This window comes from Streptomyces sp. NPDC006733, from assembly GCF_040636125.1.
Taxonomy (GTDB): domain Bacteria; phylum Actinomycetota; class Actinomycetes; order Streptomycetales; family Streptomycetaceae; genus Actinacidiphila.
On record NZ_JBEYJD010000009.1, the window covers coordinates 46872 to 104542 of the forward strand.

Annotated in this window: 42 protein-coding genes and 2 pseudogenes (1 of these 44 only partly in view); 28 read left to right on the forward strand and 16 right to left on the reverse strand. The window is 70.9% G+C overall.

Features of this window, described 5'->3' with window-relative positions; all coding sequences use genetic code 11:
* Together ABZ721_RS10550 and ABZ721_RS10555 are read right to left on the reverse strand one after the other, a co-directional pair.
* Nucleotides 1-1479, reverse strand: a 1479-nt coding sequence (locus ABZ721_RS10550; RefSeq protein WP_358788231.1) for a tetratricopeptide repeat protein, incomplete at its 3' end; no start/stop codon positions are given.
* Between the two features lie 10 nt (nucleotides 1480-1489).
* Nucleotides 1490-1774 carry a hypothetical protein gene (locus ABZ721_RS10555; RefSeq protein WP_358788232.1) on the reverse strand — a complete coding sequence of 95 codons (285 nt, stop codon included), beginning with the start codon at nucleotides 1772-1774 and terminating at the stop codon, nucleotides 1490-1492.
* 381 nt (nucleotides 1775-2155) lie between these two features.
* Here ABZ721_RS10555 and ABZ721_RS10560 point away from each other — a divergent pair, with 381 nt between their 5' ends.
* Nucleotides 2156-2338, forward strand: a complete 183-nt coding sequence (locus ABZ721_RS10560) for a hypothetical protein (protein ID WP_358788233.1) — start codon at nucleotides 2156-2158, stop codon at nucleotides 2336-2338.
* Between the two features lie 62 nt (nucleotides 2339-2400).
* Here ABZ721_RS10560 and ABZ721_RS10565 read toward each other — a convergent pair whose 3' ends face one another.
* A complete protein-coding gene (locus ABZ721_RS10565; protein ID WP_358788234.1) occupies nucleotides 2401-3174 on the reverse strand; it encodes a response regulator in 774 nt (257 codons plus the stop codon).
* Nucleotides 3175-3286: 112 nt separating this feature from the next.
* Between ABZ721_RS10565 and ABZ721_RS10570 the strand changes: the two genes are divergently transcribed.
* The 3 genes from ABZ721_RS10570 (at nucleotide 3287) to ABZ721_RS10580 (ending at nucleotide 7187) form a co-directional block, all read left to right on the forward strand.
* Nucleotides 3287-4891 (forward strand): ATP-binding protein, encoded by a 1605-nt coding sequence (locus tag ABZ721_RS10570; protein ID WP_358788235.1) that lies wholly within the window; start codon nucleotides 3287-3289, stop codon nucleotides 4889-4891.
* 43 nt (nucleotides 4892-4934) lie between these two features.
* Nucleotides 4935-6140 carry a SpoIIE family protein phosphatase gene (locus tag ABZ721_RS10575; protein WP_358788236.1) on the forward strand — a complete coding sequence of 402 codons (1206 nt, stop codon included), beginning with the start codon at nucleotides 4935-4937 and terminating at the stop codon, nucleotides 6138-6140.
* Nucleotides 6141-6485: 345 nt separating this feature from the next.
* Nucleotides 6486-7187 (forward strand): phosphatase PAP2 family protein, encoded by a 702-nt coding sequence (locus ABZ721_RS10580; RefSeq protein WP_358788237.1) that lies wholly within the window; start codon nucleotides 6486-6488, stop codon nucleotides 7185-7187.
* A gap of 489 nt (nucleotides 7188-7676) precedes the next feature.
* Here ABZ721_RS10580 and ABZ721_RS10585 read toward each other — a convergent pair.
* Together ABZ721_RS10585 and ABZ721_RS10590 are read right to left on the reverse strand one after the other, a co-directional pair.
* Nucleotides 7677-8195 (reverse strand): annotated as a pseudogene (locus ABZ721_RS10585) (phosphatase PAP2 family protein); the annotation flags it as partial.
* 270 nt (nucleotides 8196-8465) lie between these two features.
* Entirely contained in the window at nucleotides 8466-9584 is a 1119-nt protein-coding gene (locus tag ABZ721_RS10590; RefSeq protein ID WP_358788238.1) for an NAD(P)/FAD-dependent oxidoreductase, read from the reverse strand.
* Between the two features lie 53 nt (nucleotides 9585-9637).
* Between ABZ721_RS10590 and ABZ721_RS10595 the strand changes: the two genes are divergently transcribed.
* Nucleotides 9638-10330 (forward strand): TetR/AcrR family transcriptional regulator C-terminal domain-containing protein, encoded by a 693-nt coding sequence (locus ABZ721_RS10595; protein WP_358788239.1) that lies wholly within the window; start codon nucleotides 9638-9640, stop codon nucleotides 10328-10330.
* A gap of 442 nt (nucleotides 10331-10772) precedes the next feature.
* Nucleotides 10773-11636 (forward strand): helix-turn-helix transcriptional regulator, encoded by an 864-nt coding sequence (locus ABZ721_RS10600; protein ID WP_358788240.1) that lies wholly within the window; start codon nucleotides 10773-10775, stop codon nucleotides 11634-11636.
* Between the two features lie 282 nt (nucleotides 11637-11918).
* On the opposite strand, the gene ABZ721_RS10605 is transcribed toward ABZ721_RS10600, so the two are convergent.
* From ABZ721_RS10605 to ABZ721_RS10615, 3 genes are all read right to left on the reverse strand, one after another.
* Nucleotides 11919-13901, reverse strand: a complete 1983-nt coding sequence (locus ABZ721_RS10605) for an amino acid transporter (RefSeq protein ID WP_358788241.1) — start codon at nucleotides 13899-13901, stop codon at nucleotides 11919-11921.
* 103 nt (nucleotides 13902-14004) lie between these two features.
* Nucleotides 14005-14376, reverse strand: a complete 372-nt coding sequence (locus ABZ721_RS10610) for a hypothetical protein (RefSeq protein ID WP_358788242.1) — start codon at nucleotides 14374-14376, stop codon at nucleotides 14005-14007.
* A 2289-nt stretch (nucleotides 14377-16665) separates the two neighbouring features.
* Nucleotides 16666-17775 (reverse strand): glycosyltransferase family 4 protein, encoded by a 1110-nt coding sequence (locus ABZ721_RS10615; protein WP_358788243.1) that lies wholly within the window; start codon nucleotides 17773-17775, stop codon nucleotides 16666-16668.
* A 776-nt stretch (nucleotides 17776-18551) separates the two neighbouring features.
* Between ABZ721_RS10615 and ABZ721_RS10620 the strand changes: the two genes are divergently transcribed.
* A complete protein-coding gene (locus ABZ721_RS10620; protein ID WP_358788244.1) occupies nucleotides 18552-19772 on the forward strand; it encodes a helix-turn-helix domain-containing protein in 1221 nt (406 codons plus the stop codon).
* A gap of 311 nt (nucleotides 19773-20083) precedes the next feature.
* On the opposite strand, the gene ABZ721_RS10625 is transcribed toward ABZ721_RS10620, so the two are convergent.
* Nucleotides 20084-22069 carry a SpoIIE family protein phosphatase gene (locus tag ABZ721_RS10625; RefSeq protein ID WP_358788245.1) on the reverse strand — a complete coding sequence of 662 codons (1986 nt, stop codon included), beginning with the start codon at nucleotides 22067-22069 and terminating at the stop codon, nucleotides 20084-20086.
* A gap of 617 nt (nucleotides 22070-22686) precedes the next feature.
* On the opposite strand from ABZ721_RS10625, the gene ABZ721_RS10630 reads away from it, so the two are divergent.
* Both ABZ721_RS10630 and ABZ721_RS10635 read left to right on the forward strand, forming a co-directional pair.
* Complete coding sequence (locus tag ABZ721_RS10630) at nucleotides 22687-22863, forward strand: hypothetical protein (protein ID WP_358788246.1); 177 nt, start codon at nucleotides 22687-22689, stop codon at nucleotides 22861-22863.
* 17 nt (nucleotides 22864-22880) lie between these two features.
* The gene (locus ABZ721_RS10635; RefSeq protein ID WP_358788247.1) at nucleotides 22881-23519 is read left to right on the forward strand and encodes a hypothetical protein; all 639 of its coding nucleotides are present in this window, start codon (nucleotides 22881-22883) and stop codon (nucleotides 23517-23519) included.
* 102 nt (nucleotides 23520-23621) lie between these two features.
* Here ABZ721_RS10635 and ABZ721_RS10640 read toward each other — a convergent pair.
* Nucleotides 23622-23926 (reverse strand): annotated as a pseudogene (locus ABZ721_RS10640) (small membrane hydrophobic protein).
* 264 nt (nucleotides 23927-24190) lie between these two features.
* A complete protein-coding gene (locus ABZ721_RS10645) occupies nucleotides 24191-24637 on the reverse strand; it encodes a DUF1772 domain-containing protein (protein WP_358788248.1) in 447 nt (148 codons plus the stop codon).
* A 90-nt stretch (nucleotides 24638-24727) separates the two neighbouring features.
* On the opposite strand from ABZ721_RS10645, the gene ABZ721_RS10650 reads away from it, so the two are divergent.
* Both ABZ721_RS10650 and ABZ721_RS10655 read left to right on the forward strand, forming a co-directional pair.
* Nucleotides 24728-25306 (forward strand): TetR/AcrR family transcriptional regulator, encoded by a 579-nt coding sequence (locus tag ABZ721_RS10650; RefSeq protein WP_358788249.1) that lies wholly within the window; start codon nucleotides 24728-24730, stop codon nucleotides 25304-25306.
* Between the two features lie 189 nt (nucleotides 25307-25495).
* Nucleotides 25496-26743 (forward strand): histidine kinase, encoded by a 1248-nt coding sequence (locus tag ABZ721_RS10655; RefSeq protein WP_358788250.1) that lies wholly within the window; start codon nucleotides 25496-25498, stop codon nucleotides 26741-26743.
* A 575-nt stretch (nucleotides 26744-27318) separates the two neighbouring features.
* On the opposite strand, the gene ABZ721_RS10660 is transcribed toward ABZ721_RS10655, so the two are convergent.
* Nucleotides 27319-28329 (reverse strand): hydroxyacid dehydrogenase, encoded by a 1011-nt coding sequence (locus ABZ721_RS10660; protein ID WP_358788251.1) that lies wholly within the window; start codon nucleotides 28327-28329, stop codon nucleotides 27319-27321.
* Between the two features lie 483 nt (nucleotides 28330-28812).
* On the opposite strand from ABZ721_RS10660, the gene ABZ721_RS10665 reads away from it, so the two are divergent.
* The 9 genes from ABZ721_RS10665 (at nucleotide 28813) to ABZ721_RS10705 (ending at nucleotide 40944) form a co-directional block, all read left to right on the forward strand.
* Nucleotides 28813-30141 carry a sugar ABC transporter substrate-binding protein gene (locus ABZ721_RS10665; protein WP_358788252.1) on the forward strand — a complete coding sequence of 443 codons (1329 nt, stop codon included), beginning with the start codon at nucleotides 28813-28815 and terminating at the stop codon, nucleotides 30139-30141.
* Nucleotides 30138-31109, forward strand: a complete 972-nt coding sequence (locus ABZ721_RS10670; RefSeq protein ID WP_358788253.1) for a sugar ABC transporter permease — start codon at nucleotides 30138-30140, stop codon at nucleotides 31107-31109. The genes ABZ721_RS10665 and ABZ721_RS10670 overlap by 4 nt, the downstream gene beginning before the upstream one ends.
* A complete protein-coding gene (locus tag ABZ721_RS10675; protein WP_358788254.1) occupies nucleotides 31106-31972 on the forward strand; it encodes a carbohydrate ABC transporter permease in 867 nt (288 codons plus the stop codon). Before ABZ721_RS10670 ends, ABZ721_RS10675 begins: the two co-directional genes overlap by 4 nt.
* 78 nt (nucleotides 31973-32050) lie before the next feature.
* The gene (locus tag ABZ721_RS10680; RefSeq protein ID WP_358788255.1) at nucleotides 32051-33385 is read left to right on the forward strand and encodes an alpha-L-fucosidase; all 1335 of its coding nucleotides are present in this window, start codon (nucleotides 32051-32053) and stop codon (nucleotides 33383-33385) included.
* A 205-nt stretch (nucleotides 33386-33590) separates the two neighbouring features.
* Nucleotides 33591-35030, forward strand: coding sequence for a polysaccharide lyase 6 family protein (locus ABZ721_RS10685; protein WP_358788256.1), 1440 nt, complete (start codon nucleotides 33591-33593; stop codon nucleotides 35028-35030).
* Nucleotides 35031-35061: 31 nt separating this feature from the next.
* A complete protein-coding gene (locus ABZ721_RS10690; protein WP_358788257.1) occupies nucleotides 35062-36489 on the forward strand; it encodes a polysaccharide lyase 6 family protein in 1428 nt (475 codons plus the stop codon).
* A 157-nt stretch (nucleotides 36490-36646) separates the two neighbouring features.
* Entirely contained in the window at nucleotides 36647-37489 is an 843-nt protein-coding gene (locus tag ABZ721_RS10695) for a TIM barrel protein (RefSeq protein ID WP_358788258.1), read from the forward strand.
* 67 nt (nucleotides 37490-37556) lie between these two features.
* On the forward strand, nucleotides 37557-38204 hold the full coding sequence (locus tag ABZ721_RS10700) for an SGNH/GDSL hydrolase family protein (protein ID WP_358788259.1): 648 nt from the start codon (nucleotides 37557-37559) through the stop codon (nucleotides 38202-38204).
* Nucleotides 38205-38751: 547 nt separating this feature from the next.
* Nucleotides 38752-40944: a beta-propeller fold lactonase family protein gene (locus tag ABZ721_RS10705; protein ID WP_358788260.1), complete on the forward strand. Its 2193-nt coding sequence runs from the start codon at nucleotides 38752-38754 to the stop codon at nucleotides 40942-40944.
* 117 nt (nucleotides 40945-41061) lie between these two features.
* On the opposite strand, the gene ABZ721_RS10710 is transcribed toward ABZ721_RS10705, so the two are convergent.
* Together ABZ721_RS10710 and ABZ721_RS10715 are read right to left on the reverse strand one after the other, a co-directional pair.
* Nucleotides 41062-43617 (reverse strand): phosphocholine-specific phospholipase C, encoded by a 2556-nt coding sequence (locus ABZ721_RS10710; RefSeq protein WP_358788261.1) that lies wholly within the window; start codon nucleotides 43615-43617, stop codon nucleotides 41062-41064.
* Between the two features lie 103 nt (nucleotides 43618-43720).
* Nucleotides 43721-45715 (reverse strand): discoidin domain-containing protein, encoded by a 1995-nt coding sequence (locus ABZ721_RS10715; RefSeq protein WP_358788262.1) that lies wholly within the window; start codon nucleotides 45713-45715, stop codon nucleotides 43721-43723.
* A 142-nt stretch (nucleotides 45716-45857) separates the two neighbouring features.
* Between ABZ721_RS10715 and ABZ721_RS10720 the strand changes: the two genes are divergently transcribed.
* Both ABZ721_RS10720 and ABZ721_RS10725 read left to right on the forward strand, forming a co-directional pair.
* Entirely contained in the window at nucleotides 45858-46739 is an 882-nt protein-coding gene (locus ABZ721_RS10720; RefSeq protein WP_358788263.1) for a MurR/RpiR family transcriptional regulator, read from the forward strand.
* A gap of 409 nt (nucleotides 46740-47148) precedes the next feature.
* Complete coding sequence (locus ABZ721_RS10725; protein ID WP_358788264.1) at nucleotides 47149-48924, forward strand: alkyl sulfatase dimerization domain-containing protein; 1776 nt, start codon at nucleotides 47149-47151, stop codon at nucleotides 48922-48924.
* Between the two features lie 362 nt (nucleotides 48925-49286).
* Here the strand turns inward: ABZ721_RS10725 and ABZ721_RS10730 are convergent, their stop codons facing one another.
* Entirely contained in the window at nucleotides 49287-50096 is an 810-nt protein-coding gene (locus ABZ721_RS10730) for a DUF4328 domain-containing protein (protein WP_358788265.1), read from the reverse strand.
* Between the two features lie 395 nt (nucleotides 50097-50491).
* Between ABZ721_RS10730 and ABZ721_RS10735 the strand changes: the two genes are divergently transcribed.
* Complete coding sequence (locus ABZ721_RS10735) at nucleotides 50492-50779, forward strand: hypothetical protein (protein WP_358788266.1); 288 nt, start codon at nucleotides 50492-50494, stop codon at nucleotides 50777-50779.
* 105 nt (nucleotides 50780-50884) lie between these two features.
* Entirely contained in the window at nucleotides 50885-51229 is a 345-nt protein-coding gene (locus ABZ721_RS10740) for a hypothetical protein (protein ID WP_358788267.1), read from the forward strand.
* Nucleotides 51230-51345: 116 nt separating this feature from the next.
* On the opposite strand, the gene ABZ721_RS10745 is transcribed toward ABZ721_RS10740, so the two are convergent.
* Nucleotides 51346-52071, reverse strand: coding sequence for a PIG-L deacetylase family protein (locus ABZ721_RS10745; RefSeq protein WP_358788268.1), 726 nt, complete (start codon nucleotides 52069-52071; stop codon nucleotides 51346-51348).
* Nucleotides 52072-52519: 448 nt separating this feature from the next.
* Between ABZ721_RS10745 and ABZ721_RS10750 the strand changes: the two genes are divergently transcribed.
* The 4 genes from ABZ721_RS10750 to ABZ721_RS10765 form a co-directional block, all read left to right on the forward strand.
* A complete protein-coding gene (locus ABZ721_RS10750; protein WP_358788269.1) occupies nucleotides 52520-53065 on the forward strand; it encodes an ankyrin repeat domain-containing protein in 546 nt (181 codons plus the stop codon).
* Between the two features lie 365 nt (nucleotides 53066-53430).
* Complete coding sequence (locus ABZ721_RS10755) at nucleotides 53431-54468, forward strand: acetylhydrolase (RefSeq protein ID WP_358788270.1); 1038 nt, start codon at nucleotides 53431-53433, stop codon at nucleotides 54466-54468.
* Nucleotides 54469-54803: 335 nt separating this feature from the next.
* Nucleotides 54804-56168, forward strand: a complete 1365-nt coding sequence (locus ABZ721_RS10760) for a hypothetical protein (protein WP_358788271.1) — start codon at nucleotides 54804-54806, stop codon at nucleotides 56166-56168.
* A gap of 5 nt (nucleotides 56169-56173) precedes the next feature.
* Nucleotides 56174-57671: the 5' portion of an AAA family ATPase gene (locus ABZ721_RS10765; RefSeq protein WP_358788272.1), read on the forward strand. The gene runs 2726 nt beyond the window's last position; only the first 1498 of its 4224 coding nucleotides appear in the window; the start codon lies at nucleotides 56174-56176; the stop codon falls past the right edge of the window.

The following is a 57671-nucleotide window of genomic DNA, read 5'->3' on the forward strand; positions in this document are numbered from 1 at the left end:
GAGCAGGTTCCCGAGGTTGTTGGCCGCATGGGTGTCGCCGGCGTCGAGGGCCTGGCGGTAGTACGTCTCGGCCTCCGCGACCCGCCCCAGGTTCGTGAGCAGGTTCCCGAGGTTGTTGGCCGCATGGGTGTCGCCGGCGTCGAGGGCCTGGCGGTAGTACGTCTCGGCCTCCGCGACCCGCCCCAGGTTCGTCAGCAGGTTCCCGAGGTTGTAGGCCACTGCGGGGTTAGCCGAGTGGGCAAGAGGGAGCCAGGCCGCTTCGGCGATGTGGGGCGCTACCGAGTAGGCGTGGACGCCGACGGTGAATCGGTCGGAGGCGTCCGCCGCATGGGTGAGGGCCGCTTCCCACACGTCCTCAGGGATCGCCGTGAAAGTCTGGTCGACGAGGTAGTCGAAGACCGTCCAGGCGCCGGGATCCGCAGTAGGCAGCAAGAGGCTGGTAACGCCGTAGCGTACGTCACCGGCCCAGGACAGGGCCTCGTCAAGGGATTCGGGGCGCAGCAGTGGGCCGCCCGCCTGATCGAGATAGCTCTGGTGCAGGGCGGCGAGGACGTCCAGGTGATACGGGGGGCGGAGTCCGGTGCGGGTGAGGTCGACGGCGGCAGCGACCAGGGCGGCGCCGCGGGGGTGGCCTCCGGCCCGGTTGGCGCGGCGCCATTGGTGGAGGAGGGCGGGGCCTGCTGCGAGGTACTCGGCGATGCCGTAAGGGCCGTGGTGGGTCAGGGCGTCGATGACTCGGCTGTCGTCGCAGTCCGCAGCCCGCGCCAGTTCGCCGCCGGTCCACAGCCGCTGCAGTTCGACGGGCTCGGTCAGGTTCAGCACGCGTGCCCCGACCGCCAGCGCTCGCTTGGAGGACGCTGGGTCGTGCGGGCTGTCCTGGTCATGGGCTTGGGGGTTGAAGGTGTCGTACTGCTGGGTGCGCATGGTGGCCACCACGGGGATCCGTAGACGGACCAGTTCGGCGAGCAGGGCCGGTTCCAGTTCCTGGGGGCCCACAAAGTTCTCCAGGTCATCCAGCCACACCACACACGCCACCCCCGTACGGGCGGCAACGTCCACCGCCCAGGGCACGTCTTCCCCGCAGGCCGGTGCCAGGATCCGGTGGTCGGGCAGGACGGCACGTACGGCTTCACATGCGGCGCGGGTCTTGCCCGCGGTGGAGTCGCCGACCACCAGCACCAGGCCACCGTGTTCGGCGGCCTGCATGATCCGCTCCCGCAGGAGCGTGTCCTGGTCCCGGGCAACGTAGGGCGGCACGGCGCTGCCGTCGTCACCAAGCCGGGTCCGATGGGCGCCCGCGGCCAGCGCCTCCCAGGCTCGGGCGAGCGGCCAATTATCCGGATCCTGCAAGTACCGCGGTGTACGCGCCCCACCAGCGGTGATGGTGATCGGCCCGGAGATATCCCGGGCTATGACGACGTTGTCCTGGTGCCCGCCGGAGATGCTGCTGGCGACGTCGCCGTCGGAAGACGCAGCCACGCCGCTGTCCCTAGCTCGTGGGACGGGCGGGCGGAGTGCCGAAGGTCATCGGCCCGGAGATGTCCCGGGCTACGACGACGTTGTCCTGGTGACCGCCGGAGATGCTGCTGGACACATTGCCCTCGCCGGTCTGCTGGGCGGCAGCTTCCCGCTGCCAGGCCGCGAGCGCATGGGCGAAGTCCGGGTCAGCCTGCGCGCGGGCGGTCAGGATCACCGCCAGCGCCCGCGCCCGGTCCGGGTCGGCGGGGGACTGCGCGAGGGCGGCGAGCTCGACCCGACCAGAGACGGGCTCCACCGCACCTTCCGGCGTGGCCGGCCGTGGAGTGCGCCGTATCAGAGCGGTCAGCGAACTCCACATCTGCTGCCCCGCACCTCCCGCAGCACCACCCGCCACGGCCAGAAGTAGTGCGACCGATACCGGATCCATAACCCACCCCTCGCCGTCAACGCCGAACTCCATGCCGTAACAACGCTACGAGGCCCAAGACACCCAGGAGTGAGGAAGGCCGTTCTGTCACGAGACGGAGACATACACATGCTCGGCGGCACCAGAAGCCGGCGCCCGTCCAGGAGAACCGAGATCCGCAGCCGCACCGGTCGATCCGCAGGCTCCGCCGGTCAATCGAGTTTCTGAAGGCCATCCTCCGCAGGGCATACGTCTCAGGCCACGGCGCCGGTGCCGCAGACCCCCGCAAGGCTCTGCGGCACCTCCAGCGACACCACCCCGCGCTGCTGCCCGGACCAGAAGGGCGCGTACACCTGGCGGTGGCGGGCCGGGCCGGACCCCTTCACCCGCACCTCCGCGCCCAGCGCTCACGGGCTCGACACGCTCACCCGCACCGCCGGTCTCGCCGCGTGACGGCCGGTGCGGTCCGTGGGCCGCCACGAGGCAGTGCTGCGCGCCGTCACCACCGCAGTCGTTCAGGTGCGGGGCGGGCGGGCCGCGGTTTCGAGGTAGAAGGTGTCGATGCTCTGCACGGCCCGCTCGAACTCCTCCAGGTTGACCGGCTTGGCCACGTAGGCGTTGGCGTGGCTGGTGTACGCGCCGGTGACGTCGTCCGGGGCGGTGGAGGTGGTGAGGACCACGACGGGGATGGTCTGCAGGTCCTCGTCGTTCTTCAGGACCTTCAGCAGGTCGCGGCCGTTCATGCGGGGCATGTTCAGGTCCAGCACGATCAGGTCCGGGCGCACGCTGTCCGGCCCGCGCAGGTACTCCAGAGCCGCGACGCCGTCGGTGACCTGGACCAGGTTGCGGGCGCCACGCTCGGTGAGGGCTTCCTCGATGAGCATGGCGTCGGCGACGTCGTCCTCGACGAGCAGGACGTCGAAGGCGCGGGCGGGGGTGGTCATCAGCGGTTGCTCCGTGGGTTTGTCGTCTGAGTGGTGGAAGAGCCCCGGCCAGCGGCGGCGGGCGCCCTGGCGGGTCATACCGCAGGCGTCGCCGATCTGCGGGTAGCCGGCCCCCGCGCGGGCGGCGTCCACGGCCGCGTCCCGCTGGAGCCGTTCGGCGGCCTGCTGGAGCTGGTCCAGCGCATGCAGCAAGGCCAGCGCCTGCGCCGGCTCGCCGATCGCGGCAGACACCGGGTCCTGGAGCAGTTGGCGGGCCAGGCGCTGCGCAAGGGCGTTGACCCCCGCGTCCGCGAGGGCGGCCGTCTCCTGTGGGGAGGTCCGCAATACGAAGTTCTTGCCGGGCATACCCGGCACTTTAAGCCCTTGCGGGACCCCGTGACAACAATCGTTGTCCAGGCTCTAGAGTGTGCACGCGGCGCCCCACTCACGGTGGCTGTCACGACGAGGAGTGCACACGATGACCGGCGGCAAAGGGCAGTTGCGCGGGCGGGGGCTGTCCACCTGGACGACCCGCCGATGGCTGCGGGTAGGGGCGACCGCGGCCCTGGTACTGCTGACCCTGCTCGGGGCCCTGGGAGCCTGGGTCCTGGGCCGGACCGGATCGCTCAGCACGGAGCTGGTCGACCGGCGCTCTCCCGCGCTGTCTACGTCGTTCATCTTGGAAGCGGCCCTGCTCAACCAGGAAACCGGCATCCGCGGCTACGGCCTCACCGGCACCCCGGACTTCCTGGACCCCTACCGGCAGGGCTTGACCGAGCAGGCGGAGAACACCGCCCGCCTGACCGAACTGCTGCACGGCAAGCGCGCCGCTCAAGGCGACTTGCAAGCCGTGCAGGACGCCGTGACCCGCTGGCAGGAGCGCATCGCCCGCCCGGTGGCGGCCACGCCGTCCGGCACGCCCTCACTGCTGGCCATCGAGCAGGCCGCGCAGGGCAAGGCGGACTTCGATGCCATTCGCGCCGCACTGACCCGGCTGCAGGATCGTCTGCGAGCGGAGCGCGCCCAGGCGCGGGACGACCTGATGGCCACCCTCGCCCTGCGGAACTGGGTGTTCAGCGCGATCGCCGGCGTGATGGTGCTCCTGGCGGCCCTGGTCTTCGAGGGCTTGCGGCGCGGCATCAATGTGCCGCTGGAGCGGCTCGGGACCGATGCGCGGACCATCGCGGGCGGTGACTTCGAGCACCCCATCACCCCGACAGGACCCGCGGACCTGCGCCGCCTGAGCGGCGAGATCGACTCCATGCGGCGGCGCCTGGTCCACGAACTGGCCTTCACGGAAGAGGCTCGGCTGCGGCTGGACGCCCAGGCCGCGGACCTGCGGCGGTCCAACGTCGAGCTGGAGCAGTTCGCCTACGTGGCCTCGCACGACCTGCAGGAGCCGCTGCGCAAGATCTCCAGCTTCACGCAGCTGCTCCGGCGGCGCTATGCGGGGCAGCTGGACGCGCGGGGGGATCAGTACATCGATTTCGCGGTCGATGCGGCGAACCGCATGCAGACCCTCATCAACGACCTGCTCGCCTTCTCCCGTGTCGGCCGGCTCCGCAACACCCACCAGTGCCTGCCGATGGAGCAAGTGGTGGAGCAGACGTTGTCGGCGCTGAGCGTCAGCATCGAGGAGGCCGGCGCCATCATCACCCACGACGCGCTGCCCGAACTGGTCGCCGACCCCACCCAGATGGGGATGCTCTTCCAGAACCTGATCGGCAACGCCGTCAAGTTCCACCGCCCGGGCAAGGCCCCGACGATCCACATCAGCGCGGCGCGCGACGACGACCTGTGGCGGTTCTCCGTCACCGACAACGGCATCGGCATCGCCCCGGAATACGCCGAGCAGGTCTTCGTCATCTTCCAGCGGCTGCACACCAAGGACGTCTACAGCGGCAGCGGTATCGGCCTGGCGATGTGCAAGAAGATCGTCGAATTCCACGGGGGCACCATCGCCGTCGACCCCGACTACCGCGACGGCACCCGCATCACCTTCACCCTGGCACCCGAACCACCCCAGGTCACCAGCCTGGCCACCGAGCCCCTGGCGCTTCAGGCCACCGCGGAGCAGGCATGACCGCCCCGCTCCCGGTGCCCGCGCCAGCCCGCGAGCGGGCACGATGAGCGCGGCGACGGCGGACGGGCCGGCCCCGGGCTCCGGCGAGCCGGTCTACCGCATCCTGCTGATCGAGGACGATGCGGGCGACGCCCTGCTCGTCGAGGAACTCCTGCACGACACGGCGCTGCGCTTCGAACTGACCACCCGGACCACCCTGGAGGCCGCTCGCGCCGCACTCGCCGCCCAGCCCATCGACTGCGTCCTGCTGGACCTGCACCTGCCCGACGTGGCGGGCACCGCCGCCGTCACCGCCGTGCGCGCGCTGTCCCCGCACACCGCGGTGATCGTCCTGACCGGGCTGTCCGAGGGGCAGGCCGGTGCCGAAGCGATGGCCGCCGGCGCGCAGGACTACCTCGTCAAGGGCAAGGTCGACCCGGAGCTGCTGCACCGCGCGGTGCGCTACGCCGTATACCGCAGCCGGACCGAACGGGCCAACAGCGACGCGCAGGCGACCCGGCTGCGGGCGGAGGAGAACGCCCGCCTGGAGCGGGGGCTGCTGCCCCAACCGATCCTCGACACCTCCACGGTGACGGTGACCTCCCGCTATCTGCCCGGCGCGGCGATGGCCCTGCTCGGCGGGGACTTCCTGGATGTCGTGGAGGGAGAGGACGGGCTGCTGCACGCGGTGGTCGGGGACGTCAGCGGCCACGGCCCGGACGCCGCCGCTCTGGGGGTCTGTCTGCGCATCGCCTGGCGCTCCCTGGTGCTCGGCGGACACCGCGGAACGGACCTGCTGCACCTGATGGAACGCATCCTGCTCGCGGAGCGGGGCAGCCAGTGGCTGTTCGCCACCTGCACCCTGCTCACCCTCGACCAGGACGCCGCCACCGCCACCTTGCACCTGGCCGGCCACCACGAGCCGCTGCTGACCACCCCCGAGGGCACCCGGGAACTGACCACCGCCCACGGTGTCGCCCTGGGCATCGCCCCGGGGCTGTGCAACTGGCCCCCCACGGTCGTCCCACTCCCGACCCGCGGCGCCCTGACGCTGTACACCGATGGCCTGACGGAGGGACGCAACGGGCTCGAGGAGGAGCGCCTGGGCGTGGACGGGCTGCTCGTCCTGATCGCGCAGCTGCCGGCGATCAGTCCGGCCGCCCATCTCGACCTGCTGATCAGCAAGACCCACGAACTGAACGCCGGACGCCACTCCGACGACCTGGCCGTCCTGCGCCTGGACTGGGGCCACCTCCCCACCCGTCCCTGAGGCTGCGCAATTGCGCCCCCGGCCGCAGGACGCTCGGCCCTGAATCCGGTGGCGCGGTGCGCTTCCCTCACGCCGGGGGAGCGGCGCGCGCCGGCAAGGGATCCGCTTCCCGCGTGGCCGGTTGGGCCATCGTCGTGCACGCCATCGACGTCACCGGCGCGGCGCTGCCGTCAGGGTGCGCACCGCCTCCACCGTGGCCTCACCCCCGCATGGGCGCCGACCGGGAACGATCACACCCGTGCGATCGTCTACAGTGTTGTAGACGTAAGTTTCGGCGACGGTTCACCCGCGCAGGCGGGGTGCCGGACCCGCACGGCGAGGGGGTTGCGGCGAGGTGCTCGCGTCATGAGAACGGCCGAGGCACGACAGCCCACGTCGTCCACCCGCTCCTCCGTTGTCTGGATCACCGGAGTGGCCGGCGGCGCCGGCTTCGCCCTGCTCGCGATCCTGGTCGGCGCCCGGCACGGTGCCCTGCTCCCCGGCGATCACGCCACGCACGTCTGGGCGCTGACCCACCGCCCCCGGGGCGCGCTCACCGCGGCCCGGTGGATCACCGCGACCGGCACCGGGGTGTGGCCGTACGCGATGGCGCTGGCCGCCGGCATTCTCGCCGTGCGCGACCGCCGGCAACGGCTGTACGCGGCCGGAGGGGCGCTGGCGTTCCTCGCCCTCGGCCAGGTCCTGCGGACGGGGTTGATGCAAGTGATCGGGCGGGCCCGTCCGCCCACCGGGGACTGGGCCACGCACGCATCCCGCTTCGCTTTCCCCTCCGGACACACCACCACCTCGGCCATGGCCGCAGGCCTGCTCGCGTGGGCGGTGCTCCGCCGCTGCCGGCCGGCGGCCGCCCGCGTGGCCGTCGCGCTCCTGGCGTGCTGGGCCGTCCTGGTCGGCTGCACCCGGATCTACCTCGGCGTGCACTGGCTCACCGATGTGCTCGCCGGGTGGCTGCTGGCCGCTGCCTGGATCAGCCTGGGCACGGCCGTCAGCGCGGTGTACCTCCCGCGCCGGCCCGCGGACGGCACGTCGCCCGGCGGTGGATCGTAAGCGGCAGAGCGACCACCTCCTGGGGCCCGCGACCAGCCGAAGGCCGCGCACCGCGCCCTCGTGCCCACCGCCGTTCCGCCGTGCACTCCTCGGGTCAGGTGCCGCCGCTGCGCGACGCCGACGGGCGGCCGCCGGCGACCTGCAGGGGCGCAAACCCACGCACAGCCGACGTGCCTTGCGAAGGCGTCCGCGTGGGGAGCGGCCGATGCACTGGAATCCGCGGCGGCGGAGAACAGGGGGACTGGTCGGCCGGCACCGTGGCGTCAAACGCGCCGGGCGAGCGGCTGGAAGAGGAGGTCCGTATCGATTGCTCAGCCGAGCGTCCCCGCGGCACGGGTGCGGCGCCGACGGGTCCGGAGTCCCGTACCGGACTCCCGCTCGCGTATGCGGTGCGCGGGCCGTTCCGCTCAGGGGGCGCAGGGCGCCGTGGCGCAGGCGGTTCACCAGGGGGGCGGCGAGGCGGCGCGCGCCCCCGGCGGTGGCGACTCCGACGGTGCCTCCGACCACGAGAGCGACCACGACGTCGTGCGGGTAGTGCGCGCCGACGTAGACCCGGGAGGCGGCCATCACCAGCGCGGCGAGCACGCCCAGGCGCCAGCTGACGAGGAACAGCGCTGCGGCGACGGCGGCCGCGACTGCGGTGTGGTTGCTGGGAAAGGCGTAGTCGTTCAGGGGCGGGCACTTCTCGATCAGGAAGTCGCGCGGCAGTGCTCGGCACGGGCGGGGCTCGGTGAAGATCGACTTGATGCCGGTGCTCACCACAAACGCCAGCACGCAGGCGATCGGGGCGGCGAGTGCTGCCGCCATCACGGCCGGGCCCTGGCGGCGGGCGAGCCACCAGCCGGCCAGCAGGAACACCGCGAACAGGGCGATGCCGTAGGTGGTGTAGGCGAACATCGGCCCATTCAGCCAGTGCGTGTGGCGGGCGAAATCGGTGGCGTCGCCGTACAGGCCGCCGTCGATCGACGCCCCTTGCAAGCGTTGCATGGGTGCGGTCGATGTCGTCATCACGTGACGGCCTCCGTGGTTCTGGCGCCCCGGCAGACAAGGCGGACTGTGCAGCGGGCGCCCGCATGGCGGTGGGGCGACCAGTACCTTGACGACTACAGCCTTGTAGACGATAGCGGGTGCCGTGCGGTTCCACGACCTGGCTCCTTCGGGCAGGTCAGGGGTGAGTCTCGTGCGAGGCGAGCAGCGCGGTCGCTGGCCAGCGCGCCGGGCAGGATCCCCGTACGGGCTGCGGTCCGGCGGGGGAGCGCCGACGCTCTCATGCGGCGGTCAGGCCGGCTGGACGTGGTCGAAGAGCGCGAGGGCCTCGGCAGGGTCCGGGCTCACCAGGCGTTCCAGCCCGGCCGTGGTGATCTGCGCCCACCGGCCGGCCCGCTCCCACATCCGCTCCTCGAAGGCGCGGACCGTCGCGTCCAGGTCGCCCGGCCCGGTGGCGATGGCCTCGGCGAGTTCGGCGCCTTCCAGCATCGCGAGGTTCGCGCCCGCCCCCAGCGGGGGCATCAGGTGGGCGGCGTCTCCCAGCAGCGTCACCCCGACCACGTGGGTCCAGGTATGGGACACGGGCAGCACGAAGAAGGGGCGGTGAACGAACGCGGTGCCGTGGCGGAAGAGGTCGAGGACGGGAGCGGCCCAACCGTCGAACAGCGTCAGCAGGCTCGCTCGCACGGCCTCCGCATCGGCCAGATCCAGGTGGGCGTGCCAGTCCAGCGGGGCGCGGAACTTGGTGTACACCTTCACGTGGCCGCCGCTATTGCGCTGGGCGACCAGGCTGCGGTTCACGCCGTACACCGCCACCGAACCGTCGCCGATCAGCCGGGCGAGGTCGGGGTGGCGGGTGTCGACGTCGTCGATCGAGGTCTCGATCGAGGTGACGCCGGTGTAGTGCGGCGCCACCGAGGAGACGGCCGGACGGACGCGGGACCAGGCTCCGTCGGCGCCGACCACGAGGTCGAACGTCTCCTGTCGTCCGTCCGCGCCCTCGACCCGTACGCCCTCCCCGCTCCCCGGTACCACCTGCGTCACGCCCCGTCCCCACTGGACTGCGAGCGGACCGAGCAGGAGGTCGCGCAGTTGCCCGCGGTCGATCTCCGGATTGGACCGGTCCTCGGGAGCGGGTCGCCAGTCGCGCAGAACGGTTCCGTCCGTGTCCAGGATGCGCATGGCCTGCCCCTCGGGGCGTGAGACCGCCTGGAAATCCGTCAGCAACCCCGCCTTGTCCAAAGCGCGTTGGCCCAGGCCCTCGTGCAGGTCCAGGGTGCCGCCCGGAGGGCGGGCGTCGGGGGCGGGATCGCGTTCGAGGACGGTGACGGGGTAGCCATGGCGGTGCAGGACGCGGGCGAAGGTCAGGCCGGCGGGGCCGCACCCGACCACGGCGATACGGTGTCTCATGGCGATACACTGTATTTCTCGACGCCCCTGCAACGCAACGGAACGGTGTGACCATGTCTGTCTGGGACCGGCCGGAGCCGCCCACTCGCCCCGTGCCCCTTGACCGGGAGCGGATCGTCGCCGCCGCCGTCGCGCTGGCCGACGGGGGCGGCCTGGAGGCGGTGTCGTTGCGCAAAGTCGCCGCCCGGCTGAACGCCGGCCCGATGCGGCTGTACGGCTACATCGCCACCAAGCAGGAGCTGTTCGACCTCATGGTGGACGCGGTCCAGGCCGAGATCCTCCCCGAGGAGCAGCCCGGGGATTGGCGGGAGGCGCTGCGCGGCCTCGCCCACCGCACCCGGCAGGCCGCCCTGCGGCACGAATGGCTGGCCGACCTGCTCGGCGGCCGCCCGGCCTTCGGCCCCAACGGCCTTGCCCTGGCCGAGGCCACCTTGACCGCTCTCGACGGCCTGGCCGACATCGACACCGTCATGCGCATTGTGGAGACGGTCAGCGCCTACTTCACCGGCGCGATCCGACGCGAGATCACCAACCTGCGGGCTGAGCGCGCCACGGGCCTGTCCAAGCGGGACTGGCAGCGCGCCGCCGGCCCGCATCTGACGAAGATGTTGGCCACCGGCCACTTCCCGGCACTGGCCAAGGCCGTACACGACGCCACGGAGGTCAACGCCGAGGCGTCCTTCGCGACTGGCCTGGACTGGGTCCTCGACGCCGTGGCCGCCCAGATCAGCCGGCCGTCAGCGTGACTGTCGCCCCTCGCCGCAGGTGAGCGATGTCGGGCCAGCCGCCACGAGCCGTACCGACTTGCGCCACCACCGATGCTCCGCGGTACGCCCCAGAGCGCTGTCACTTCGCCGGACACGAGACGGCGGCACGCGGCGCCGGTCGTCCACCGAGCCTGGGAATGTATTTCGCGTACTTCGCCGCAGCCTGCGTGGAACGCAGTACGACAGTCCCATGGTCGCCGGGCCCCGCGTCGGCACGGGATGGTGTCCCGTCACCCGCCGACCAGAACGACTTCATACTGGAAGGGCATGAGGTGATCGTTTCTGCAACCCGGACCGCCTATTCTGCAGGTGGCCGCTGAGCATGCAGCGGTAGGACAGTCTGACGGCTGTCCCTCGGTTCCATCGCGGAGGCAGTCGTTCGGTGTCAGCGCACGTTAATCCTACTGTTGAACGACGCCGCGTGGGTGCGGAGTTCCGCAAGCTGCGCATGATCAGAGGTCTGACAGCTCGGCAAGTGGCAAAAGAGTTGCTGGTCTCGCAAGCGAAAATCAGCCTCTTGGAAAACGGCCGCCGCAAGGTCAGTTCACGCGATGTCCGCGACCTCTGCGAGCTGTACCGCGTCGAGGACCCGCACATGGTCGAGGCGCTGATGCGCATGGCCGAAGCCTCGGGTCAGTCGGGCTGGTGGAAGGAGTACGGAGAAATCCCGCACAGCGCCTACCTCGACCTCGAGACCGACGCTGCGGCCCTTTACTGCTACGAATCCCTGATAATTCCCGAGCTGCTGCAAACTCCCTCCTACGCCCGTGCCGTCATTGCAGGAACGATCCCGCACTCCACGCCGGAACAGATCGACACCTGGGGTCACGTCAGGTCGCTGCGCCGGAGGCGGATCGACACTCCGGACCGCCCGCTGCGCCTGTCGATTGTGCTGGACGAGTCAGCCCTGCTGCGCGTGGTCGGCGGCGGCGACATCATGCGGGAGCAGTTGGAGCAGCTGCTCGACGACGGCCTCCGGCCGAATGTCACCGTACAGATCCTCCCGCACCACGTGGGAGCGCACCCCGGCATGGCGGGGCGATTCGCGATCGTCCACTTCACGGATGCCTCGGACCGCAGCACCGTGTATCTGGAGGGACCGACGAACGACCGCTATCTGGAGAAACCCTCGGACGTGGAACGCTTCAACGTCATCCACAAGCGATTGCAGACCAGGGCACTGGACCCGGTCGCTTCCGGGCAGCTCATCACCGAGGCCCTCAAGTCCCATATCGGCGCCGGGTTCACAGGCCCAACCCCACACAAGGCCTCGCCGGCGAGCTGAGGCTCATGGGCGAAGAGACGCCTCGGCGAAGCCTTCCCGCGTGCGTGTCGCCTTGTTGCGCGGCGTCGCAGTGCCGGGGGCGCCTGCTCGCCGCGGCGGTGCAAAGGGGAGGCGACGAGGACCGGCCGCGCACCGCGATGAAGGCGATCACCCTGCTGGTCCGCGCTCCGGCAGGGTGATCGGGATCAGATCAGTGGTTCGACCGGTGGCCGCCGGTCTCGCCCCCCGGGGTCATCGCCCAGGGGGCCGCCGACGGCACCTCCGGTCTCGCCGGGTGGATGGTCAGCCGCCGACGTGGATGCCGGGGCGGCGCTCGGGGTCGGGTTCGTGTTGGCGGATGATCTCGCGGGTGACGGGTGCGGTGTCGCCGCGGCCGAGCAGGAAGTAGCGGATCATGTGGACCAGCGGGCTGCCTTCCGCCCACGCGAAGTAGCAGTGGGGCTTGACGCCGGTGGCATTCCGCAGGGCGAGCAGGATCGTCGCGATGGCGTTGGGGGCGGCCGGAGCACTCGCGCGCAGGATCCGATAGCCGTCGACCTCGACCCCGTGAACGGTGAGGGTCTCGCTGAAATCGGACGGGTCGACCACATCGATCTCGAGGAACAGCACGTCGGCGGGGCCGGGCACCGGGTTGGTGCCGCGCTGTTCGCGTTCCTTCTCGGCGTACTCGGCCCGGTCGCCTGTCTGGCGCCGGTTGGCGATGATGTTGATCGCCTGGTCGTGGGCGAGGGTGTCGGTGATGAACTGGCGGGCGGCCGGGTCGAAGGCGATGCGCTCGGCGCGCAGTTCGGTGGTGCGCGAGATGCGCGAGATCAGAGAGACGACGATGATCCCGGCGATGAAGATGCCGGAGATGACGATGCCGTTGGGCTTGTCGACGATGTTCGCGATCAGCGCGTAGAGCAGCACGGCCGTGAGCGCGGCGAACCCCGCGGTGGCGGCCCGTCGGCGGCGGCGCAGGGCGGAGACGGTGACGGCGAACGCGCCGGAGACCATCATCGCGAGGATGCCGGTGGCGTAGGCGCCGGCCTGGGCGTCGACGTCGGCGTTGAAGGCGATGGTGATCAGGACACACAGGGCTGTGTAGACCAGCACGACGGGGCGGACCGCGCGTCCCCATTCGGGAGCCATGCCGTAGTCGGGCAGATAGCGCGGGACGATGTTGATCAGGCCGGCCATGGCGGAGGCGCCGGCGAACCACAGGATGAGGATGGTGCTGACGTCGTAGACGGTGCCGAACGCCTCGCCGATGTGTTCGTGCGCCAGCCAGGCCAGCGCCCGCCCGTTGGCGGCCCCGCCGGACTCGAACAGCTCGTGGGGGATCAGGACGGTGGTCACGAAGCTCGCGGCCAACAGGTACACGCTCATCACCAGCGCGGCCGTCGTCAGCAGCTTGCGGGCGTTGCGGATCCTCGCCTGCAGTTGCTCTTTGGGGCTGGCGCCCTCGGCGGCGATCAGCGGCATCATGCTCACCCCCGTCTCGAACCCGGACAATCCCAGGACCAGCAACGGGAACGCCAGCAACGCGGGCTTGAGGATATGACCGAAGCCGCCTCCGCCGTCGGTCAGGGCATGCGTCCACGCCGTCCAGGCTCCCGGGGTGGTGAACACCTGCACCAGACCCACCCCGATGACCACCGCGTTGAGCAGCAGGAACACCGCGACCAGCGGAATGGCGACCTTCACGGCCTCGTTGAAGCCGAGCAGGAACACCCCGCCCAGCAGCAGCAAGAGCACCACGGTCAGACCCACCTCGTGCCCGTGCAACGCCGCAGGGAAGAAGGGGTTCTCCACGACATGCACCGACGCGTCGGCGGTGGACAACGTGATGGTGATGATCCACGAGGTGGCGACGAAGCCGAGCAGGACCAGTACGAACAGCTTCCCCTGCCAAAACGGCAGCAGATCCTCCAGCATGGCCACCGACCCGGCGCCTTGTGAGCTCTCCTTGGCGACCCGTCGGTACATCGGCAACATCCCCACCAGCGTCAACGCGACGATCAGCAGCGTCGCCAGCGGCGACACCGCCCCCGCCGCCAGCGCCGCGATCGCCGGCACGTACGCCAGGCTGGAGAAGTAGTCCACCCCGGTCAGGCACATCACCTTCCACCACGGGTGCTGCTCGGCGTGCCCCTCGCCGGTCGCCGGCCCGACCGGCTGGACCCGGTGCCGCAGCATCCACCCCGCCAGGCCCTTCGTCGGCGGCAGCCGCAGCGCGGGAGAGTCCACTACCTCCGGCACCGCCAGATCCTTCTGACGTTCCATAACCCCGATAACCCTTTCCTTCGACCCGGCACAGCGCCCAGTCACCCGGCGCCTGCGAGAGCCCGACGATCACCCAGTGCGCGACCCTCCCCGTAGTACCCCGTCAGCGGCGATGTACGTAACGGCCGGCGCGGCCAAGGGTGCGGATCCGCCCGTCGTGCGCGCGGCCCCGGCCGAGAAGACTCCCATGGCCGCCTGACCCGGACATACGGCGGGTGGCTCTGGGGGACTCGACGAGGAAGTTCCCCAGCAGTTGGGGCCAGCTGATCGGATTGATCATGCGGTTGACCTGAAGGTAGAGCTTTTCCGGGTCGACCGGGGTGAGCGCTGAACCGGATACGGGGTTGCCCGCGTCGAGCTGAAGGGGCAGCGCGCCCCGTTCCGGTGCGTTGGCCTCGGCGAGGAACGCCAAGGGGTGCAGGTCCACGCTGCACATCTGCCGGGCCAGGTCGTCGTGGCCGGCACCGGTGCTCACGCTCAGGGTGCCGGATACGGGCACGCGCTCCTGGCGACCGTGGGTGTCCAGGACGAATTTCTCCGCTGGCGATCTCATAGCGCTGGACGAGGCCGTACATCGTCTGCAGTGCCTGGCTGAGCAGGGCGCCGGACTCGGTGGGGAACGGCAGGTCCATGCTGCTGTGCTCCTGGGGTGGACGGGCGGCGTGGCGCCGGGGGCCGGCCGTTGGTGACCACGGGGCTGTGAGCGGTACCCGGGCGTGCATCACGGTCCCCCCGGCGGGTCATGCTGCCGGGCTCGGGAACCTGGCCGGATCGCGACGCTCCAGCCCCTCACTCGAACGAGCGAACGGTGCCACCGCCCCGTCAGGATGGCCCGCACCGACCCACGCCTCACGAGGGATCCCAGGACGGCTTCGGTGATGCGGACCGCATCCCTTGTGGTGGTCGTGTTTGCGATGCGGGCGCGGGCCTGGGTGACGGGGGCCGGGAAGCCCCCAGCAGCAGGGGTGCGGCCTGACCGGCGGAGAGCGGATCCGCTCCGCGGGGCCGGCGGTACGCCGTCATTCAGGTTCGGATGCGCAGTCCTCGGCAAGATCGCGCCACTTGGACGCCAGCGCCCGGAGGCCGTCCGCCGTGATTCGTGGGCAAGAGGCGCGGGTGGGCCGTTCCCCTGAACCTGTCCCTGGGTATAGCTATGAGTAGCGGAAGTGCGGCAGAATATTACCCAAAGTAATCGAGAATCATGCGAGAAGAGACAGCGTGCGAACGTACGACCGGTGGGCGCCTGGCGCCCCCGTCCGACCTCGAGCAGCGGGACCAGGCCCGGCTAGCCCTGCACCGCACCCGCTGTGACTTGATCGCCCTGTACCAACGGCTGCCCCCCTACGCTGTTCCCACCGCGGCCTGGCGCGATCCCGATGGGACGCTGCACGCAGCGTCGTTGGGCTGGAGCGAGGCCGAGCAAGCGGCGGTGGAGAAACTGCTGGACCGAGAGCGGGAGCTGTGGTCGATCATTGGCACTGACCCGTTCCGGCCCACACCGGCCCGGAACGGGCAACACGCGGCGGGGGCATCGTCGTTGATGTTGTAGCCGTCGTAGGTGGTCCTGCCGGCCGGATCGGCAAGCGGGACGCATTCCCGGTCGAGCGGATCCGGCTGTCCGGGTGGCCCCCGATGGGCTGGTGCGGCTCCGGTGACTGCGCTCCCTCGCTGGCCGACTCGGAACACGCAGGGCGCAAGCGCGGTCCGGCTCGCGGGGCCGGGTACGCGGCGGCCGGTGAACGGGAACCGGTGACCATGAACAACGAGCCCGGTGAGCACCCGCCCCTATGGATCAGAGGCCCTCCGGCGGAGGGGCCGGGCTCACTCCGTCACGGCCGGTGGGTCCACGTCCGTCGACTTCGGCGATGCTTGTTCCCTTGCATCGGCCGGATCGGACGGGGCCCAACCAGAGCCGTCCGATCCGGCCGACGTTGTCGTGACAGGGGTCGGGCGGGCGCCGCCGACAGCGCCCGCCCGTGCCGGCGGTGGCGCCGATGCGCAGGAAGCCCCGGCGGTCTGCCCGGGCTCCCCGGCGCCGGCGGGCACGCGGGCGGTCCGTTCTGACCGCCCGGGATCGGGTGGCCGGACAGGGTCCGCCCAGTGCGCCCCGGCCGCGGGGACAGGGCCGCGCAGAGCGGCGTCCCTTCTGAACGAAGAATCGTTTCTCTGGCGCCGGTCACGACCAGCGTGCATCGCCGACGGGCGGTGCGGTGCCCTTCGCCACCTGTCACTCCCGATCAACGACACGTCCGTTCTTCGGTAACTCGCGTGGATCGCCGATCACCCCATCGAGGCATTGCGCTGACGCCCTGCTGACGCGTGAGCACCGCTGGTCGCAGCACGCCGCAAGGATGTCAGACCGCTGCTTGCTGCACGGGAGTACGGCGCCGCCGCGCCCCTACAGCTCGTGGCGCACAGGCAGCGTCCCCTTGTCCCTCGTCCGGCCGACGACGCGTCGATGGTTCATCTCCCACTGCCGGGCGAGTTCGGTGAAGATCGGTTCCAAGTCGGGGCGCGGAATCGTTTCGCCGCCCGCTGGGCGCCCCCTGATAACGGCCGTGAACCACATGGTCGTGGTGGCTCCGTGCGGCCTCGCACCGCGTGCGGGGCCATCGGGCTGGGCTGCGTACGTCATGGTCGTCCTGGTGGCTGTCAGCCCGTCAGCGAGTCGACGGGGTGGGGTGGGCCGTTGCGAGGGCGTGAGCCCTGGCGGACAGGGCCGTGGGGGTGGCTGCCGTTGGGAACGGGGCTGGGGCAGGCTGCTTCAGGCGAGCCGGCGGCCGAGTTCGTCCAGCGCTTGGGCGGTGGCTGACAGGGGGTAGCGGGCGGCGTTGGCGTATCCGGCCTGGCGCAGGGCGGACAGCAGTCCAGGCGTGGTGCGCAGCCGGTCGATATCGCGGGCGAGCGCGGCGGCGCGGGTGAAGTCCGTCGCCAATCCGGAGGCGGCCAAGGACTCGCTCAGGCCCGGGACCGGCTGGTACAGCACGGGCAGACCGCAGGCTTGCGCTTCGAGGGCGACCGACCCCACGGTCACCGGGGTGAGCGCCGGTTTGACGAGCACGTCGTGGTCGGTGAACGCGCGCCACAGCTGGGGGCGGCTGAGCCAGCCGAGGTAGCGTGCCCGAATGCCCGCGCGTCGCAGCAGCGGCGCCAGGGCGTGGAAGTGAGTTCGGGGGGCGGCGATGCTCAGCTCGATGCCGGGGATCGCGGCCAGGCCCTTGATCAGGTGGGCGGCGCCTTTCTCGAGGGTCAGTTGTCCTGCGTACAGCAGCCGCAGATGGCTGGCTGACCTGTGGGGGTGCCGGGGCGGAGGAGTGGTGAGCAGGTGGTCGGGGATGCCCCACGGGATGCGGGTGATCTTGTGGTTACTGATCGGGGCGAGCTGGAGCAGTTGGTCGGCCATGACGTTCGTGGGCACCACGATGATGTGAGCGGCTCGGGCGCTGTCGCGCAAGAGCTGCAACTGCTCCCGGTGAGCCGCGGCACGGATCAGGTCCGTGCCGTGCACCAGGGCGATGCGGGGGTGCTGGGGCAGGGCGCGGATCAGGGCCGGGGTGGCGCCGGACGTGAGGTTCTGCAGGTGTAGGACACCGATTTGGGCCGGGTCGAGTGCGGTGCTGAGGGCCGTGCGCAGCGCGAGGACGTAGCGGCCGAAGTCCGGCCCGTCCAGGCACTTGCCCGCCACTGCCAGCAGTTCCAGTCCTTCGGGCGGCAGGCGGCGGGGGCCGGCCGCAGCAAGCATGAAGGCGCGGGAAGGGATGAGGGCGTCCCGGCCGGTGTACAGGTCGAGGAACCGTCCGACACTTCCGGCGGGGCTGCCTGCGGGCAGGTCCAGGAAGGTCGCGGCCAGCGACCCGGACGATACAGCGGTCATGGTGTTCACCGGCGGTCTCCTGGGCTCTCCACGGCGGTGTCGTCGTGGCGGCAGGGGTCGCCCGCGGTCCGGAGGGGAGCAGGTCGGCATTCGCCCCGTACCGCGGGCAGGCATCGAGGGTCCCGGGTGGCGTCGGCCGTGCGGAGCGTGGTCGCCGGGGTGTGCTCGCCGCCCCGGAGGGTCGATTCAGGAGGGTCCGCAGCCCGCCGGGTGCGGCGTACCGCTCGCGCCGGCGGAGGTCGTCTCGCTCTCTGGCCTGCAGGTCTCGTCACGACCTCAGCATCATCACGCCCCCGGCCTGCTGCGGGTCATTTGTCCAGACCGACAGGCTCTCCTGTCCGGAGCGACAACGACGCCGGCACCGGGGGAGTGCCGGGCGAACAGGTGCCCGGCACGGTGGTGAGGCCGGGCACCTCCCGCACCAAGCCGGCTGCAGCCTCCCCGGGACGCGCCGGAGGCCATGTCCGGGCCGACAGGCTTTTCTGTCTCAGCGGACAATGACCGGACACGGGCCAAGGCGTTAAAGGAGGTTCGGGGCGAACGTTCGCCCCGGCACGGCAGGGGGCGAGCGATGCGCTCCCGAGTGCCCCGCCGCGGACTCCAACGGCATCGGCACCGTCCTGACGCTTCGTCAGTAAGGTGCTGAAACCGTGCTGAAGGCATGTCGGTCCGTCCAAGGGGAACTCGGCAGCGCTGCGTTTGCAGCACACTGGCCCTCCCGTAGCTCTCCCGGCGGCCGCGAGGGCCGAAGGCCAATGACCAAGTGAGGCTGAGGCGTGCCCAAGATAGCGCTGGATCCGATCATTGCTGACCTGGCACGGGCACTGGCCGTCCGGCTTGACGCGCTGGTCCTCCAGACGGCCGAGGTGATCCTCGGCGAGATCGAGAACTACCGGAGCGAGGAGGTGCACCTCGAGGACCTGCACACCCAAGTGCGGCACAACCTCAGCTGCACGCTCACCCACCTCGCCGACGGCCAGGCCCTGGACCTCACGCGGTCCATGGAGACCGGCCGGCTCCGTGCCCTCCAGGGGATGCCGCTGCCGGAGGTCCTGCGCGCCTACCGGCTGGGCTGTATGTGCTTCTGGGAGCAATTGCTGAAGGAAGCGGACCGGGTGGGACCCCAGGCGCAGACGGCGATGCTGAATGCGGCCACCTATATCTGGGAGATGAAGGACAGCTACTGCACGGCGGTGACCACCGCCTACCGCGACACCCTCGCGGAGCGGATGGTCGAGACCGACCGCCGGCGGTCGGCCCTCCTGGCTGCACTGATCGACGGACCGCCCCCGGGCAGCGACACCGTCTGGGAAATCGCCCGCATGCTCGGCTTCCCGTACCAGGGCACGTTCATCCTGGTGGCGGCGGAGGCCGTCGTGGTCGGCGACCCGCCGCTGCCCGGCCTGGACGCCAAGTGCCGGGCGGTCGACGTCGGCTCGGCGTGGCGGGCGCAGCCGGGCTATGAACTCGGCGTGCTCTCCTGCCCGCGGGGCCAAGCCGTGGAGCTCGCGCTGGAGGCCGTCCGGGCCTCGGCCACCGGGCGCGTGGGGGTGAGCCCCGCCTACGACCGGCTCGATCAGACGAGCCGTGCGCTGCGGTACGCCCACGTCGCCCTCGAGTCCCTGCCGCCCGGTATCGCAGCAGTGCGCCAGCTCGACGACACCCCGCTGACGGAACTGGTGATCAGCAACCTGGAGAACACCCAACGGGCCGTGCGCCGCATTCTCGGCGGTGTGCTGGCCCTGCCCGATGAGGACCGCACGACCTTGCTGGCCACCGCCCAGGCCTGGCTCGATGCCCGGGGGTCGGCCGCCGAGGCGGCACGGGCGCTGTACTGCCATCCCAATACGGTGCGGTACCGCATGCACCGCCTGGAGGAGTTCCTGCGCGGCCCGTTGGACAACCCGAAGATCGTTGCCGAGCTGTCCATGGCGGTGGACGCCGTGGGCGCGTTCCCCACCCTGCTGGGGCACCACCCCGTCCCGCACCATCCGTGAGCTCGCCCGCCGGCTACCGGTGACGCGTGGCCAGGGCCCGACCCGGTGCAGCCGTGGCGAACATGATCCGTGCTCGGCAGCGGATGCGGGGATGGGTTCGCGTGCGCGGGTCGGGCCAGGAGAATCCATCGCCCGCATCCTGGCCGTCCCACCCCCGTGGGCATGTCCCGCCCGACCCCACCAGGTCCACCCGGGTCCTGATCCACGCCGCCGACCTCCGATGACGACCGTGAGCGCCATGGCTGGGGTGAGTCCGCTGGGCTCCAGCCGTCTGCGTGCTCATCGGACGGGGGCGTGCGGTGCGGGGAGCGTCAGCGGGGGTCGACGCGGAAGGCGATCATCGCGGTGTCGTCGCGCCCGTCGGACAGGTGCTGCAGTTGGGTGAGGAGCGCGGACAGGTCGGCGGTGCGGTGCTGTGCTGCTGCCTGAAGCAGGCGGTGCTGGCCCTCGTCGAGGTCGGTGGTGGGGGTTTCGATGAGGCCGTCGGTGTAGTACACGAGGGTGTCGCCCGCACCGAGGGTGTGGGTGTGGGTGACGCGGACCATCTCCGCAACAACGCACAGCGGCGCGTCCTGGCCGCTGCCGTGCAGGAAGCGGGGCTCACCGCGCGCGGGAAGGAGCAAGGGTGGCGGATGCCCGGCATTGGACCAGGACATCAGCCAGCTGCCGTCGGCTTGCCGTCGCAGGTGGGAGTGGACGGCGGTGGTGAAGGTGGCGATGTTCAGCCCTTCCGCCGCGTCGTCCAGCAGACTCAGGACCGTCGAGGGCGTGCCGTCTGGCCCCTTGCTCCAGGCCAGGGCCCGCAGCATGCTGCGCATCTGACCCATGGCGGTGGCCGCGGTGAGGTCGTGTCCCGCGACATCCCCGATGTCCAGGGTGAGGGTGCCGTCGGGATGCAGGATCGCGTCGTACCAGTCGCCCCCGATCTCGGTCGACGAACTGGCCGGCTGATAGCACGCCGCCAAGCTGCCTCCCGGTACGGCCGGCGGTTGCGTGAGATGGGCCCGCTGCAGCTTCAGCGCCGTACGACGTGCCTGCTGCAGATCGAGGACCTTACGGATCGGTCGACGCGCGTGGTGCAGCACCTCGCGCAGCAGCTCGACTTCGGCTGGTCCGGGAAGGGGCGAATCGCCGGTGGAGACGGCTACCGCATAGCCGAGGACGAGCTCGTCGACGACCAACGGAACCAGCGTCAGGCTGGTGGCCCCCGAGGCGGCCAGCCACTGCTCGGTCACTTCGGGCACCAGGTCGGGCGGTGCGGGGTGGCCGGGGGACAGAGCGATGGTCTTGGGTAGGCCGCTGTGGAGCACGTGGCGCACGGCGTCGGTGGCGGTGACCTGCTGCGCTTTGAGGGGAGCAGGTGGGGGAAGGTCCCCACGGGCTGCCGACGCCACGCGCCGGGCACTGACCGGTGCGTTGTCCGGCAGCGGCCACTCGTCATGGGACAGCAGGAGAATGACGCAGGCGTCGGCGAGTTCGGGCACGACCACCTTGACCACCTCGGCGAACGCCTCGGCCAGACTGCCGCCCGATGCCTCGGCGACCTGGGCGACCAGGCGGTCGCGCAGACTGGTGCTCCAGGTGTCCTCGACATCGACCGTGGCGGCGATCCACTCGTCGACCTGCCCGTCGCGCACGATGGGCACGCCCCGGGTGGTCATGTGCCGATAGGAGCCCTCTTTGGTCCGCACCCGGAAGGTGCTCTGGAAGATTCCAGGCGGCTCGGTGGTGGCCGCCGTCCTCCAGGCGCGACTGAGCTTGTCGCGATCCCGGGGATGGAGGTACGCGTACCAGTCCTTGTCGGCTCGGCCGCGCCAGGGAACTCCGGTCAGTTGCTCCCAACCGGAGACGATCTCCGCCATCGAGCCGTCCGCATGCATCACCCACACCATCTGGGACACTGCGGAGACCAAGGCTTCGTAGCGTTGCAGCGCAATCGTCTCGGCGCTGGTATCCATGGTCAGCATGAGGACCCCGACGCCATTGGGCGTGGTCACGGGGGTGCACGAGTACACGAAGTAGCGTGCCTGTTCCACCGCCCCGGGATCGGGCCGGCGCGAACCCGTGAGCTGACACGGGCGGCCCGTGGTGAACACGTCGTCCAGGGCGGTCAGAAACTCGGCCGAATCCGGCTCGGGGAAAATCTCCCGCGCGGGCCGGCCGAGCGTGCGTACGCCGAGCATCCTGGCGCACGCCGCATTCGTGTAGACGAGCCGGTGGTCAGGCCCGGCGAACATGGCTACCGCCGCCACCGACTCCTCGAACAGCTTCGGGTTCAAAGACTGCTGCGGGCTCAACGCCGACCTGCCGCGGCTCGCACTTGCCGGAGTGCACGGCCGCCGGGATGCGCCGCGGAAGTATGGCTGCGGCTCACTCAGGGCCTCTTTCGTATCGGCGACGCCATGCCCGTCCGATCGTGCCTGCCGGCGCATCGCCACCGTTCGCGCCACGCCGTTCGCGCCGCAAAACGGTCAGGGGCGCCGTTCCTGGGTCCTGGTGGGGTCGCTTGCGCCAATCCATGCCAGAGGTGCCAGCGGTGCATGACCTGCACGATCGACGGTGGCGGACAGGCGTTGCCGGTGAGTGGCCGATGCCTGTGCGGAGGTTGCCTGCGGGCGGTCAAACACGAGCAGTATGCCCCTGAAATCTCCGTACCGCCGTGCCCGCGCCCTGGCCCGGGCGGACGCACGGGACACCTTGCGAGGGCTGATCCCGCCCTGCTCCTCCGGCCCCGATTCGGGCCGGGCCCGAGCACGCGGATCCAACGCTGCACTGCCCGCGGGCGCATCCGGGGCGCTCCGTCCTCAGCCGGGGCAGGGCAGCAGAACGGAGTCCCATCATGAGCACTGCCTTGTCTTCTCGCTTACCGCAGCACAGATTGCCCCGCCGCCTGAGTGTTCTCTGCTCGGCGGCGTTGCTGTCCCTGTCCGGGATGTTCGCCCTGGCCGCTCCCGCCCAGGCCGCGGCGCCCGCCAACGACAACTTCGCCAACGCCCAGAGAGAGCCCGTCACCTTCAGCGACGTCACCAGCAACGTCGACGCCAGCGTCGAGGCGGGCGAACCGGGCGCCTCCTGCGGCCTGAGCGCCTAGAAGACCGTCTGGATTCGGTGACCACCGTCGGCGCCGCCACCCTCACCGTCGACACCGCCGGGTCGAACTTCGACACCGTGCTGACCGCCTACACCGGCGCCAGCCTCGCCACGCTGACCGAGGTGGCCTGCAACGACGACGGACTCGGCGTGGGCGGGGCCTCGACCATGACCTTCTCCGCCGGCGCCTCCACAACCTACTGGCTCCGCGTCGACGGCTACGAGGTCAGCCAAGGCGGCAATCAGGGGACCGTGGTGATCAACTTGCAGTTCCTGCCGACCTGCACCATCACCGGCACCGCCGGCAACGACACGATCAACGGCACCAACGGGGACGACGCCACCTGCGGCCTGGGTGGTGACGACACCATCAACGGCGGGAACGGAAACGACACCATCTCCGGCGGGCCCGGTGCCGACACCATCGACGGCCAGAACGGCAGCGACACCCTCTACGGGGATCTGGGGGACGTCGACCTCGACGGCCAAAACGGCAACGACACCCTGTACGACCACACCGGCACCGACACCATGAGCGGCTCCCTGGGCAACGACAACATCGACGTCCAGGACGGCGCCGGCAGCGACACCGCCAACGGCGGCCTCGGTTCCGACACCTGCGCCATCGACGCAGGCGACACCGCCACCAGCTGCTGACTGCGGACCCAGCCCCTGCCTGAATCCTCCGCTGCGGGGCTGCCACCAACCAGATGAGGGGTGGCCCGGCCCCCAGCGGGCCACCCCTTCGCGGGCAGCCCGTCAGGCGGGCTGCGCGGCAAGCGCTGGGGCGGGGGCTTTGCGGGCCGTGCTGGTCTCACGGAGTATCAGCAAGCCTGTGATCGCGATGAGTGCCGAGGTCAGGCCGTGGATCCCGGCCGCTGCGGAGAGGGAGCCGTGGTGGGCCAGGACGTTGATCATGTCGCCGAACGGTCGCCCGCAGGCCAGCTCGGCAGGCCAACGCCGGGAGCGGATGCCTCCGGGATCAGGATGAAGGACAGCCCGAGGTAGAGGACGAACAGGGCGCCGACGGTGGCCAGGAGGGTGTTGACGTTCTTCAGGGACATGCGACCTCTCCTTCGATGGTCGACCGGGATGGGGCAGGGCTCTCAGCGGCGGGCGTAGCTGGGGTGGCCCGATGACGCGCCGGATGGTGTGGGTCGGGTACGTCTGCCTGGGCGGGGTGTGTCGGTCGTCTGGCCCGACCGGGCCGCTCAGATACTGCGGGACGCGGCGCCACCCGGATGTGCGGGTCGCACACGACGTCGTCGGGGAACGCGGCGGCCCGGCGCGCGCTTGGGGCGCACGGCCGGGCGGGTGGGCCGGAGGGCTCAGGCGAGGGCGGTGACCAGCAGGGCGAAGGCGGCGACGATGACGGCGACCCGGAGGTAGTGCCACCGGCCCCAGCGGTTCAGCTGCTCCTTCCAGTCCGCGGGCCGGTTCTCCGGGGTCCATGTCTTGTTCCGGTTGTTGATCGGGACCAGCAGCAGGATCGACATGACCACGCTGAGGACCAGCAGCCCGCCGGCGGTGACGACGAGGCCGGTGCCGTGGTCGTCCCACCCGGCGGCCGCCCATATACCGACGAGGACGACCGAGCCGATGTACCAGAACGGCATCACGGCGCCGAGCATGCGGCCCCCGTGGGCGTGGCCGAGTTGGCCGCTGTCCTCGGGGAGGGCGTCGAGGATCCGGTTCATGATGAAGGCGACGGAGAACTCCACCCCCACCAGCAGGCCGACGACCACGGTGGTGACGACCTCGAGCGCGTTGAGCATGATGATTCTCCTGTGATCTAGCGTTGCTAGGTGATGGTGCAACGCTAGACCTACCGCCGCTCTCATGTCTAGCGGTGCTAGGATCAAATTATGTCGGTACAGGAACGCAAGGAACGCGAACGGTCGGTCCGCGAGCGCCTCATCGTGGCCACGGCCCGCGAACTCGCCGAGCAGCAGGGCTGGGACGCGGTCACCACCCGCCGGCTCGCCGAGTGCATCGAGTACAGCCAGCCCGTCCTCTACAGCCACTTCCGCGGCAAGCGCGAGATCATCGGCGCCGTCGCCCTGGAGGGCGCCACCGAGATGGCCGCGGCGATGCGGGCCGCGACCGCCGCCGCGGACGGCCCGCGCGCCCGGGTGATGGCTCTCGCGCGCGCCTACCTCGACTTCGCCGCCCGCCATCCGGCGGTCTACGACGCCATCTTCCAGCTCGACGGAGGTCTCGCCTATGCACAGGAGGACACTCCGGAGCCTTTGAAGGACGCCTTCGCCGCACTCCTGGAGAGCCTTGCCGAGGTCGCCGGGGACGGCGTCCACCCGGGCCTGTTCACCGAGTTGTTCTGGGCTTCCCTGCACGGCCTGGCGACCCTGACCCGATCGCGACGGCTGCTGCCGGAAGACGCGGAGCAGCGGGTGGAACTGCTGGTGGACCGCCTCATCGTGCTGTGACGCACCCTTCCGGCGAACTGTAGTCGGGGTTTCCTCACACCTGCCGGCGGCAGCGGAAGCCGACCTGCCCACCCGGAAGGCTCTCCACCCCCAGGCCAAGATCAAGATCTGTAGCTGGTCCTAGGTTCACCACGAGACCGGGTACAGGGGTCATGGCACCGTCCTCCTGCGGTGCCCTAGCGTCGTGCCATGACGATTCCAGCCGGACTGAGACGCACGGTCCTCCGGGCGCAGCGGGACACCGGCTTTCTTGCCGCTGGTGTGCTGCCGCACCTGGCGCTGGTGCCCGTGTGGTCCTGGGCGGCGACGACGACCGCCAGGACGGGGAACTGGCTCCTTGCGGTTGCCGTGTCGGCCGCCCTGGTCCTGCTCGGCACCCCGCTGCTGACGGCCGTTCAGCGGGCTCGCTGCCGGGTGCTCATCGGTGTGGACGTCCCCCGGTTCACCCCCACCGCGCCGGAGCAATGGACGTGGGCCGCGACCGCCCGGTGGCTCGCGGTGACGCGGCCTTGGCGCAAGATCGGTTACCACCTGCTGCTGGGCCCGCTGCTCGCGCTCCTGGAGCTGCTGCTGCTCGTCGCGGCAGCGGCGTGCCTGGCGGGTGTCTTCGCCTACGCCTGGTCACCGGCGCTGCCAACCGGAGTCCGCCAGGACTGGTTCGGCAACCTGACCCAGCTGCCGGCGTACACAGCGGCCGGTCTTCTCCTCCTGTGCGCCCTGCCCTGGACCGCGCGGGTAGTAGCCCGGACCGAGGCGCGGCTGGCGTTGGTCCTGCTCGGGCCCAGCCGGGCGCAGCGGCTCCAGGAGCGGGTCGATCAGCTGGCCGTGAGCCGGACCGGCCTGATCGAGGCCGTCGACGCGGAGCGCCGCCGGATCGAGCGCGACCTGCACGACGGCACCCAGCAGCGGTTGGTGTCTCTCGCGGTCAACCTGGGTCTGGCCATGGCCACCCGCCCGGACCTGCCGAGTGATGCCCGCGAGGTGATCGGGAGAGCACACCTGGAGGCGAAGGAGGCGATCGCTGAGCTCAATGACCTGGTACGGGGGCTGCACCCGGCCGTGCTCGAAGACCGTGGTCTGGACGCGGCGTTGTCCGGGCTGGCTGCCCGCACGCCCCTGCCGGTGCGGCTGCGGGTCGATCTGGACGAGCGGGTGGCGCCCAACGTGGAAGCGGTCGCGTACTTCGTGATCTCCGAAGCGCTGACCAATGCAACGAAGCACGCCCACGCGATGCGGATTGAGGTGATGGTCCGTCGGGTCGGCGAGGTGCTGCGCGTGCGCGTGACCGACGACGGGCTGGGCGGTGCCGACGTCGCCGCCGGTACGGGGCTGACCGGGCTGGCCAAGCGGGTCGGCTCCCTCGACGGGGCCTTCCACGTCAGCAGCCCCGTTGGCGGGCCCACCACCATCACCGCGGAGCTGCCGTGCGCGCGGTGATCACCGGGGATCCGGTGCTGCTGCGGTCGGCCTGATCCAGGCGCGGAGAGGGCCGGGCCCAGGTCGCCGACGAAAGCCCGCGGCGACCAAGCGGATGGCTCCGACTACCGGACCGGACGGGCAGCTGCGCTGCTGCCACCCACCGACCCCCTGCGGTGCGCGGAGGCGCCGGTGCAGACACAGCCGGCCCGGCGCTGACGCCCGAGCGCAAGCATGGACGCCGCGCCCTGGAGGGGGCCGCAGGACGGTAGGCGGACCGGCGGCCCCCAGTGCGCCCATGCCTCAGGAGCGGTGGGCGGGCGCACCCAAGTCGCCCGGGATGCGGTCCGGCCCCGGGGCTGCCTTTGCGCCCGTGGCGGCGGCCCGGTGCCCTCGGCGCGGCCCCGATGCGGGGGCCGGAGGCGGTGGCCAACCCTGCAGTTTTGCAGGCCCCGCTAACGTCTCACTCACGTTTCGCTTACGCCGCGCCCAGGGCTGTGACCTGCTGGAATCGGGTGGTCATCGGGCTTGCCCGGAGCCGGGCAGGCGGTACAGCATGACCTTGTGTGACATCGGTGTTAACAGCTCGGGCGGTTTCAGGCGAGCGAAGCGGCGTGAGCGGGATCGATGGCGTGCTCGAGTGGCTGGTGCTGCGTGAGGCGGCGGAGTTCGTCGAGCACGAGCTGGCCGAGGCGGTGGCGCTCGGCCCCCATGGCGCCGCCCAGGTGCGGGGTCAGGACGACGTTGGGAAGGGTGAACAGTGGCGAGTCGGCGGCCGGAGGCTCGGGGTGCGTTACGTCCAGGACAGCGGTGAGGTCGGGCCGGGCGTGCAGGACCTGCGCGGCGGCGGCCTCGTCGATCAGTGCGCCCCGCGCGGTGTTGATCAAAGTGGTGCCCGGCCCCATGGAGGTCAGCAGGCGGGCTCCGATCGAGCCGCGGGTCTGCGGCAGCAGCGGTGCGTGCAGGCTCACGACGTGGCAGGTGGCGAAGAGTGCCTCGATGGGGACCAGCCGCACGCCCGCGCGCCGGGCGGTCTCCGCGGAGGCGATGGGATCCGTGGCGAGGACCTCGACGTCGAAGCGGGCGAGGTGGGCGGCGACGAGCCGGCCGATGTGGCCGAGTCCCAGCAGGCCCACCCGTGAGCGGTAGGCGCCTGGGACCGCGGGATCGGTGGGGAAGCGGCGGCTCTGTGCCACCTCCCGCGCGATGCGATGGGCCTGCTTCAGGCCGAGCAGGACGTGGGCGAGGGTGAACTCCGCCACCGGTACGGCATTGGCCGCGGCGGCGGAGACGATCGGGATGTCGCGGTCCCAGAAGGCGGGTGTGGTCAGGTGCCGCACGGATCCCGCCGCGACGAGAACGGCCCGCAGTCGCGGGGCACGGGTCAGGAGGGCGTCATCGAGCACCGGTGCCCCCCAGCCCGTGAGCAGCAGGTCGACGCCGGCCAACACTGCTGGGTCGGCGGCGAGTTCCTCCCGGGTGCGGGGCGGCCCCTGCCAGCGTACGAGGCGGCCGATCTCGGCCAGCACGTCGGGCGGGTAGACGTCGGCCCGGCGTTCTTCCTCCATGACGAGCAGGGCTGTCGGTGCGTCGACCGGTGCGTTCATGTCGGGCTGGTCTCCTCGGCCTGTCCGGGGCCGGACCGGCGGCCGGACGGTCGGCGGTCCGTGCTCGGATGTGGTGGTAAGCGTCTGACTGGATGTTGCGGATTGGTGGGGCCTGTGTGGTGTCCGGCCTCTGGCTCGCCGAAACCATACATCGGATCACTGGAAAGTCATCGCTCTCGCTCTCCCGGCCTCGCGGTCAGAGGTCGGATGGCTGCTGTGAGCGACGGATGGGGCCTCGCAGAGCGACGGTTCGCCGGAAGAGACGTACGGATTGCCACCGTAGGCGACCTTTCGTCCGTATCGAAAGGGCCGTCTCATCGGTCGCACCGCGTGAGCAAGGCCGGGAGGGTGTCCACCGAATTTGTTTGCCAGTCAGCCAAACCCCTCGTTATTCATCGGACTATTGACCCTCGTTTCGGACCCGGCTACCGTCCCAGCAAGCGCTTTCCAGGCCACTGTGTTGCAGCGAAATCAGGAGTCGTCATGCAGAGATCACGATGGATTGGTGCCGGGGCCCTCGCCTCGGTCCTGATCCTCACCAGCTGTTCGGCCGGGCCTGCGGGAGTGGATGCCAAGCAGGACACCAAGGCGCCGCTCGAGCTCTGGACCAGGACGACGCCGGGCGGGCCGGGGGAGAAGGGCGCGCTGCAGCTCGCCGCCGCCTTCGAGAAGGCCACCGGCTTCCACGTCAAGGTCACGGCGATCTTCGATGACTTCGAGACCAAGCTGCAGCAGCGGGCCGCCCAGAAGAAGCTGCCCGACATCGTCATGAACGACGTGACGCAGCTGGGCACCATGCACAGCCAAGGTCTGCTCCGGGAAATCGACCTGAGCAAGATCAAGGACAGCAAGCAGATCAACGAGCAGGGGCTGAAGTCCGGGAAGAGCCTGGACGGCAAGCAGTACGGCCTGCCGTTCTCCGCACAGGCCTCCGCGCTGCTGATCCGCAAGGACTGGCGCGAGAAGCTCAAGCTCGACGTCCCGCACACCTGGGACGACTTCGCCGCGATGGCCACGGCCTTCACCACCCAGGACCCCGACGGGGACGGCAAGAACAACACCGCCGGCCTCGCCGCCCCGCTGTCCACCAAGCGCGGCTACGCCTCCTGGTACTTCTCCAACTTCCTGTGGGCCGCGGGCGGTGACTTCATCACCGAGTCCGGTCAGGGCAAGTACAAGCCGGCCATGACCACCGCGGCGTCGGTGCAGGCCATGCAGTGGTTCCGTGACCTGGGCTGCAAGGCCAAGGCCATCCAGCCCGGCGCGGTGACCATGGACACCCCGCCGACGAACGAGACGTTCGAGTCCGGTCGCGCCGGCATGTTCGTCGTCGGCCCCTATCTGCTGCCGCGCTTCGACAAGTCCCTGGGCAAGGACAAGTACGAGGTCGTACCGATGCCCAAGGGACCGAAGGACGCCACCGTCCTGGCCGAGGGCGGCTCCGTCTACCTGATGGCCGGCTCCGACAACCAGGCCGGCCAGGACGCCTTCGCCAGCTTCGCGGTCTCCGTCGAGGGCCAGAAGAAGGGCATGGAGGGCGCCACCGGCTACACCGTGCAGCTGCCGGTCAACACCGCCGTGGACATCTCCCAGATCCGCCCCGACCCGCGCTGGGCCACCTACGCCAAGGCCTACAAGGACTCCGGGCGCTACGCACCTTCCATCCCGAACTGGACCCCGGTCCGGCAGGCGACCGCGGACGCGGTGAACGCGTTGATGGCGGACTGCGGCCTGGATCTCAACGCCAAGCTGGGTGCGCTCGACAAGCAGCTCGGCGACATCCTCAAGGAGCAGGGGATCGCCGCGTCATGAGCCTCGACCAGGCGGAATCGGCCGCCCGTGCGGCGGCCGACTCCGCCCCCCGCGAAGCGGCCCGCCGCGGCGGCGGGACCCCCGGCCGCCGGGTGCGCAGCCGCCGTGCCGGCCGCTGGTGGACGCCCTGGCTGTTCCTGGCCCCGGCGCTGCTGCTCTTCCTGTACTTCAAGTTCATCCCCATGGCCAGCGCGCTGACCATGTCCTTCCAGGACGTGCAGCCCTACCTGGGCAACCGGTGGGTCGGCACCGAGAACTACGCCACGGTGCTGGAGTCGACCGGGTTCCGCGAAGCGGCCTGGCACACGGTCGTGCTCGCCGTCGGGGAGACCGTCGGCGCGATGACCCTCGGCTTCGCCCTGGCCCTGCTGATGGAGGGCCAGAGCCGGCGCCTGAGCTTCGTGCGCTCCGCGGCGTTCCTGCCCGTGGTGGTGCCGCTCGCGGTCGTCGCCGAACTGTGGCGGATCATGTACCACCCGACCGGGGACGGCATGCTCAACTCCGTGCTGGGCCTGGTGGGAGCGGGCCCGTCGGGGTTCATCAACGACCCCGACACGTCGATGGCCTCCATCATGCTCACCGGCATCTGGCGCGGCGCCCCCTACGACATGATGATTTTCCTCGCCGGTCTGACGAGTGTGGACCGCGGCCTGTACGAGGCGGCGAAGGTCGACGGGGCCTCGCGGCGGCAGCGGGTGTGGTACGTGACGGTGCCCGGCTTGCGGTCGGTGTTCTCGATCCTGTTCATCCTCGCCGCGATCCGCGGACTGCGCGTGTTCACCGAGGTGTTCCTGCTGACCAACGGCGGGCCCAACGGCTCCACCGAGGTCGTCATGACCCTCATCTACAAGCTCGGCCTCGAGCAGAACCGGCTCGGCGTCGGCGCGGCGGGAGCGGTCCTGCTGTTCGTCGCGACGCTGATCTTGACCATCGTCGTCCAACTGCTGCGGCGGAGGGAGAGCAAGTGAGTGCGCCGACCGAGACCGCGCTGGGCCTGACCGAGAGCCGGAGCATCGGCGGGCGGATCCTGAAGGCCGTCATCTACCTGCTGGTCCTGACGATGTTCGCGGGCCCGCTGCTGGCCCTGCTCGTCGGTGCCTTCGGCCACATCAAGGACCCGACCCAGCTGAGCGTGGTGCCCAAGGGCTTCACGTTGGACAACTTCCGTATCGCCTTCGACCAGGGGGTGCTCAAGTACCTGCTGAACTCGTTCTTCGTCGTCGGCTTCGGGCTGCTGCTCCAGGTCGTCGTGTCCGTGCTGGCCGGCTACGCGCTGGCCCGGAAGGTCTTTCCCGGCATGACGCTGGCGCTCGTGGCCATCCTGGCGACGCTGATGCTGCCCGAGGAGATTTTGGCCCTGCCGCTGTCGGTCATCCTCTCCGACCTGCCGGTCGTGCACTTCAACCTCATCGGCACCCTCGCCGGCATGATCGTGCCGCTGGGCGCCTGGGGCTTCTCGATCCTGGTGATGACCGAGTTCATGAAGGACGTACCGCGCGAACTCGAGGAGGCCGCCCGCATCGACGGTGCCGGCGACCTGCGGATCTTCGCCCAGATCATTCTGCCGATGTGCAAGCCCGCCCTCGGCGTCATCGGGGTCTTCGGCTTCACCATGATCTGGGACCAGTACCTGCTGCCGCTGCTGGTGTCCACCGACTCCTCCTCGTACACCCTGCCGCTGGCGCTGCGCACGCTGCGGGTCGACCCGTCCGTGACCCCCGGCGTGGTGATGGCCGCCTCCCTGCTGGCCCTGCTGCCCTCGGTCATCGTCTTCCTGTTCTTCCAGCGGTCCTTCGTCAGCGGGCTGTCCTCCGGAGCCCTCAAGGGCTGACCCCGCCGACCCGCGCGACCCGGCGACCGACGCGCGGCGCACCCCGCTGACCCCCGGCACGAGAAAGAGCGATACGCCATGACTCCGAGCGCTGACACCCCGCGGCCGCACCCGTCCGCGCCCCCGGCTCCCGCGGCAGGTCCGGAGACCGAGTGGTTCACCACCGCCCGGTTCGGCATGTTCGTCCACTGGGGTCTGTACTCCCTCGCCGCCCGGCACGAGTGGGTCAAGAACCGTGAGCAGCTGACCGACGAGCAGTACCAGGTGTACTTCGACCACTTCGATCCCGACCGCTACGACCCCGCCCAGTGGGCCAAGGCGGCCAAGGCCGCCGGCATGCGGTACGTCGTGCTCACCACCAAGCACCACGACGGGTTCTGCCTGTGGGACAGCGCCCTGACCGAGTACAAGGTCACCAACACCCCGCACGGCCGTGACCTGGTGGGGCCGTTCGTGGAGGCGTGCCGCGCCGAGGGACTCCAGGTCGGCCTGTACTACTCGCTGATCGACTGGCACCACCCGTCGTTCCCCGTGGACGGCACCCACCCGCAGCGCGACGACGCGGCGTTCAAGGCCGCCACCGCCGACCGCGACATCCGCGACTACCAGCGCTACCTGCACGGGCAGGTCCGCGAACTGCTGACCGCGTTCGGGCGCATCGACTACCTGTTCTTCGACTTCTCCTACGCCGGGCGCAGCTGGTGGGGCGGCAAGGGACCCGACGACTGGGACGCCCCGCAGCTGCTGCGGACCATCCGCGAACTGCAGCCGCACGTGCTGGTCAACGACCGGACCGGCCTGCCCGGGGACTTCGTCACCCCCGAGCAGTACCAGCCGTCCGGCCCCATGACCGACCACGGGCAGCCCGTGCTGTGGGAGGCCTGCCAGACCCTCAACGGCAGCTGGGGCTACGACCGCGACAACCTGGACCACAAGAGCCCCGACCTGCTGATCCGCATGCTCGTCGACGGGGTGTCCAAGGGCGGCAACCTGCTGCTCAACGTGGGACCCACCGGCCGCGGCACCCTCGACCCGCGCGACAGCGCGGCCCTGGAGGAGATCGGCCGGTGGACGCAGCTGCACGAGCGGTCGATCCGCGGCTGCGGCCCCTCGCGGTATCCCGCCCCCGCCGAATGCCGCTACACCCAGCGCGGCGACCGGCTCTACGTCCACCTGTTCGCCTGGCCGCTGCGGCACCTGCACCTGCCGGGTCTGGCCGGCCGGGTCCGCTACGCGCAACTGCTCCACGACGCGTCCGAGATCATCCCGGTGCACATCGACCCGGACCGGCCCGCGGTCAACACCGAGATGGGCGGCCAGCCCGCCGGAACGCTCACGCTGCAACTGCCGGTCCGGCGCCCCGACACCCCCGTCCCCGTCATCGAACTGTTCCTGGACGCCGCGGCGACCTGACCCGCCTCACCCGCCGTACCGGGGACATCCCCGCCGCGGGGCCCACCGCCCGGCGCCCGCCACACCACCGGGGCACCGTCCGGGACGCCGGGGACCGCCTTCCGGGCGCCCCGGTCCTCCACGACGCCCCGAGCTGCCGGCTGCGCGCACGAGCGCACACCGGACCACCGCTCGTCCCTGTCCATCACCCCTTTATGGAGGCACCATGCAACGCCGCACGTTCCTCATGGGCACCGCAGCAGGGGCGGCCCTGGCCGTCGCCCCCGTCGGCGGACCGCTGACCGCCAGCGCGAGCGCGAACGCCGCCCCGCGGGCCGTCCGCACGCTGGACGAGCTGCAGGCCGCGATCGACCGGGCCCGGCCGGGCGATCGGATCGTGGTGGCCGACGGGACCTACACCGTCCCCGCGGACCGCCCGCTGACGGTGCGCAACAAGCAGGGCACTCAGCGCGCGCCCATCACCATCGCCGCCCGCACGCGCGGCGGGGTCGTCCTGGAGGGCGAGCACAGCTTCGTCTTCGAAGCCTCCCACCACATCACCCTCAGCGGCTTCTCCTTCCGGCAGCGCAACACCCTCGACCTGCCCCCGGACTGCTCGTTCCTCCGGCTCAGCCGCAACGACATCCAACTGGCCGACATCGAGGGCATCCACTGGGTGATGGTGCGCGCGGACGACAGCACCGTCGACCACAACCACTTCCACGGCAAGAGCACCCTGGGCATCTACCTCGGCATCGAGGGCGCGGGCACCGACGAGATGGCCCAGCGCGTCCACGTGCACCGCAACTACTTCTCCGACCACACCTTCGCCGGCTCCAACGGCGGCGAGCCGATCCGCCTCGGCGTCAGCCCCCGGGCCCTGTCCAGCGCCCACGCGGTCGTGGAGTACAACCTGTTCGAGCGCGCCAACGGGGATCCCGAGGCGATCTCGGTCAAGAGCTCGGACAACACCATCCGGTACAACACCATCCGCAACAGCTTCGGGGGCATCGTCCTGCGGCACGGCAACCGCAACCGGGTCGAAGCCAACCACCTGGTCGACGGCACGGAAGGCGTCCGGATCTACGGCAACGACCATGTGATCGTCAACAACTACCTCGCCGGCCTGGCCGGGCGCGCCCTGGTCATCGGCAGCGGCTCGGAGCGCGACCACCTGCCCGGCGAGTCCCCCGAAGCGCGCCGCGGCAACGACGCCCCCGACCGGATCCTCATCGCGTACAACACCCTGCTGCACAACGGCGGCACCCTCTCCGGGGAGAGCCAGCGCCCGCACGAGCCGCGCAACGTCACCGTCGCCGACAACCTGCTCGTCGCCGACACCGGCCAGCTGGTGGCGATGGCCACCACCGTGGACTTCACCTGGACCGGCAACCTGCTGTGGGGTGCCGCCGCGGACGGCAACATCCCCGCCGGCGGCGGCACCCGCATCGACCCGCAGCTGGTCGTGGACGCCCACGGCATCGCCCGCCCGGCCGCCGGCAGCCCGGCGATCGACGCGGGCACCCTGCGCTGGCCGCGCATCACCCACGACATCGACGGACAGCCCCGCGGCCGGACCCGCGACGTGGGCGCCGACGAGTACTCCCGCCACGCACCCCGGCGCGGACCCCTGACCCCGGCCGACGTCGGTCCCCAGGCCGGCTGACCGCACCGCCCACTTCGACGCAGGAGGCATCATGCAACGACGCACGTTCCTCAGAAGCACGGCCCTGGCCGCCCTGGCCGCCGTCCCCGTCACCGCCGCACTGTCGGGCAGCGCCTCGGCCGCCGACATCCCCGTCGCCTCCCTCACCGCACTGCAGAGCGCCATCAACGGCGCCGCACCCGGCGACCGGATCGTCCTCGCCGACGGCACCTACACGGTCCCGGCCGGCGGGGCGATCACCGTCTCCAACAAGAACGGCACGAGCGCAGCACCCATCACCATCGTGTCCCAGACCCGCGGCGGCGCGGTCCTGCGCGGCGCCCGCGGCTTCGTGCTCAGCAATTCCAGCAACGTCACCATCAGCGGCTTCGCGTTCCGGCAGAGCACCACCTTCGAGCTCCCCGCCGACTGCTCGGCGATCCGGCTGACCCGCAACGACTTCCAGCACGCGGACACCGGCGACCCGTACTGGCTCGTCGTGCGCGCGGACAACTCGAAGATCGACCGCAACCACTTCCACAACAAGACCACCGCGGGCATCTTCCTGGTCGTCGACGGCTCCGGCTCGACCGCGATGGCCCAGAACCTGCAGATCTTCCGCAACCACTTCTCCGACCACACCTTCACCGGCGACAACGGCGGCGAGCCCATCCGCCTGGGCGTCAGCGGCCGGGCCCTGTCCACCGCCGGCGCGTACGTGGAGTACAACCTGTTCGAACGCTGCAACGGCGACCCCGAGGCCATCTCGGTGAAGTCCTCGGGCAACACCGTGCGGTACAACACCATCCGCGACAGCCGCGGCGGCATCGTGCTGCGGCACGGCAACCGCACCCGGGTGGAGGGCAACTACCTGACCGGCGGCATCGACGGGATCCGCATCTACGGCAACGACCACGTGATCGTCAACAACTACCTCAGCGGGCTGTCCGGCCGCGCCCTGGTCGTCGGCAGCGGCACCACCCGCGACCACACCGCGGGGGAGACCGAGGACCAGCGGCGGGGCAACGACGCCTGCGACCGCGCGATCATCGCCCACAACTCCCTGATCAACAACGCCAGCACGCTTTCGGGCGAGACACGCACCTACGAACCGCAGAACGTCACCATCGCCGACAACCTGCTGGTCGGCGCCACCGGCAGCCTCGTCGCCATGGGAGCCACCACCGGCTTCACCTGGAAGAGCAACCTGCTGTGGGGCGCGGCCGCCAACGGCAACCTCCCCGCCGGCACCTTCACCCGGGCCGACCCGAAGCTCAGCCAGGGCGCGGACGGAGTGCTGCGGCTGACGGCCACCAGCCCGGCGATCGGCGCCGCCACCTTGGGCGGCACCCTCGTCACCGACGACCTCGACGGGGACCCGCGCGGCAGCGTCCGCGACATCGGCGCCGACGAGTACGCGACCACGCCCGCCCTCCGCCACCCCCTCACCGCCGCGGACGTGGGCCCGAACGCGCCCTGAGCCCACCCCGGTGCCGAGGCGCCACCCGCCGGACCGGCCCACCTCCCCGGGCCGGTCCGGCCCTCGCACCCGGTCCGCCCGGCCCCCGTCCGGGCGGACCGGACCACCACGCCGTCCCTCCCGATCATCCGTAGGCCACGTCCAGGAAAGCAGGGTCATGACCCAGGAGAGCAGACGGAGCACGGCAACCCGCCCCCCGCTGCGCCCGCCGGCCGAGCCCGAGGCCGGGCGGACCCGTCTGGGCCTGTGCTCGGTCACCTTCCGCCGGCTGCCCGCCGCCGAGGTCGCGCGCCGCGCGGCCGCCGCGGGCCTGGAGGTGATCGAGTGGGGCGCGGACGTCCACGCGCCCGCCGCCGAGCCCCGTACGGTCCGCGCGGTCCGGGAGGTCTCCGACCGCCACGGGCTGGCCTGCTGCTCGTACGGTTCGTACTTTCGCGCCACCCCCGCCGAGCTGGCCGCGTTCCCCGCCGTCGCCCGCGCTGCCGTGCTGCTCGGGGCACCGCGAGTCCGGGTCTGGGCCGGCAGCACCGGATCAGCATCCACCTCGCCGGAGCAGCGGCAGGCCACCGTGCACTGCCTGCGCGAGGCGGCCCGGATCGCGGCGGACCACGGGTTGGAGCTCGCGCCGGAGTTCCACGGCAACACCCTCACCGACACCGTCGCCTCGACGATCCAGCTGCTGGACGAGGTGGGCGCGGACAACGTTTGCACCTACTGGCAGCCACCCCTCGACATCCCCGCCGAGCAGGCCCTGGCCGGGCTCGTCCAACTCGGCGACCGGGTCACCGCTGTCCACGTCTTCTCCTGGTGGCCGGGCAACCAGCGGCTGCCGCTGGCGGACCGCGGATACCTGTGGGCCACCGCTCTCAGCCTGCTGGCCGGCCGCGGGGTCGAAGCCCTGCTGGAGTTCGTCCCCGGCGACGACCCCGCGGTGCTGACGCGCGAGGTCGGGACCCTGCGGCGGGCGGCGGACGACGCCGCGCCGGTCCGCCGTAGTTGACTGTGATCCGACAGATCACCCCGGGGAGGGCCTGTCGCCCGCCCACCACGACGCCAGGACGGCATACATGCAGCTCACAGATGACGACACGCTCCTGTTTATCGGCGACTCCATCACCGACGCGGGCCGCGACCGGGCGGATCCCGCCTCGCTCGGCGACGGCTACGTCCACGAGATCGCCCGGACGCTGCGCGAGCGGACGCCCGACGGGGCCGGCCCCCGCGTGCTCAACCGGGGCGTCAACGGGCACCGCGTGTACGACCTGGAATCCCGCTGGGGCACCGATGTCCTGGATCATCGGCCCACCGTCGTCACTGTCAAGATCGGCATCAACGACACCTGGCGACGCTACGACCGCGACCTCGCCAGCCCGGTCGCCGAGTTCGAGGCCTGCCTGAACCGGCTGCTGGCGGCCACCGCCCGCGAGCTGTCGGCCCGCCTGGTCGTCATCACCCCGTTCCTGCTGCCGACGGGGCCGGACCAGGAACGCTGGTTCGAGGACCTGACCCCGCGCACCGACGCCGTCCTGCGGGCCGCGGAACACCACGGCGCCCAACTGGTCCGCGCCGACCTCGTCCTGCCCCACGCGGCCCAGGACCGGCCGCCCGCCGAGCTGGCCCCCGACGGTGTTCACCCGAGCCCTGCGGGACACCGGCTGATCGCCGATGCCTGGCTCGCCGAGGTCGCTCCCATGGCCCCGGCCCCACGGCGGTAGTGGCTCCGAACACCCCTGCAGGTGAGGGCGGCCGTCGAAGGGACACCGACGGCCGCCCTCAACTGAGGTTCAGCACTCACCGGGACTCTTCTGCGGCGACCGGGTGTATCTGCGCCTTCCAATGATGGCTGGCACCGTCGGCCCCCCTGCCAGAGATCGGCAGCGGGGGTTCGGCCCCGCTGTCTGCGGCAGGACCTGATCCTCCGCGGCGCGTCGGCAGGATACATGTCCGCCTTTCAGTTATATGTGACTGAAAATCGATCAGATTAGATGTGTGTTCTGACAGTTACGGAGTTTCCGTGAAGGTCGGTTAAAGATTTGGCAGGATTTCGCCGATGCCGTCGGGCGCCAGGTTCTCCGAGCGCTGGCGGGATCGCTGGCTTTCGCGGTCAGGACCCTGCCGCGGGGGTGCGCGATGTATAGGGCCGTGCTGCCGTGGGGGCGGGTGTTTTCCCCGGGTAGTGGGGCTTGCGCGACCGCACTGCGGCGGTTCACCGGGGCCCTTCGGTTCCCACCGTCATGGTGCGGACCGGAAGGGGGAACCTCCATGTCCTTGCTCATACCCGTCCGTCCACCACGGCAGCGTGGCCGACTGCGCCGCCTGGTGGCCTTAGCCGGCTCGTGTGCGCTGCTGTGCGGCGGCCTGCTCGCCGTCACGGCAACCCCGGCCGCCGCTGCGACGCCCACTGTGATCGCCACCGCAACGGTGGGATCCTTCCCGAGTGCCGTGGCCGCGGCACCGGACGGCGACCACGTCTATGTTGCCAACACCGGTTTCATGGGCCCAGGCAACACGGTCAGTGTCCTGGACACTGCCACGAACGCCGTCACCGCGACGATCACCGTCGGTGATGCACCCCAAGGCATCGCCGTCACTCCCGACAGCGCACATGTCTACGTCGCCAACGGCGACAGCAACTCGGTCAGCGTGATCGATACGGCGACCAACACTGTCGCGACCACCATCACCGGGGTGAGCAGCCCGTTCGGAGTGGCCGTCAACCCGGCCGGAACCGAGGTCTACGTCGCCAACAACTTGTTCGTCGGCGGCTCGGTGACCGTGATCAGCACCGCCACCAACACGGTGAGCTCGACCTTCTCCGTCGGCGCCTTCCCCCGTGACATCGCCTTCAGCCCGGACGGGACCCGCGCGTACGTCACCCTGCAGAGCAGCAATTCGCTGGCGGCCGTCGACACCGCGACCCACACCGTGGTCTCCACCCTGGCCAACGGCGCCATGCCCTTCAACGTGGCGGTCAACCCCAACGGCCTGACCGCCTACATCACCAACGCCAACACCACCACCGTCACCGTCGTGAACCTCGCGACCTTTACCGTCACCACGACCATCTCGATCTCCAACCCGGTGGGCGTGGCCTTCAGCCCCGACGGAGCGACCGCGTACGTCACCAGCTCCGGCGGTGACGCCCTGGTGGTCATCGATACCGCCACCAACACCGTCACCGACACCGGCACTGTGGGTGACGGCCCGGGCGGCCTGGCGCTGAGCCCGGACGGTACCCTGGCGTATACCGCCAACTTCTTCGCTGGGACCGTGTCCGTGGTCCAACTGACCGCGCCGACACCCGCGCCGGCCGTAACCGGGATCAGTCCCACCTCCGGCAGCACCGCGGGCGGAACGAGCGTGGCGGTCACCGGCACCGACCTGACCGGCGCCACCGCGATCACCTTCGGCGGCACCCCCGCCACCGGCGTCTCCTGCACCGCGACTTCCTGCACCGCCACTGCCCCCGCGCACGCGGCGGGCACCGTTGACGTACAGGTCACCACCCCCGGCGGTACCAGCGCCGTCACCCCGGCCGACCAGTACACCTACGTCAACCCGTCGGCCGACGTGGCGGTCACCGTGACCGACTCCGCCGACCCCGTCGCCCTGGGCGACTCCTACACCGACACCGCCACCGTGACGAACAACGGGCCCGTCACAGCGACCGGCGTGACCGCCGCAGTGACGCTGTCCGGAGCTGCGCGCACGATCGTGTCCGCTACCGCTTCCACGGGCAGCTGCACCATCACGGCACCGACCGTGAACTGCACGATCGGCACCCTGCCCCCGGCGGCCGCGGCCACCGTCACCATCGCTGTGGAGCCGGCCGCGACCGGCAGCATCACCGCGACCGCCACCATCGCGGCTACCAGTCCGGATGCTAGCAGCGCCAACAACACCGCCGCGCAGTCCACGACGATCAACAACGGCCACGGCTGCACCATCACCGGCACCGCAGGTAACGACACGTTGAACGGCACCAACGGCAACGACGTCATCTGCGGCCTGGGCGGCGCCGACACGATCAACGGCGGCGGCGGCAACGACACCCTCTACGCCGGCACCGGCGACGACACCGTCGACGGCGGCAACGGCGACGACACCCTCTACGGCGGTGACGGCAACGACATCATGGGCGGCGGCAACGGCGCCGACTACCTCTACGGCGAGGCCGGCAACGACACCAACTACGGCGAAACCCTGCTGGGCTCGCTGCTGTACCTGTTCGACAACGGCAACGACCACATCTACGGCGGGCCCGGCAACGACGACCTCGACGGCCAGAACGGCAATGACGTCCTCGTGGACACCGCCGGCACCGACACCATGAGCGGCAACATCGGCAACGACAGCATCAACGTCCAGGACGGCGTCGGCGGCGACACCGCCAACGGCGGCCTGGGCACCGACACTTGCACCGCCGACCCCGGCGACACCACCACCAGCTGCTGACCACTGGCACCTGATCCGCGCTGGGGCAGGTAGCCGCTGGCGCGGGGGAGGTCCGAGCCATCGCGGCTCGGACCTCCCCACGGCGCGGCCCGGGCATGCGGAGCGCCGCTTACCGGTTCACCACCCCAACGGGGTGACCTCCGCAGCCGAGGTCCACGGGCCGCGCGCTCCGGCCTCGGTCAGGGCGCGCAGTTTGAGGTAGCGGGCTGCGGTGGGCCAGCAGCGGACGGTTTTGGCGGTGGCGTCGTCGGCGAAGGCACCGTCGGCGGCAGCCGTCCACGTGGTGCCGTCGGTGCTGAGTTGGAGCTCGTAGCGGCCGATCCGGCCGTTGGCGCTGCCGTCCTGGCGGGGCAGGTAGGTCAGCCCGGTGACGGTGCGCGCGCCGCCCAGGTCGAGTTGGAGCTCGTGCGGCAGCGGGGCGCCGGTGGGGGACCACTGCGAGTGCCAGTACGTCGCCGGGTTGCCGTCGACCGCCTTGGTGGCCGGGGCGTTCTCCTTGACGGTCTCCTGGCTGTCGCAGGATTTGACGGTGCACGGCAGCCGGCCCGAGGCCATGACCGGGTCGGTGACACTGGCGGCACCGGATTCCATGTGGCCGGCGAAGCGGCGCAGGAAACCGTCGGTGGTGTCGGCGGTGGCGGTGAGGTCGTACCAGCCGTTGTTGCCGCGGCCGGTGCTGAAGGAGTCCTCGGTCGAGCCGCCGGCGGGCAGCGGGTAGGTCCATGGGCCGCCCGGGCGGTTGTTGCCCCGGATGGAGACGACGCACGCCTTCGTACCGGTGTTGGTCATCTTCAGGTAGACCAGGTTCTCGGCGGGGGCATAGCGCAACGACACTTCCGGGTTGGCGTTGCCGCTGGTGGTGGCGGTGACGCGGTTGCCGGCGAAGCGGCGGACGAAGCCGTTGGCGCCGGCCACCGTCAGGTCGTACGCGCCGGTCGGCGTGCCGGCGACCCAGGTGTCCGACAGGGACTTGCCGCCGCCGACTGTGTACCGCCAGGGGCCGTCGGCGCGGTAGGCGTTGGCGGATACGAAGAAGTGCGCGCCGGCGGTGCCGGCGTTGGTGAAGTCGAGGGTGAAGCCTGCGGCGGTCGCGCGGCCGGAGACCATCAGGGCGTACGGCAGCGGCCGGGCCGTCTTGGGGCCGGGCTCCTGGGTGGGCAGGGTCTGTATGGCCGGGGGTTGCGGGTTGGTGGACATCGGGCCGCTGGTCGGTATCGGGGCGGGCAGCGCCGGGTAGCCGACGGCGGCGGTGGTGAGGTCCAGGGCGGAGGTCAGATCGCCGCAGACGGCGCGCCGCCAGGGCGAGATGTTCGGTTCGGCGATGTGCGACCACTGCTCCAGGAACTGCAGGACGGAGGTGTGGTCGAAGACCTGCGAGCAGACGTTGCCGCCCCGGGTCCACGGGGACACCACCAGCATCGGGACCCGGGTGCCCAGGCCGATCGGCTCGGCGCCGACAAGTTCGTCGGTGATGGGAGCCGTGGACAGGCCGGTGTCCGCGTTGATGGGGGGTGCCGGGGCGGGGATGTGGTCGAAGAAGCCGTCGTTCTCGTCGTAGGTGATGAACACGACGGTCTTGTTCCACACAGCGGGGTTCGAGGCCAGCTTGTCGAGCAGCTCGCGGGTGAACTGAGCGCCGTCGTTGGGCCCCCAGTCAGGGTGTTCGGTCTTGCGTTCCGGGGCCACGATCCAGGAGACCGCCGGCAGCCGGTCGGCCGCGACGTCGTCGCCGAAGGCGGTGGCGAGCTGGTCGGCGCCGACGCGCAGCAGGCCCCGGTCGTACAGCACGCGCTCGGCGGCGGTCAGGGTTGCGACGCCCTCGGCGAGCTGGGCGAGCATGGTGGTGCGGTTGGCCGGGGTCGCTTTGAGCAGGGCGTTGTAGAAGAACTCCAGCTTGGGGTAAGCGGCGTTGGCGCTGTCGCGGGTGCGCAGCAGCGCCTTGCGGCCGACGTCGAGGAAGACCTTGAAGTAGTCCAGGGCGTTGTCCCCGTAGTTGTCCCACTCCTGGTACACGCGCCAGCTCGTGCCCGCCGCCTGGAGGCGTTCGGCGTAGGTGGTCCAGGTGTAACCGGGGTGCGCGGCATTGCCGTACGCGCGGTTGTCGATGGCGCGCTGGGTGGTGCTGCCGGGCTCGAAGCCGAGCTTGCCGGACCACAGGTAGTACCGGTTGGGGTTGGTGGGGCCGTTCTCCGAACAGTGGTAGGCGTCGCAGATGGTGAACGCGTCCGCGAGGGCGTAGTAGAACGGCAGCGCGGAGCGCTGGTGCGTGGTCATGGTGCGCTTGCCCTTTTGCGGGATCCACTGGTCGTTGCGGCCGCGGTTCCAGGCGGCGTGGCCGGTGGCCCAGCTGTGGTCGGTGCCCTGCATGAACTGGTCGCCGACCGGATACGGCAGCACGTAGCCGGCCCCGTCGGGCTGGTGGAACACCGACCGGCCGGTGGACAGGGTGAGGGCGGCGGGGTCGTTGAAGCCGCGGACGCCGCGCAGCGAGCCGTAGTAGTGGTCGAAGGAGCGGTTCTCCTGCATCAGGATCACCACGTGCTCGATGACCTCCAGACCGCCGGTGGGGGCGTCCATCGCCATCGCGCGCTGCACGCTGGCGGGCAGCAGCGCGAACGCCGTGCCGGCGCCGGCGGTGAGGGCGGCTGTGCGCAGGAAATTCCGTCGGTCCATGAGCCGTCACCTGGTTTCTCGGTCCCGGGGTGCCCGGGGTTGGGGGAGTGGGGGGAGGGTGGGGGCCGGGAGGAGGGGTGTGTCCTTCCGGCCCCCGTTCCGGTCAGGTACGGAAGGCGGTCACCTCGGCGGCGGAGGTCCACGGGTTGCCGTTGACTTCGCTTAGGGCGCGCAGGCGCAGGTAGCGGCCGGTTTTGGTCGGGAAGGTGAGCTGCTTTTCGGTGGCGGTGTTGGCGAAGGTGCCCGTACTGACGGCGGTGCCCCAGGTGGTGCCGTCGGTGCTGATGTACACCTCGTAGGCGGCGATGCGGCCGTTGGCCGCGCCGCTGCCGGTGTCCTGGCGCGGGAGGTAGCCCAGGCCCGCGACGGGGTAGCTGGCGCCGAGGTCGATCTGGATCTCGTGGGGGAGGGGGGCGTTGCCGGCGCTCCAGGCGGAGTGCCAGTACGTGGTGGGATTGCCGTCGAAGGCGTTGGTGGCCGCGCCGTTCTCCTTGGCGGTTTCCTGGCTGTCGACCGAGCGCAGGCTCCAGCCGGTCTTGGGGATCGCGGTGAGGGCCGGCACACAGGTGGTGGTGCGCTGGTGGGCGCCGCGGTCGGGACGGCATCCGGCGGTCACCGGGCCGCCGAAGTAGTCCCGGCTGCCGGCTGCGGCGACGGGTTGGCCGGTGGCGGCGGCCGGGGATCCCGTCTGCAGCTGGTAGCCGCCGGCGTCGGTGCGCGAGGTGGCCGTGCCGGGGGCGACGAGCAGGGGGTCGGTGGTGAGCTTGTGCGCGTCGGCGGGCTCGCCGGCGGGGTGCTGGCCGAAGAAGATGGTGGAGTCGAAGGGCAGGCTGCCGGCGTTGACGTAGCTGGCGCCGGTCGTCGTCACGTGGAAGATGTTGTTGGAGAAGACGGCGTTGGCGGCGCCGGAGCCATTGGTGTTGTTGATGATTTGCGCAGGCTGGGCGAGGTAGAAGATGTTGTTGTAGATCTTGGTGTTGGTGATCTTGCCGCAGACGAAGTCGAAGAGCTGGCCCCGGTCGTTCTGGCTGATGTTGTACCGGACGACGTTGCCGTCGGTGGTGGAGCCGGCACCGTTGCACAGCAGCAGGAAGCCGCCCTCGTTGTCGTGGCTGTAGTTGTACTGGTACGTGGTGCGGATGTTGCCCTCGTCGAGGTCGAAGCCCTGCCCGTCACAGGTGCTGCGGCCCCCGCTGACCTCGTTGAACTGGAACACCGCGTCGGTGGTGTTCCACCCCCACAAGCCCGCCGCGCAGTGCGTGCTGCGCATCTTGAAGCCGTCCACCCGGTTGTACTCCACCAGCGCGCCCGCGGTGTGGTGCAGGTCCACCGCGTCGCCGCCGATGTCGGTGACGGTGTTGTTGCGCACCACGACCCGGGTCTGCGGGGTCCAGGTCCCGCACGTGGTGCCGCAGTTGGCGTTCGCCAGCTCCGGGCGGGTCATCCAGCGGGTCCAAAAATGGATGCCGTACGCGTCGACGTGGCGGATCTCGTTGTCGGCGATGACCACGTCGTCGAACTTCGTGCGCGTCGTGTTGCCCAGGACCTCGAAGAAGATCCCGGCGGCGGCGTTGGCGTCCTTGGGTTCGACCTCACCGTTGACATCGTGCACTGTGAGACCGGTGATGCGGTAGTAGGCCCCGGTGCCCGAATCCGTGCGCAGGACGTGCACGCCGCGCCGCCGGGCGGGCGTGGTACCGGTGTTGGAGACGTCGAGGTTGCGGATCTCCCAGTACTGCTGGTCCGACAGCGTCACCGCGTCGTCGACGACTCCGCCTGCGGCGATGGCCGGTTTCGCCCCGGTGCCGTAGGCGTCGATGACGATCGGGGCCCCCGCCGCGCCGGAGCCCTTGGGGAACAGTTGCTGCCCGGTACAGGTGCTGCCGCGCTTGAGCAGGATCTGCTCGCCGGGCGCGAAGGTGTGGGCGTTGACGGAGGCCAGGTCCTTCCACGGGCTGGCCTGGGTGCCGGTGCCGGCGGTCGCCGCCGAGCAGTCGACGTAGTAACTGCCCGCGGCCGCCTGGGTGGGGACGGTGGCGCCGATGCCCAACAGCGGCACGATCGCGGCGAGGACGAGAGCAGGCAAACGAGCGCGCATGAGCGACCCCAGGGGATTGGATGTGGTGGAGGTGGCCACCGCAGCGTGTGCCACGCCGGCGGAGTGCTGCCCAACACTCCAGCAGGGGTATATCGTTTCGGTCAATATCTATTACGATGAAACGAAATTTCATGGAGGTGTGATGCCCGAGTCGCTCGACGGCGGTCCGGACGTGCTGACGCTCATCGAGACCGCCCTGCCCCGGCTGCCCGACGCCCTGCGCCGGATCGGACAGGCGATCCTCGACGACCCGGATGCGACAGCCACGATGACCGTCGCCGCCCTCGGGCAGCGCAGCCACACCTCACCGGCCGGTGTCACCCGCTTCTGCCGCGCGGTGGGCCTGGCCGGATTCCAGGACCTGCGGCTGCGCCTGGCCCGCGAGGCCGGCCGGGCCACCGCCCAGAGCTGGCCCGTCGACGTCGGCTTCGACATCGCCGCCTCCGACGACTTCGCCCAGGTCGCCGCCGTCGTCGCCCGGGCCGACATCATGTCCATCCAGCGCACCGTCGAGCAGCTCGACCACACCACCGCCGAAGCCGCCGCCCAGGCCCTGGCCACCGCCGGCCGCATCGACATCTACGCCTTCGATGGCAGCGCGTGCGCCGCGACCGAGATGGAGATCCGCATGCACCGCATCGGCCGCCCCATCTGGGCCCGCACCGACGGCCACCGCGCCGAGACCAGCGCCGCCCTGCTCGGCGCGGGCGACGTGGCCATCGGCCTGTCGCACTCCGGCGCCACCGCCGAGATCGTCTCCGCGCTGCGGACCGCCCACGCCGCGGGCGCCATCACCATCGCCATCACCAACGACGCCCGGTCCCCCCTGACCACCGCCGCCGACCACGTCCTGACCACCGCCGTGTACGGCACGACCTTCCGCCACGGCGGCAGCGCCGCCCGCCACGCCCAACTCCTGCTCTTGGACTGCCTGTACGTCCGCGTCGCCCAACTCACCCACGACCACGCCACCGCCAGCCTGGCCAAAACCGCCAGCATCTCCGACCGCCACCGCGCCACCTGACCCGTCACGACGGGGCACGAGGCCGCGACGTTCCCCCGCACCGGCCGGAAAATCGCCCTCCGCGTGCGCCGGCCGCATCCCGCACGCTCCAGCGACCAACCCCCACGCCACGGATACGGCCATCGAGGTCAACCAGCCGATCGACCCGGCCACCGCCTACCGCAACCTCCCGGGTTCCGCATCCCTAGGCCGCCACACGGGGTGACCTTCGGCCATGGGTCGCCCGGGGGAGTCACTGGACGCGTGATGCGCTCCGCAGTGCCTCCGCAGTGTTGTCTTCCTGGTGCGCCTGGCGTAGCCGACCAGGCTGCACCCGGATCGTTGCTTGATGGTGGGAGCAGTCGGGGTCAGTGCGGTCCGGGGCTGGCTGCCGCTTCGTCGTGGGGCCGGTGAAGGAGCGTGCGCGGATATGAGCGGTAAGTACTGGCTGGGTGCGGACGAGGGCATCACCTTCACGTTCTTAGGTGAGAACTCGGCGTATACGGAGTACGCGCCGACGGTGCCGCGGGCCATGTCGGACCACTCCCGGACGATGAATCCCGGCGTCTTCGAGATCCAGGGCAAGCAGGTCTATCAGATCTACGGCTACGCACTGTCCGCGCTGACCCTCGTGGTCGGCACCGACGGCCTGATCCTGATCGACCCACCCGAGGATGTCGAGAAGGGCCGCCGGCAGCTGGAGGAGATCCGCAAGATCAGCGACCTGCCGGTCAAGGCGATCGTGTACTCCCACTGGCACACCGACCACTACGCGGGAGTGAAGGCGTTCGTCTCCCAGGAGCAGGTCGACACCGGCGAATGCGTGATCATCGCGCACCGGGACTTCATGGACAACGTCGTGTCGAACAACGCCTCCGGGACCGGACCGCTGCTGACCGCCCGCGTGGAGTACTCCCTGGGCAGCCTGCTGGAGACCGGCCCCGAGGGCCGGGTCAACGGCGGCCTGGGCCCGGACTTCGTCATGCGCACCCTGTCTCTGATCGCCCCGACGGTGCTGGTCGACGACCAGCTGGAGCACACGGTGGCCGGGGTGCGCATGGTGCACTCCTGGGCGCCGAGCGAGGCCATCGACGAGGTCATCACCTGGTTCCCCGACCTGGGTGTGCTGCAGTCCGCGGAAGTCATCCAGGGCGAGTCGTTTCCCAACCTGCACACCATCCGCGGCTCGCGCTACCGCGACCCGCAGCAGTGGTTCAAATCCATCGACCAGCACCTGCGCCCGCTCCCCGCCGACTTCATGATCCCCTCCCATGGCCGCCCCGTCGCCGGCCGCGCCGAGGTCGCCCGGGTCCTGCGCGACTACCGGGACGCCATCTCCTTCGTCTACGACCAGACCCTGCGCCGCATGAACCAGGGCCACCTGCCCGACGACCTGGCCGCCGAGGTCACACTCCCCGCGCACCTGGCCGCCAGCGAATGGCTGGGCGACTTCTACGGCGGTGTGCCGCACTCGGTGCGCCAGGTCTACGCCGGCGAGATGGGCTGGTTCGACTCCGACCCCACCAGCTTGAACCCGCTGCACCCCCGCGAGTCCTCCCGCCGCTACATCGACCTGATGGGCGGCCGGGACACCGTACTGGCCACCGCCCGCACCGCGGCCGGGACCGGCGACCACCAGTGGGCAGCCGAGCTCGCCCGCCACCTGGTGCGCGTCGACACCACCGACACCGACGCCCGCCTGGTCAAGGCCGACGCACTGCGGCAGATCGGCTACACCACGCCCAACAGCAACTGGCGCAACTACTACCTGACCGCCGCCCGCGAACTGGACGGCACCATCGACTACTCCCTCAAACTGAACCTGGACGCCCCCGACCAGATCGCCGCCCTGCCCGCCCCCGCCCTCCTGGAGGGGCTCCGCGTCCGCATCGACCCGGACCGGGCCGCCGACGCCGTGCGCGTGCTGGGGGTGCGGCTGACCGACTCCGGCCAGGAGATCGCCCTCCATGTACGCCGCGGCGTCCTGGAAGCCGTAGCGGCCATCCCCGACGACGCGGACACAGTCATCGAGGTCACCCACCCGATCGTCCTGGCCATGGCCTACCGCGACCTCTACGGAGCCTTCGCCAAGGCCGTCGAAGCCGGCCAAGCCGCCGTGACCACCGGCACCCTCCAGGACGTCGAGACCTTCCTGAGCTACTTCGACGCCCTCGACCCCACCCCCTTGCGCCTGTCCGACCGCTGACGACCGGTCGGTGCACTGCGGACCCACCCCTTCCTTCCCCAGGGCTGGCCCGACGGATCCGGCAGAGCAGACCCGGGAAAGCGGTGCGCCCCACTTCGCCTGCAGGGTGGGTCTCCTTGCCGGGACTGTCGGCCGGGGTGAGGTGCCAGGCGCTGTCTCTGCCCGAGGCCGACGACCAGACGGTCCGTCACGTCCCGTTGGACCGGGAGGTGGCGGGCGAGGTGGTCGGCGCCGGCGACAGCGGCGGGAACGGCGGGTAGTGCGCGGCAGCGGCCGACACGTCACACGCATCGATCAGGGGAGCGTGGTTCGGACGCCTCGACCGGACTGATCACCCCGCCCGGTCGAGTCCAGGAGGTCTCCTACTGGCTGCTGACGGGTGCCGGCCCGTACGGGACGGTCTGGCCGTAGTACACCTTGGCTCGCTGGCGGTCGCTGAGCTTGCGCACGACGAGGATGGCGAACACGGCGGCGGCGATACTGACACCGTCGTTGATGATGGCTGCCACACTGCCGTCACGCAGCGCTTCGGCCGTATCCGAGTCGAAGAGGCGCGAGAGGATCCGGTCCAGAATCATGGTGGTCACCCACAGCGTCCACCAGACATTCAGCAGCGTGCGCGGCGCGCGCGCCGGGCTCCCGTCGGGATGCGACGGAGTGCTGGCGTCCCAGATGTCGTTGGCGATCTGCTTGGGGAACCAGAGATTCACCACCGGAGTGAACCAGGCCCCGACCGCCCACCCGCGCGATTTGCGCTGACCGGCAGCGTCAAAGTACTCGGCGTTCACCCGCACACGCGAGAACCAGACAATGAACAGCACCCCAGTTACCAACAGCGCGAGAATCTGCAACGCCGCCGAGAGCGCATACAGCCCGTCGGCCGTGTCCAGCCGCGTATCCGAGACGCCGAAGGGGTCACTGAGCAGAGCGTTGGCCACCAGCAGCCGGTTCGCGGCGGCTGCCAGCGAATACAGGTCGACGGCGATGCCGCAGGCCAGGAGAACGATCACAGCAACCGCGAGGCCGCCGGGGTCCTTGTACGTCGCGTTGCCGGAATACTGAACGGCGGGAGCGGCAGGCCATGCCGGGGCCTGCTGGCCCCACTCCGAGCAGTTCTCGCAATATCCGTCGTACGATATCGCGGGCGCGAGACCGCAGTTGGCGCATTTCATGGTGTGAAGATCCCCCGCTGACGTGCATAGCCGCGGCTCAAGCCGGCCGCTGGCGCACCGTAGACGACGTGATCACTCGTTGTCCAGCGGGATTCCGCAGGTCAGGTGGCTCTAGCTTGGAAGGCCTCCCGGCTGGAGGGAAACCGGCCGCGCCGTGGACCGTGCCCCGCGTCTTTCCGGTGATCAGGGTAGGTTTTCGGTGGCCTCCACCAGGTCGCGTCCTGACTGCGGAGCGGCATTGCGAGCCGAGCGAGTCGCCTCTATCCAGAAATGAAGGTCTGTCCTCATTCAGCTCGATCACGGATCGCCGATTTCTGTACCCGTCCGAAGGATGTGCGGCGTATTGGTGCCTCACGGGCTACGATTCAGCAGCGGCGAGGGGTGGACGGACGACCATGACGTTCGCGCACGGCACCCTCCCCGCAGGGACGACGAACGAGGTGTGCCAGTCGGAATACTGGCAGGAACTCGAAGTCAACGGCACCTTCCACATGCCCCGGGCCGAGGTCGATCCCTGGCTCCGCGCCACGTACCCGCAGCTCGAACCTGACGCTGACTGCGCCGAAGACCGTTGCCTGGCGTACGCGTTCGGAACGTCAGACCTGGCCGACAGAGTCGAGCTGTCCATTCGGCTCGAGCCTGGCGCAAGCGCCCGAATCACCTTGCTCGCCCGGCAAGGCTGAGCGGGTTTCAACCTGCTGCTGCGCCCTCAAGGGGTGCATGGTGTACTGGTCGGCCGTCCGGCTTGTTGATGAAGACGGCGTGAGACAGAGCGCTACGGGGCGAGCATGTGGGACGGCCCCTTCTACCGAGTCAGCCGTGACGGATACGAGATCTGCTTCGTGCCCGGTGCCGGAGAGGACCTCAATGAGGTCTGCAATGTGGACATGTGGGTCATCCGTGAGGACGGCGATCGCTGGTCCGGAACCGTGTTCACCTTCGATGAGGTGCACCGGATCATGGACCGTCGACGGCAGGCTGGCGAACCAGAGGGCGACTACTGGTGGTGCTGGGATGGCCTCATTGTGCGCGACGCGGGTGTGCAGTCGATGGTCAAGGTCATCGACGGGCTCGTTGCCGCAGGTGAGCACGAGACAGTCCTTCGCCATATTGGGCCTGAAGTGAACGCTTGATCTCGTTGACTCCCGGCTGACCGAACGATGCCCCGAACGTGATCGCACGTGCGGGGATACTGGGCACGTGAACACGGTCCCCGCCCGATTCTGTGCTCCGGGTTACGAGTTTGGTCTCAGCGTGAGTAGACCTGGAAGGTCACTGCGGGGACGCCTCCGAAGCGCGGGGCCGACATGTCGAGCATGCCTTGGAGGAAGGACCTGGCGTACTCCTCGGGCGACTTGTCCGACAGCGCCGTGATGTACGCCCGGTGCTCCGCCAACGACGCCACCGCCCGCTCCGCGCCCGACGGCGTGGCTTCAACGGCGTGCGTGGCGTGGGGGGATCCGGCCACGGCCACCCAGCGCACGCCGTCCCACGGGGCGTTCGGCAGGTCGGGGAAGATCCAGCGGTTGCCCGCGTCGCCCGCCGCGTCGAGGGTGGCGCGTCCGACGATGCGGTGGTCGGGGGAGTTCCAGGCGGTGCCACCCCAGGTGTCGTGGTGGTTGAGCGTGATGAGCAGCTCGGGCCGGTGCCTGCGGACCGCCGCGGCCAGGTCGCGGCGCAGATCGAGGCTGTCCTGGAGGACGCCGTCGGGGTGGTCGAGGAACTCCACCGCGGTCACGCCCACCACGGCTGCGCTGGCGCGCTGTTCGGCTTCACGGACCCGGGCGGATTCCTGCGGTTCGAGGCCGTCGATCCCGGCCTCGCCGCGGGTGACCAGCAGGTAGGTGATCTCCCGTCCGGCGTCGGTCCACTGGGCGATGGCCGCCGCGGCCCCGTACTCCAGGTCGTCGGGGTGGGCCACGATGGCCAAGGCACGCTGCCAGTCGTCGGGCATGGGCGTCAGTTGATCCGTCATGCCCGCCACGCTAACGCCTCTCCGGCCACGCTGGGCTGCATACGCTGGGGTGTGGCGGCACCGCCACAGCGCGTCCTGGTGGCACCGGACCGTGCGCTGGCCGCCTGTCCGCATCGGCGCGACAATCCGGGTAGGCGGGCATCGGCGCGGGGCGTGCCGGGGGAGGAGCCCGGCGTCCGGTGGAGCCCATGGTTCACGCCCGCGTTGGGCTGCGGCGCCTCCTCGGGCCACCGGGGGCCTGGTCGCTTTCCCCTGCCCGTGAACCTCGTGGTCGGAGGTACGTCACGGCGGCCTGCCTGATTGAGGGCCTGCGGCCGTGTTGTCAGCGCGGCCGCGGCGGGCATGCCGGCGCGAGGGTCCGGTGCAGGAGCGCGGTCGACGCCCGGTGGAGCGAAAGGCCGGGCGGCCCCGGTGCTGGTGCGGTCGCGAAACCCGCGATGATCGAGCCATGGACATGGCGGATCAACTGGCGCGAGCAGCACTCGTCGGCGACGTAGTGGAGGTCACGCGGCTGCTGCGGCAGGGCGCGGTTGTAGACGCGCCGAACGGGGATGGGCGGTCGGCGCTGGACCTGGCGGCGGACGGGGGCCACGCCGAGGTCGTTCGCCTCCTCGTGGAGGCGGGCGCCGATGTGGGGCAGAGGGTGGGGGAGTACCAAGAGTCGACGCCGCTGTGCCAGGCGGCCCTCCACGGGCACACAGCGGTGGTTGAAGTCCTGCTCGATGCCGGCGCCCAAACCGGCGCCCAAGGCCGGCTGGGCCACGTCCCGCTGGTACTGGTAGCCACGTCCAGCCGCGACGGGTACCCGGAGACGGTTGACCTGCTGCTGGACCGCGGGGCGGACATCCACGCGGTGATGAAGCACCGGACCGCCCTCGACTGGGCCGTCCGTTTCGGCCACACACGGATGGTGCACCACCTGATCAGCCGTGGCGCCAACCCGACGGCCAGGGACGCGGCAGGCACCACTGCGGGCCAAGACGCGTCGGCCTGACCTTGCGGCCGGACCTCACCACCCATCCCAGGGGCCCGGGGATGTAAGTCCCCAGGCCCCTGTCCGTCCCAGCGATCCATCCGGTGGGCCGATGCCCCGCGGAAGGTGCGCGTGACAGCGTTTGCCTGTGCTCACGAACTGGCCGTCGCAGCACGACGGACGATCGCAATCACGGGAGGCCCTTTGACCACCACACCGTTCAACAGCCGGACCGGTACGACGCGCCGCCGCCTCCTCGGTGCGGCGCTGGCCACCGGGGCCGCCCTGCCGCCGGCCGGCATCGCCGGCCCCGCGTGGGCAGCCCCCGCGCGTCCGCATCCGGCCCCAAGCGGTTTACGCTGCCCCGGCCCACCGGGCCGTACCCGGTGGGCACGGTCGCCCTGCACCTCGTCGACCGGTCACGCCCGGACCCCATTGCGGGCCCCGGGCACTTCCGCGAGCTGATGGCCACCGTCTGGTACCCGGCCCGGGACGTCCAGCGCTACCCGGTGGCGCCCTGGATGCCGGCCGGCGCCCTGGAGGCGTTCCTCGCCGACGCGGGATTCCCCGACCTGGTGCCCCTGGCGCCGCTGACCGCCGGTCACGTGGGGGCACCGGTGCGACGATCGGGCCGGCGACTGCCCGTCGTGGTCTTCGCGCACGGCGCGCACAGCCACCAGGGTGACCACACCCTCATGGTCCAGGAACTCGCCAGCCACGGATACGCCGCAGTGACGGTGGCGCACCAGTACGACACATACACGACGTTCCCCGACGGCCGGGTCGCCGTCCCGCTCTACGACCGGGAAGCGCCGACGCTGCCCGGGGACTTCGCCGCTGACCTGCGCTTCGTCCTCGACTGCGTCGAGCAGCTCGCCGCCGGGTGCAATCCGGATGTTGACCGGCAGAAGCTGCCGGCCGGGCTGCTCGGCTCCCTCGACCCCCGGCGGATGGGAGCGTTCGGCTGGTCGAAGGGTGGGACGGCCACCGCCTGTGCCACGCTCGCGGATGAGCGGATCCGGGCCGGGCTGAGCCTCGACGGGCCGATGCAGATGAACCCGCCGCTGTCCGGCGTCCTGGACCGGCCGTTCTTGATGATGACCGCCGAGTTCACCCGGGCCACGGATCCCGAGGCCGCCGCGTTCTGGTCCCACCTACGAGGCTGGCGGCGGAACATCCAGGCGCAAGGGGCCGTCCACATCTCCTACGGCGACACCGAGGCCCTCTTCCCGCAGGTGGCGAAGGTGCTCGCATGGAACGAGCAGCAGCTCCAGGACGTGATCGGCACCCTGGATCCCCACCAGGCCGTGCGGATCCAGCAGGCGTACCCGCGCGCGTTCTTCGACGCGCACCTGCGCCACCGGCGGGAGCACCTGCTCGACGGCCCGTCCACCGCCTTCCCCGCCGTGACGTTCCTGCCCTGAGCGCGCCGGCTTCCCCTGCTGGCCAGGCGGGCCCGTAGCGCGGGGCTCGTCGGTGGGCCACCGTCGCGGCCCACCGGCGAACCGTCGTGCGGCAGCGCGGGCGGGACGCGGGACAGGGGTGTCGCTGGATCGCCGTGCGCGCCCGTGGGGAAGCTGCTCTCCGTCGGCTGACCGCCCAACACCCCGGGGCTGGAGGATGCGGGCTGCCAATCTTCGGACAGCGGGTGCGGGGGCGATCACCCACGGCTAACATAACGCCGGGGATGCAAGGGGGACTTGACGTGTCCGGAGCTGATAGTGGCGCGCAGCAACCCGTGAGCCGGGACGCTGTGGTGGTGATTCCCGGGATCATGGGCAGTGAGCTGGTCGACGCCGCGTCCGGGCGGGTGCTGTGGGGGATCAACGACCCCCGCTGGTACGTCAAGGCCTGGCTCAGCGGTACGGGGCTCTCGCCGCTGCACCTGACCCCCGACGAGCGGGAGGGCACGATCGGCCGGGTGCGCCCCAGCCGGCTGCTGCGGGCCCCGGCGTACGCCCCGGTGCTGCGGGGTATCGAGCCGTACGCGCGGTTGGTCGCTGCCGTCCGGGGCTGTATGGCCGATCCCGGCGCGGTCCTGGAGTTCCCCTACGACTGGCGGCTGCCCGTCGCGGTCAACGCCCGGCTGCTGGCCGCGGCGGCCGAACGCCACCTCGAGGCGTGGCGGGCCGCGGACCCGCGCAACCGGCAGGCGCAGCTGGTGCTGGTGGCGCACTCCATGGGCGGTCTGCTGGCCTGGCACTTCACCGCGCTGCTGGGTGGCAGCGCGCTGGTGCGCAGCACCGTCACCCTGGGCACCCCGTTCTTCGGCTCGGTCAAGGCCGCGCTGATCCTGGGCACCGGGGTCGGCGGCCCGCTGCCACTGCCCAAGGGGCGCCTGCGGGCGCTGGCCGCGACGCTGCCCGGCCTCTACGACCTGCTGCCCCGCTACCGCTGCGTGGATGAGGGCACCACGGCCCGACGGCTGACGGCCGGCGACGTGGGCTCGCTGGGGGGCGACGACGAGCTGGCGGCCGCGTCCTCGGCCTGGCATGAGCATCTGGCCGCGGCCCCGCGCGCCGCACCCGACGCGCGCGTGCAGCTCGTCGGCGACCGGCAGCGCACCCTGCAGTCGCTGACCTTGCGGGACGGGGTGCCACGGGGGCACGCGGTCACCTGCCGGCCGGCGGCGGACGGGAGCATCGAGCGGGTGGACCTCAGCGGGGACGAGACCGTGTACGCCGAGGCCGCGGCGCTGCCCGGCGTGCAGGCACTGCCCCTGCCGCAGTCGCACAGCGGGTTGTGCAACGCCGAGGAGGTGGCGATGACCGTGCGGCGGGTGCTGCTCGGCCTGGACCGCGGGCCCTGGCTGGCACCGAGTGGCGGCGTCGGGCTGCGGCTGCCTGACCTGGTCGTGGCGGGCGAGGCGTTCGAGGTGGCCGTCGACTACTGCGACAGCCCGGTGGGCGTGCGGTGCACGGTGGAGGACGCGGCCACCGGGCGGGTGGTGGACCGGCCGCTGCTCGCGCAACGGGACGGCGTGGTCCGCGCGTCGGCTGTGCTGGGCCGTCCGGGGTTGTACCGGCTGGGGGTGAAGACCCGCGGGTTCGACGCCGTCACCCAGCTCGTCCTGGCCGGTCCCGCCGCGCACACCGACCGCGGGGCCGACAGCGGCCGGGAGTAGCGCCGATGGAGGACGACCCCGCGCGGGGATTCCAGCTGCGGTGCCTGCCCATCGGCGCCTACCAGGATGCCGCGTACGAGACGGTGGCCGCCGTCGCGCAGGCGCAGCGGATCGCGGAGATCCTGCGGCCGCTCGGCGCGGACAGCATCGACGTGTGGGAGGCCCGCGACGCGGAGCGCACCTTGACCGCGGCGCACGATCAGCTCAGTGCCTGGTCCTCCCGCCCGGACGGCGGCTCGTCGCTGGTGTACTGGGTGGGGCACGGGGAGTCGGTCGGCACTGACGCGTGGTTGGCCGTCTACGGCACGGAACCGGACCGGGCGGTCACCGGGGTCCGCCCGCAGGCGTTCGCCGACGCCATCTTCGACGAGTGGCTCATCCGCAACAGCCGTGACCCGCAGGCGTGGGCGGCCGTGGTCGTCGACGCGTGCGGCGCCGGGCAGTTCACCCAGCAGGTCGTCAAACGCCTCACCGAGCTGGGCACGCTGCCGCAGCGCTTCGTCCTGGTCAACGCCGCCGGGCAGGGCGCCGGGGAGTTGGGGCACTTCAGCCGGCGCCTGGCCGAGGTGGTCGAGCACTTCCTGCTCAACGACGACGCCATCCCTGTCCACGAGCTGTTCGGGCGGCTGGAGGACGACACGATCTCGGTGTTCCCCTGGCGGCTGCGGCAGGTACCCCCGCTCATCAACCGGCGCCGGCTGCTGGCGCGCCCCGTCGCCGCCCCGATGGACGTGCACGGCCAGCTCCTGCAACAGCTGCGCACCGCGCCCGCCGCCACCCGTGACCGGCTGCTGCCCACGGCTCCCGGGTCCGAACACGGCGAACTCACCTGGGACTTCACCGGCCGCGCCCGCGAGCGCGCCGAGATTGCCGCCTGGCTGCACCGCACGGCCTGCGGGATGCTGATCGTCACCGGGCCGCCCGGCACGGGCAAGTCCGCCCTGCTGGGGCAGGTGCTGGCCGAGACGGACAGCGCCCAGCGCGAGCCCCGCACCGACCCCGACGCGAGTGAACCCGCCGCGCCGGCCGCGGTCTTCGACACCGTTGTGCACCTGGGCGGGATGACCGCCGACGAGGTGGTCGACCGGCTGGCGCAGGCCGCCGGCGTGCTGCTGGACCGGGGCACGGCCGCCGGCGACGTTGCCCAGCTCCTCGCCGCCCTGCGCGCCGGCCCGCAGCAGGCGGTCACGATCCTGGCGGACGCGCTGGACGAGTCCCGGGAACCGGCCGCGATCGCCCAATCGGTGCTCGCGCCCTTGGCCGAGCTCGCCCCGGTGCGGATCCTGGTCGGCACCCGCCCCAGCACCGACGGAGGCACCGACCTGCTGCAAGCGCTGAGCTCGGGCAGCGGGCCTCGGACGCAGCTGCTGCGGCTGGGGTCCGACCGCGACGGCGTCGCCGCGTATGTGCGCAGCCGACTGGCCGCGGCGGACGGCGGTGCGGCGGCCGCCGACCGGATGGTCGCGCTGGCCGCGTCCGCTCCGGCGGGGCCGTGGGACTTCC

What these genes read in the sequence shown, in the direction of transcription:
- ABZ721_RS10565 (WP_358788234.1), bottom strand. Translation starts at nt 3,174, where the DNA reads ATGCCCGGCAAGAACTTCGTATTGCGGACCTCCCCACAGGAGACGGCC.
- ABZ721_RS10570 (WP_358788235.1), top strand. Translation starts at nt 3,287, where the DNA reads ATGACCGGCGGCAAAGGGCAGTTGCGCGGGCGGGGGCTGTCCACCTGG.
- ABZ721_RS10575 (WP_358788236.1), top strand. Translation starts at nt 4,935, where the DNA reads ATGAGCGCGGCGACGGCGGACGGGCCGGCCCCGGGCTCCGGCGAGCCG.
- ABZ721_RS10580 (WP_358788237.1), top strand. Translation starts at nt 6,486, where the DNA reads ATGAGAACGGCCGAGGCACGACAGCCCACGTCGTCCACCCGCTCCTCC.
- ABZ721_RS10590 (WP_358788238.1), bottom strand. Translation starts at nt 9,584, where the DNA reads ATGAGACACCGTATCGCCGTGGTCGGGTGCGGCCCCGCCGGCCTGACC.
- ABZ721_RS10595 (WP_358788239.1), top strand. Translation starts at nt 9,638, where the DNA reads ATGTCTGTCTGGGACCGGCCGGAGCCGCCCACTCGCCCCGTGCCCCTT.
- ABZ721_RS10605 (WP_358788241.1), bottom strand. Translation starts at nt 13,901, where the DNA reads ATGGAACGTCAGAAGGATCTGGCGGTGCCGGAGGTAGTGGACTCTCCC.
- ABZ721_RS10615 (WP_358788243.1), bottom strand. Translation starts at nt 17,775, where the DNA reads ATGACCGCTGTATCGTCCGGGTCGCTGGCCGCGACCTTCCTGGACCTG.
- ABZ721_RS10645 (WP_358788248.1), bottom strand. Translation starts at nt 24,637, where the DNA reads ATGCTCAACGCGCTCGAGGTCGTCACCACCGTGGTCGTCGGCCTGCTG.
- ABZ721_RS10650 (WP_358788249.1), top strand. Translation starts at nt 24,728, where the DNA reads ATGTCGGTACAGGAACGCAAGGAACGCGAACGGTCGGTCCGCGAGCGC.
- ABZ721_RS10655 (WP_358788250.1), top strand. Translation starts at nt 25,496, where the DNA reads ATGACGATTCCAGCCGGACTGAGACGCACGGTCCTCCGGGCGCAGCGG.
- ABZ721_RS10660 (WP_358788251.1), bottom strand. Translation starts at nt 28,329, where the DNA reads ATGAACGCACCGGTCGACGCACCGACAGCCCTGCTCGTCATGGAGGAA.
- ABZ721_RS10665 (WP_358788252.1), top strand. Translation starts at nt 28,813, where the DNA reads ATGCAGAGATCACGATGGATTGGTGCCGGGGCCCTCGCCTCGGTCCTG.
- ABZ721_RS10670 (WP_358788253.1), top strand. Translation starts at nt 30,138, where the DNA reads ATGAGCCTCGACCAGGCGGAATCGGCCGCCCGTGCGGCGGCCGACTCC.
- ABZ721_RS10680 (WP_358788255.1), top strand. Translation starts at nt 32,051, where the DNA reads ATGACTCCGAGCGCTGACACCCCGCGGCCGCACCCGTCCGCGCCCCCG.
- ABZ721_RS10685 (WP_358788256.1), top strand. Translation starts at nt 33,591, where the DNA reads ATGCAACGCCGCACGTTCCTCATGGGCACCGCAGCAGGGGCGGCCCTG.
- ABZ721_RS10690 (WP_358788257.1), top strand. Translation starts at nt 35,062, where the DNA reads ATGCAACGACGCACGTTCCTCAGAAGCACGGCCCTGGCCGCCCTGGCC.
- ABZ721_RS10695 (WP_358788258.1), top strand. Translation starts at nt 36,647, where the DNA reads ATGACCCAGGAGAGCAGACGGAGCACGGCAACCCGCCCCCCGCTGCGC.
- ABZ721_RS10700 (WP_358788259.1), top strand. Translation starts at nt 37,557, where the DNA reads ATGCAGCTCACAGATGACGACACGCTCCTGTTTATCGGCGACTCCATC.
- ABZ721_RS10705 (WP_358788260.1), top strand. Translation starts at nt 38,752, where the DNA reads ATGTCCTTGCTCATACCCGTCCGTCCACCACGGCAGCGTGGCCGACTG.
- ABZ721_RS10710 (WP_358788261.1), bottom strand. Translation starts at nt 43,617, where the DNA reads ATGGACCGACGGAATTTCCTGCGCACAGCCGCCCTCACCGCCGGCGCC.
- ABZ721_RS10715 (WP_358788262.1), bottom strand. Translation starts at nt 45,715, where the DNA reads ATGCGCGCTCGTTTGCCTGCTCTCGTCCTCGCCGCGATCGTGCCGCTG.
- ABZ721_RS10720 (WP_358788263.1), top strand. Translation starts at nt 45,858, where the DNA reads ATGCCCGAGTCGCTCGACGGCGGTCCGGACGTGCTGACGCTCATCGAG.
- ABZ721_RS10725 (WP_358788264.1), top strand. Translation starts at nt 47,149, where the DNA reads ATGAGCGGTAAGTACTGGCTGGGTGCGGACGAGGGCATCACCTTCACG.
- ABZ721_RS10730 (WP_358788265.1), bottom strand. Translation starts at nt 50,096, where the DNA reads ATGAAATGCGCCAACTGCGGTCTCGCGCCCGCGATATCGTACGACGGA.
- ABZ721_RS10735 (WP_358788266.1), top strand. Translation starts at nt 50,492, where the DNA reads ATGACGTTCGCGCACGGCACCCTCCCCGCAGGGACGACGAACGAGGTG.
- ABZ721_RS10740 (WP_358788267.1), top strand. Translation starts at nt 50,885, where the DNA reads ATGTGGGACGGCCCCTTCTACCGAGTCAGCCGTGACGGATACGAGATC.
- ABZ721_RS10745 (WP_358788268.1), bottom strand. Translation starts at nt 52,071, where the DNA reads ATGACGGATCAACTGACGCCCATGCCCGACGACTGGCAGCGTGCCTTG.
- ABZ721_RS10750 (WP_358788269.1), top strand. Translation starts at nt 52,520, where the DNA reads ATGGACATGGCGGATCAACTGGCGCGAGCAGCACTCGTCGGCGACGTA.